This is a genomic window from Microcella sp., from assembly GCF_051860105.1.
In the GTDB taxonomy this organism is placed as follows: domain Bacteria; phylum Actinomycetota; class Actinomycetes; order Actinomycetales; family Microbacteriaceae; genus Microcella.
The window spans coordinates 57308-111136 of record NZ_JBHYEO010000007.1 but is presented as its reverse complement, the minus strand read 5'-3'; the positions used below and the strand labels follow the sequence as shown (position 1 = coordinate 111136).

The 53829-nt window shown below is 70.7% G+C and carries 61 protein-coding genes and 3 tRNA genes (2 of these 64 only partly in view); 35 read left to right on the top strand and 29 right to left on the bottom strand.

All coding sequences use genetic code 11. The annotated features are described in order from the left end of the window. The 9 genes from ACTIE9_RS06050 to ACTIE9_RS06010 form a co-directional block, all read left to right on the top strand. Positions 1-4372, top strand: the 3' portion of a protein-coding gene (locus ACTIE9_RS06050) for an ATP-dependent helicase (RefSeq protein ID WP_439564678.1). 215 nt of this gene lie to the left of the window's left edge; 4372 of the gene's 4587 nt are visible here — the last part of the coding sequence; its start codon lies off the left edge, out of view; it ends in the stop codon at positions 4370-4372. Between the two features lie 11 nt (positions 4373-4383). Beyond that, a complete protein-coding gene (locus ACTIE9_RS06045; RefSeq protein ID WP_439564677.1) occupies positions 4384-5175 on the top strand; it encodes a DNA-formamidopyrimidine glycosylase family protein in 792 nt (263 codons plus the stop codon). A 95-nt stretch (positions 5176-5270) separates the two neighbouring features. Continuing rightward, a complete protein-coding gene (locus tag ACTIE9_RS06040) occupies positions 5271-5615 on the top strand; it encodes an ArsR/SmtB family transcription factor (RefSeq protein WP_439564676.1) in 345 nt (114 codons plus the stop codon). Beyond that, positions 5612-6304, top strand: coding sequence for a cation transporter (locus ACTIE9_RS06035; protein WP_439564675.1), 693 nt, complete (start codon positions 5612-5614; stop codon positions 6302-6304). Before ACTIE9_RS06040 ends, ACTIE9_RS06035 begins: the two co-directional genes overlap by 4 nt. After that, positions 6301-7212 (top strand): cation diffusion facilitator family transporter, encoded by a 912-nt coding sequence (locus ACTIE9_RS06030; protein ID WP_439564674.1) that lies wholly within the window; start codon positions 6301-6303, stop codon positions 7210-7212. Before ACTIE9_RS06035 ends, ACTIE9_RS06030 begins: the two co-directional genes overlap by 4 nt. Before the next feature lie 25 nt (positions 7213-7237). Next, positions 7238-8185 (top strand): alpha/beta fold hydrolase, encoded by a 948-nt coding sequence (locus ACTIE9_RS06025; protein WP_439564673.1) that lies wholly within the window; start codon positions 7238-7240, stop codon positions 8183-8185. A 33-nt stretch (positions 8186-8218) separates the two neighbouring features. After that, positions 8219-8632, top strand: coding sequence for a hypothetical protein (locus tag ACTIE9_RS06020; RefSeq protein WP_439564672.1), 414 nt, complete (start codon positions 8219-8221; stop codon positions 8630-8632). A 74-nt stretch (positions 8633-8706) separates the two neighbouring features. Continuing rightward, complete coding sequence (locus ACTIE9_RS06015) at positions 8707-9300, top strand: DUF305 domain-containing protein (protein WP_439564671.1); 594 nt, start codon at positions 8707-8709, stop codon at positions 9298-9300. Continuing rightward, positions 9300-10190, top strand: a complete 891-nt coding sequence (locus ACTIE9_RS06010) for a WD40/YVTN/BNR-like repeat-containing protein (protein ID WP_439564670.1) — start codon at positions 9300-9302, stop codon at positions 10188-10190. The genes ACTIE9_RS06015 and ACTIE9_RS06010 overlap by 1 nt, the downstream gene beginning before the upstream one ends. Before the next feature lie 41 nt (positions 10191-10231). Here the strand turns inward: ACTIE9_RS06010 and ACTIE9_RS06005 are convergent, their stop codons facing one another. Next, the gene (locus ACTIE9_RS06005; RefSeq protein ID WP_439564669.1) at positions 10232-10765 is read right to left on the bottom strand and encodes a hypothetical protein; all 534 of its coding nucleotides are present in this window, start codon (positions 10763-10765) and stop codon (positions 10232-10234) included. 82 nt (positions 10766-10847) lie between these two features. On the opposite strand from ACTIE9_RS06005, the gene ACTIE9_RS06000 reads away from it, so the two are divergent. Continuing rightward, positions 10848-11372, top strand: coding sequence for a thermonuclease family protein (locus ACTIE9_RS06000; protein WP_439564668.1), 525 nt, complete (start codon positions 10848-10850; stop codon positions 11370-11372). Position 11373: 1 nt separating this feature from the next. Here ACTIE9_RS06000 and ACTIE9_RS05995 read toward each other — a convergent pair whose 3' ends face one another. After that, a complete protein-coding gene (locus ACTIE9_RS05995; protein WP_439564667.1) occupies positions 11374-12087 on the bottom strand; it encodes an SOS response-associated peptidase in 714 nt (237 codons plus the stop codon). Then, positions 12087-12341, bottom strand: coding sequence for a glutaredoxin family protein (locus tag ACTIE9_RS05990; protein ID WP_439564666.1), 255 nt, complete (start codon positions 12339-12341; stop codon positions 12087-12089). Before ACTIE9_RS05990 ends, ACTIE9_RS05995 begins: the two co-directional genes overlap by 1 nt. Before the next feature lie 35 nt (positions 12342-12376). Between ACTIE9_RS05990 and ACTIE9_RS05985 the strand changes: the two genes are divergently transcribed. After that, entirely contained in the window at positions 12377-13120 is a 744-nt protein-coding gene (locus tag ACTIE9_RS05985; protein WP_439564665.1) for an HAD family hydrolase, read from the top strand. A 46-nt stretch (positions 13121-13166) separates the two neighbouring features. Here the strand turns inward: ACTIE9_RS05985 and ACTIE9_RS05980 are convergent, their stop codons facing one another. The 3 genes from ACTIE9_RS05980 to ACTIE9_RS05970 all read right to left on the bottom strand — a co-directional run bounded on the left by ACTIE9_RS05980 (position 13167) and on the right by ACTIE9_RS05970 (position 14126). Next, entirely contained in the window at positions 13167-13265 is a 99-nt protein-coding gene (locus ACTIE9_RS05980) for a 30S ribosomal protein bS22 (protein WP_003792170.1), read from the bottom strand. Between the two features lie 70 nt (positions 13266-13335). Then, positions 13336-13530: a helix-turn-helix domain-containing protein gene (locus ACTIE9_RS05975; protein ID WP_439564664.1), complete on the bottom strand. Its 195-nt coding sequence runs from the start codon at positions 13528-13530 to the stop codon at positions 13336-13338. A gap of 107 nt (positions 13531-13637) precedes the next feature. Continuing rightward, the gene (locus ACTIE9_RS05970; protein WP_439564663.1) at positions 13638-14126 is read right to left on the bottom strand and encodes an ArsR/SmtB family transcription factor; all 489 of its coding nucleotides are present in this window, start codon (positions 14124-14126) and stop codon (positions 13638-13640) included. Between the two features lie 69 nt (positions 14127-14195). Between ACTIE9_RS05970 and ACTIE9_RS05965 the strand changes: the two genes are divergently transcribed. Beyond that, on the top strand, positions 14196-15650 hold the full coding sequence (locus tag ACTIE9_RS05965; RefSeq protein WP_439564662.1) for a TrkH family potassium uptake protein: 1455 nt from the start codon (positions 14196-14198) through the stop codon (positions 15648-15650). Next, positions 15643-16314, top strand: coding sequence for a potassium channel family protein (locus tag ACTIE9_RS05960; protein WP_439564661.1), 672 nt, complete (start codon positions 15643-15645; stop codon positions 16312-16314). The genes ACTIE9_RS05965 and ACTIE9_RS05960 overlap by 8 nt, the downstream gene beginning before the upstream one ends. 21 nt (positions 16315-16335) lie before the next feature. On the opposite strand, the gene ACTIE9_RS05955 is transcribed toward ACTIE9_RS05960, so the two are convergent. Beyond that, positions 16336-16767, bottom strand: a complete 432-nt coding sequence (locus ACTIE9_RS05955) for a hypothetical protein (RefSeq protein WP_439564660.1) — start codon at positions 16765-16767, stop codon at positions 16336-16338. A gap of 90 nt (positions 16768-16857) precedes the next feature. After that, complete coding sequence (gene proC / locus ACTIE9_RS05950; RefSeq protein WP_439564659.1) at positions 16858-17685, bottom strand: pyrroline-5-carboxylate reductase; 828 nt, start codon at positions 17683-17685, stop codon at positions 16858-16860. Positions 17686-17751: 66 nt separating this feature from the next. Here proC and ACTIE9_RS05945 point away from each other — a divergent pair, with 66 nt between their 5' ends. The 3 genes from ACTIE9_RS05945 to ACTIE9_RS05935 all read left to right on the top strand — a co-directional run bounded on the left by ACTIE9_RS05945 (position 17752) and on the right by ACTIE9_RS05935 (position 19454). Then, entirely contained in the window at positions 17752-18042 is a 291-nt protein-coding gene (locus ACTIE9_RS05945; protein WP_439564658.1) for a hypothetical protein, read from the top strand. Between the two features lie 82 nt (positions 18043-18124). Further along, positions 18125-18499 carry a hypothetical protein gene (locus ACTIE9_RS05940; RefSeq protein ID WP_439564657.1) on the top strand — a complete coding sequence of 125 codons (375 nt, stop codon included), beginning with the start codon at positions 18125-18127 and terminating at the stop codon, positions 18497-18499. A gap of 31 nt (positions 18500-18530) precedes the next feature. Further along, positions 18531-19454, top strand: coding sequence for a cation diffusion facilitator family transporter (locus ACTIE9_RS05935; RefSeq protein WP_439564656.1), 924 nt, complete (start codon positions 18531-18533; stop codon positions 19452-19454). Here ACTIE9_RS05935 and tadA read toward each other — a convergent pair. Beyond that, complete coding sequence (gene tadA / locus ACTIE9_RS05930) at positions 19438-19905, bottom strand: tRNA adenosine(34) deaminase TadA (protein WP_439564655.1); 468 nt, start codon at positions 19903-19905, stop codon at positions 19438-19440. The two genes, ACTIE9_RS05935 and tadA, sit on opposite strands and share 17 nt — an antisense overlap. A 27-nt stretch (positions 19906-19932) precedes the next feature. On the opposite strand from tadA, the gene upp reads away from it, so the two are divergent. The 6 genes from upp to ACTIE9_RS05900 all read left to right on the top strand — a co-directional run bounded on the left by upp (position 19933) and on the right by ACTIE9_RS05900 (position 25304). Beyond that, a complete protein-coding gene (upp, locus tag ACTIE9_RS05925; RefSeq protein WP_439564654.1) occupies positions 19933-20568 on the top strand; it encodes a uracil phosphoribosyltransferase in 636 nt (211 codons plus the stop codon). A gap of 388 nt (positions 20569-20956) precedes the next feature. Beyond that, entirely contained in the window at positions 20957-21661 is a 705-nt protein-coding gene (locus ACTIE9_RS05920; protein WP_439564700.1) for a winged helix-turn-helix domain-containing protein, read from the top strand. Between the two features lie 287 nt (positions 21662-21948). Further along, a complete protein-coding gene (locus tag ACTIE9_RS05915; protein ID WP_439564653.1) occupies positions 21949-22377 on the top strand; it encodes a MarR family winged helix-turn-helix transcriptional regulator in 429 nt (142 codons plus the stop codon). A gap of 36 nt (positions 22378-22413) precedes the next feature. Next, the gene (locus ACTIE9_RS05910; protein WP_439564652.1) at positions 22414-23784 is read left to right on the top strand and encodes a cryptochrome/photolyase family protein; all 1371 of its coding nucleotides are present in this window, start codon (positions 22414-22416) and stop codon (positions 23782-23784) included. A 115-nt stretch (positions 23785-23899) separates the two neighbouring features. Beyond that, the gene (locus ACTIE9_RS05905) at positions 23900-24271 is read left to right on the top strand and encodes a hypothetical protein (protein ID WP_439564651.1); all 372 of its coding nucleotides are present in this window, start codon (positions 23900-23902) and stop codon (positions 24269-24271) included. A 163-nt stretch (positions 24272-24434) separates the two neighbouring features. Beyond that, positions 24435-25304 (top strand): EamA family transporter, encoded by an 870-nt coding sequence (locus ACTIE9_RS05900; RefSeq protein ID WP_439564650.1) that lies wholly within the window; start codon positions 24435-24437, stop codon positions 25302-25304. Here the strand turns inward: ACTIE9_RS05900 and ACTIE9_RS05895 are convergent. The 8 genes from ACTIE9_RS05895 to serS all read right to left on the bottom strand — a co-directional run bounded on the left by ACTIE9_RS05895 (position 25267) and on the right by serS (position 31002). Then, positions 25267-26160 (bottom strand): carbohydrate kinase family protein, encoded by an 894-nt coding sequence (locus tag ACTIE9_RS05895; protein WP_439564649.1) that lies wholly within the window; start codon positions 26158-26160, stop codon positions 25267-25269. The genes ACTIE9_RS05900 and ACTIE9_RS05895 overlap by 38 nt on opposite strands. Before the next feature lie 11 nt (positions 26161-26171). Beyond that, on the bottom strand, positions 26172-27080 hold the full coding sequence (locus ACTIE9_RS05890) for a pseudouridine-5'-phosphate glycosidase (RefSeq protein WP_439564648.1): 909 nt from the start codon (positions 27078-27080) through the stop codon (positions 26172-26174). Positions 27081-27136: 56 nt separating this feature from the next. Beyond that, positions 27137-27209: transfer RNA gene (locus ACTIE9_RS05885), tRNA-Arg, on the bottom strand. Between the two features lie 73 nt (positions 27210-27282). Next, positions 27283-27371 (bottom strand) — tRNA-Ser (locus tag ACTIE9_RS05880). A 46-nt stretch (positions 27372-27417) separates the two neighbouring features. After that, positions 27418-28722: an LCP family protein gene (locus ACTIE9_RS05875; RefSeq protein WP_439564647.1), complete on the bottom strand. Its 1305-nt coding sequence runs from the start codon at positions 28720-28722 to the stop codon at positions 27418-27420. A gap of 36 nt (positions 28723-28758) precedes the next feature. After that, positions 28759-28843: transfer RNA gene (locus ACTIE9_RS05870), tRNA-Ser, on the bottom strand. Positions 28844-28933: 90 nt separating this feature from the next. Continuing rightward, positions 28934-29740 (bottom strand): HAD family hydrolase, encoded by an 807-nt coding sequence (locus tag ACTIE9_RS05865; RefSeq protein ID WP_439564646.1) that lies wholly within the window; start codon positions 29738-29740, stop codon positions 28934-28936. Then, complete coding sequence (gene serS, locus ACTIE9_RS05860) at positions 29737-31002, bottom strand: serine--tRNA ligase (protein WP_439564645.1); 1266 nt, start codon at positions 31000-31002, stop codon at positions 29737-29739. The genes ACTIE9_RS05865 and serS overlap by 4 nt, the downstream gene beginning before the upstream one ends. A 72-nt stretch (positions 31003-31074) precedes the next feature. On the opposite strand from serS, the gene ACTIE9_RS05855 reads away from it, so the two are divergent. Further along, complete coding sequence (locus ACTIE9_RS05855) at positions 31075-32064, top strand: diacylglycerol/lipid kinase family protein (protein ID WP_439564644.1); 990 nt, start codon at positions 31075-31077, stop codon at positions 32062-32064. Positions 32065-32070: 6 nt separating this feature from the next. On the opposite strand, the gene pheA is transcribed toward ACTIE9_RS05855, so the two are convergent. Further along, positions 32071-33027, bottom strand: coding sequence for a prephenate dehydratase (gene pheA, locus ACTIE9_RS05850; RefSeq protein ID WP_439564643.1), 957 nt, complete (start codon positions 33025-33027; stop codon positions 32071-32073). Between the two features lie 23 nt (positions 33028-33050). Further along, positions 33051-33710, bottom strand: a complete 660-nt coding sequence (locus ACTIE9_RS05845) for a pentapeptide repeat-containing protein (protein ID WP_439564642.1) — start codon at positions 33708-33710, stop codon at positions 33051-33053. A 57-nt stretch (positions 33711-33767) separates the two neighbouring features. Here ACTIE9_RS05845 and pgm point away from each other — a divergent pair, with 57 nt between their 5' ends. Both pgm and ACTIE9_RS05835 read left to right on the top strand, forming a co-directional pair. Continuing rightward, a complete protein-coding gene (pgm, locus tag ACTIE9_RS05840) occupies positions 33768-35378 on the top strand; it encodes a phosphoglucomutase (alpha-D-glucose-1,6-bisphosphate-dependent) (protein ID WP_439564641.1) in 1611 nt (536 codons plus the stop codon). Beyond that, positions 35371-36570 carry a MalY/PatB family protein gene (locus tag ACTIE9_RS05835; protein WP_439564640.1) on the top strand — a complete coding sequence of 400 codons (1200 nt, stop codon included), beginning with the start codon at positions 35371-35373 and terminating at the stop codon, positions 36568-36570. Before pgm ends, ACTIE9_RS05835 begins: the two co-directional genes overlap by 8 nt. Positions 36571-36580: 10 nt before the next feature. Here the strand turns inward: ACTIE9_RS05835 and ACTIE9_RS05830 are convergent, their stop codons facing one another. Together ACTIE9_RS05830 and ACTIE9_RS05825 are read right to left on the bottom strand one after the other, a co-directional pair. Continuing rightward, positions 36581-37033, bottom strand: a complete 453-nt coding sequence (locus ACTIE9_RS05830) for an SRPBCC family protein (RefSeq protein ID WP_439564639.1) — start codon at positions 37031-37033, stop codon at positions 36581-36583. Between the two features lie 45 nt (positions 37034-37078). Then, on the bottom strand, positions 37079-37867 hold the full coding sequence (locus ACTIE9_RS05825) for a M15 family metallopeptidase (RefSeq protein ID WP_439564638.1): 789 nt from the start codon (positions 37865-37867) through the stop codon (positions 37079-37081). Between the two features lie 245 nt (positions 37868-38112). Between ACTIE9_RS05825 and ACTIE9_RS05820 the strand changes: the two genes are divergently transcribed. The 7 genes from ACTIE9_RS05820 (at position 38113) to ACTIE9_RS05790 (ending at position 44394) form a co-directional block, all read left to right on the top strand. Then, a complete protein-coding gene (locus tag ACTIE9_RS05820; protein WP_439564637.1) occupies positions 38113-39387 on the top strand; it encodes an ABC transporter substrate-binding protein in 1275 nt (424 codons plus the stop codon). Positions 39388-39480: 93 nt separating this feature from the next. Further along, on the top strand, positions 39481-40446 hold the full coding sequence (locus tag ACTIE9_RS05815) for a carbohydrate ABC transporter permease (protein WP_439564636.1): 966 nt from the start codon (positions 39481-39483) through the stop codon (positions 40444-40446). Continuing rightward, a complete protein-coding gene (locus ACTIE9_RS05810; RefSeq protein ID WP_439564635.1) occupies positions 40443-41324 on the top strand; it encodes a carbohydrate ABC transporter permease in 882 nt (293 codons plus the stop codon). The genes ACTIE9_RS05815 and ACTIE9_RS05810 overlap by 4 nt, the downstream gene beginning before the upstream one ends. After that, entirely contained in the window at positions 41321-42778 is a 1458-nt protein-coding gene (locus ACTIE9_RS05805) for a glycoside hydrolase family 1 protein (protein ID WP_439564634.1), read from the top strand. The genes ACTIE9_RS05810 and ACTIE9_RS05805 overlap by 4 nt, the downstream gene beginning before the upstream one ends. A 9-nt stretch (positions 42779-42787) precedes the next feature. Next, a complete protein-coding gene (locus tag ACTIE9_RS05800; RefSeq protein WP_439564633.1) occupies positions 42788-43813 on the top strand; it encodes a LacI family DNA-binding transcriptional regulator in 1026 nt (341 codons plus the stop codon). Between the two features lie 34 nt (positions 43814-43847). Beyond that, on the top strand, positions 43848-44099 hold the full coding sequence (locus ACTIE9_RS05795) for a YkvA family protein (protein ID WP_439564632.1): 252 nt from the start codon (positions 43848-43850) through the stop codon (positions 44097-44099). Positions 44100-44109: 10 nt separating this feature from the next. Further along, positions 44110-44394 carry a GNAT family N-acetyltransferase gene (locus tag ACTIE9_RS05790; protein WP_439564631.1) on the top strand — a complete coding sequence of 95 codons (285 nt, stop codon included), beginning with the start codon at positions 44110-44112 and terminating at the stop codon, positions 44392-44394. A gap of 3 nt (positions 44395-44397) precedes the next feature. Here the strand turns inward: ACTIE9_RS05790 and ACTIE9_RS05785 are convergent, their stop codons facing one another. The 6 genes from ACTIE9_RS05785 to ACTIE9_RS05760 form a co-directional block, all read right to left on the bottom strand. Continuing rightward, positions 44398-44697, bottom strand: coding sequence for a hypothetical protein (locus tag ACTIE9_RS05785; protein ID WP_439564630.1), 300 nt, complete (start codon positions 44695-44697; stop codon positions 44398-44400). 34 nt (positions 44698-44731) lie between these two features. Next, a complete protein-coding gene (locus tag ACTIE9_RS05780; RefSeq protein WP_439564629.1) occupies positions 44732-45532 on the bottom strand; it encodes a heme ABC transporter ATP-binding protein in 801 nt (266 codons plus the stop codon). Beyond that, positions 45529-46569 (bottom strand): FecCD family ABC transporter permease, encoded by a 1041-nt coding sequence (locus ACTIE9_RS05775; protein WP_439564628.1) that lies wholly within the window; start codon positions 46567-46569, stop codon positions 45529-45531. The genes ACTIE9_RS05780 and ACTIE9_RS05775 overlap by 4 nt, the downstream gene beginning before the upstream one ends. Continuing rightward, positions 46566-47615, bottom strand: a complete 1050-nt coding sequence (locus ACTIE9_RS05770) for a lipoyl protein ligase domain-containing protein (protein WP_439564627.1) — start codon at positions 47613-47615, stop codon at positions 46566-46568. The genes ACTIE9_RS05775 and ACTIE9_RS05770 overlap by 4 nt, the downstream gene beginning before the upstream one ends. A 23-nt stretch (positions 47616-47638) precedes the next feature. Next, a complete protein-coding gene (gene gdhA, locus ACTIE9_RS05765) occupies positions 47639-49003 on the bottom strand; it encodes an NADP-specific glutamate dehydrogenase (RefSeq protein ID WP_439564626.1) in 1365 nt (454 codons plus the stop codon). Positions 49004-49088: 85 nt separating this feature from the next. Then, positions 49089-49943 (bottom strand): sulfurtransferase, encoded by an 855-nt coding sequence (locus tag ACTIE9_RS05760; protein ID WP_439564625.1) that lies wholly within the window; start codon positions 49941-49943, stop codon positions 49089-49091. 23 nt (positions 49944-49966) lie between these two features. Here ACTIE9_RS05760 and ACTIE9_RS05755 point away from each other — a divergent pair, with 23 nt between their 5' ends. Continuing rightward, on the top strand, positions 49967-50341 hold the full coding sequence (locus ACTIE9_RS05755) for a LuxR family transcriptional regulator (RefSeq protein WP_439564624.1): 375 nt from the start codon (positions 49967-49969) through the stop codon (positions 50339-50341). Between the two features lie 339 nt (positions 50342-50680). Here ACTIE9_RS05755 and ACTIE9_RS05750 read toward each other — a convergent pair whose 3' ends face one another. After that, positions 50681-51568, bottom strand: coding sequence for an alpha/beta fold hydrolase (locus ACTIE9_RS05750; protein ID WP_439564623.1), 888 nt, complete (start codon positions 51566-51568; stop codon positions 50681-50683). Positions 51569-51669: 101 nt separating this feature from the next. Between ACTIE9_RS05750 and ACTIE9_RS05745 the strand changes: the two genes are divergently transcribed. Together ACTIE9_RS05745 and ACTIE9_RS05740 are read left to right on the top strand one after the other, a co-directional pair. Beyond that, positions 51670-52095 carry a MarR family winged helix-turn-helix transcriptional regulator gene (locus tag ACTIE9_RS05745; protein WP_439564622.1) on the top strand — a complete coding sequence of 142 codons (426 nt, stop codon included), beginning with the start codon at positions 51670-51672 and terminating at the stop codon, positions 52093-52095. Positions 52096-52105: 10 nt separating this feature from the next. After that, positions 52106-53452: an MFS transporter gene (locus ACTIE9_RS05740; protein ID WP_439564621.1), complete on the top strand. Its 1347-nt coding sequence runs from the start codon at positions 52106-52108 to the stop codon at positions 53450-53452. Here ACTIE9_RS05740 and ACTIE9_RS05735 read toward each other — a convergent pair. After that, on the bottom strand, positions 53449-53829 hold the 3' portion of the coding sequence (locus ACTIE9_RS05735; protein ID WP_439564620.1) for a MarR family winged helix-turn-helix transcriptional regulator. Its footprint extends 87 nt past the window's final position; only the last 381 of its 468 coding nucleotides appear in the window; its start codon lies off the right edge, out of view; its stop codon occupies positions 53449-53451. The two genes, ACTIE9_RS05740 and ACTIE9_RS05735, sit on opposite strands and share 4 nt — an antisense overlap.

Here is a 53829-nt window from a genome sequence, read left to right as displayed (position 1 = left end):
GCCCGACGATCCGCGCCGACGCACGCGCGTGCTCTACATCAGCCCGCTCAAGGCGCTCGGCGTCGACGTCGAGCGCAACCTGCGCTCGCCGCTCATCGGCGTGACGCAGACGGCGCTGCGGCTGGGGGGCGCCGCACCGAGCATCACGGTCGGCGTGCGCAGCGGCGACACCCCGAGCGCCGACCGGCGGGCGCTGCAGAAGACGCCCCCGGACATCCTGATCACGACCCCCGAGAGCCTCTACCTCATGCTCACGGCGAGCGCCCGAGAGACGCTCGACGGCGTCACGACCGTCATCATCGACGAGGTGCACGCCGTCGCGGGCACCAAGCGCGGCGCGCACCTGGCGCTCACCCTCGAACGGCTGGATGCCCGGCTCGCGACCCCCGCCCAGCGCATCGGGCTGTCGGCCACCGTGCGCCCCCCGGAGGAGGTCGCCCGTTTTCTGGGCGGAGCCCAGCCCGTCACGATCGTGCAGCCCCCGGCCGCGAAGACCTTCGACCTGAGCGTCGTCGTGCCCGTCGACGACATGACGCAGCCGCCGCCGATCGGCGGCGACGGGCCGCTCGACGCCTCGGGCGCCCCGCAGACGCCCTCGATCTGGCCGCACGTCGAGGAGGACATCGTCGATCGCGTGCTGCAGCACCGCTCGACGATCGTGTTCGCCAACTCGCGGCGGCTCGCCGAGCGGCTGACCGCCCGGCTCAATGAGATCTATGCGCTGCGCGCGCTGGAGCATGAGGCGAACGCATCGCGTTCGCGCGACGCCAGCGCCGACGAATCTGCGATTCGTCGGTCAGAAGAGACACCGCTCTTGGCCCGCGCCCACCACGGCTCGGTGAGCAAAGAGCAGCGCGGCGAGATCGAGGAGGCGCTGAAGACGGGCCGCCTGCGCTGCGTCGTCGCGACGAGCAGCCTCGAGCTCGGCATCGACATGGGGGCGGTCGACCTCGTCATCCAGGTCGAAGCACCCCCGAGCGTCGCGAGCGGGCTGCAGCGCGTCGGTCGCGCGGGCCATCAGGTCGGTGAGATCAGCCGCGGCGTGCTCGTGCCCAAGCACCGGCTCGACGTGCTGCACGCGACGGTCACGAGCGAGCGCATGACCGCCGGGCTCATCGAAGAGCTGCGCGTGCTCGCGAATCCGCTCGACGTACTCGCCCAGCAGACCGTGGCGCACGTCGCCCTCGAACCGTGCGACATCGAGCTGTGGTTCGAGCAGGTGCGGCGCAGCGCCCCCTTCGCCACTCTGCCGCGAAGTGCCTTCGACGCCGTGCTCGACCTGCTGAGCGGCCGGTACCCGAGCGACCGGTTCAGCGAGCTGCGCCCGCGCATCGTCTGGGATCGCGTGGGCGGCACGCTCACGGGTCGCCCGGGCGCGCAACGGCTCGCGGTGACGAGCGGCGGCACGATTCCCGACCGCGGGCTGTTCGGGGTCTTCATCGCGGGCGAGGGCAACGGCCGCCGCGTGGGCGAGCTCGATGAGGAGATGGTCTACGAGTCACGGGTGGGCGACGTGTTCGCGCTCGGCACCACGAGCTGGCGCATCCAGGAGATCACGCACGACCAGGTGATCGTGACCCCCGCCTTCGGCCAGCCCGGCAAGGTGCCGTTCTGGAAGGGCGATGGGCTGGGGCGCCCGGCCGAGCTGGGCCGCGCGCTCGGACGCACGACGCGCGAACTCGCGGCCGCGTCGCCGGATGCCCGCCACGAGCGCCTCGCCGCCGCAGGCCTCGACGCTCGCGCCGAAGCGAACCTCGACGCGCTGCTGCGCGAGCAGGCCGAGGCGACCGGGCAGCTGCCGAGCGAGCAGACGCTCATCGTGGAGCGGTTCCGCGACGAGCTCGGCGACTGGCGCGTGGTGCTGCACTCGCCCTACGGCATGGCCGTGCACGCCCCCTGGGCTCTCGCCGTGACGGCACGCATCCGCGAGCGGCACGGCTACGACGGTGCGGCGATCGCGGCCGATGACGGCATCGTGGTGCGCCTGCCCGACACGGAGTCGCAGCCGCCGGGGGCCGAACTGTTCCTCTTCGAGGCCGACGAGCTCGATGCGATCGTGACGGCCGAGGTCGGCGGCTCGGCGGTGTTCGCCGCGCGGTTCCGCGAGTGCGCCGCCCGGGCTCTGCTACTGCCGCGCCGCGACCCCGGGCGACGCAGCCCCCTCTGGCAGCAGCGTCAGCGGGCCAGCCAGCTGCTCGAGGTGGCCCGCGAGTTCCCCGACTTCCCCATCGTGCTCGAGACCGTGCGCGAGGTGCTGCAAGACGTCTACGACCTGCCCTCGCTCATCGAGGTGACGGGCGGCATCGCCCAGCGCAGCATCCGCATTCTCGAGGTCGAGACCCCGAGCCCCTCGCCGTTCGCGCGCAGCCTGCTGTTCGGCTACGTCGCCGCCTTCCTCTACGAAGGCGACAGCCCGCTCGCCGAGCGGCGGGCGGCCGCGCTCAGCATCGACCCGGCGCTGCTCGCCGAGCTGCTCGGTCGCGCCGAGCTGCGCGAGGTGCTCGACCCCGCCGTCATCGCCCAGCTCGAGGCCGAGCTGCAGCGCCTCGCGCCCGATCGCCGCGCGCGCGATGCGGAGGGCATCGTGGACCTGCTGCGCATCCTGGGCCCGCTGTCGATCGCGGAGATCGACGACCGCACTCTCGACGAGGTCGACGTGACCGCGGCGCTCGAGCAGCTGGCGCGCGAGAACCGGGTCTTTCGCGCGACGATCGCCGGCGAGCAGCGCTGGGCCGGTGTGGAGGATGCCGCTCGGTTGCGCGACGCCCTCGGCACGCCGATCCCGCACGGCGTGCCGAGCGCCTTCCTCGACCCGGTGCCCGACCCCGTCGGCGACCTCGTCGCGCGCTTCGCGCGCACCCGCACCCCGTTCGCCGCGACCGACGCCGCGAGCCGCTACGGCCTCGGCATCGCCGTGGCGATGGATGCCCTGCGCCGGCTCGCCGCCGACCGCCGTCTCATCGAAGGCGAGTTCCGCCCGGGCGCCTCGGGCACCGAGTGGGTCGACGCCGAGGTGCTGCGCCGACTGCGCTCGCGCAGCCTCGCGGCGCTGCGGAAGGAGATCGAGCCCGTCAGCCACGGCACGCTCGGGCGCTTCCTGCCCGCGTGGCAGCACGTCGGGAGCGCCGGCGTCGGCACGGGTGCGGCCCGACCGGGGCTGCAGGGCATCGACGGCGTGCTGCAGGCGATCGAGCAGCTGCAGGGTGCCGCGCTGCCGGCGAGCGCGTGGGAGACCCTCGTGCTGCCGAGCCGCGTGCGCGACTACTCGCCCGCCTGGCTCGACGAGCTGTGCGCCAGTGGCGAGGTCGTCTGGGCCGGGGCCGGCAGCCTGCCCGGGAGCGACGGCTGGGTGAGCCTGCACCTCGCGGGTGCATCGCCGCTGAGCCTCGCCGACCCCGACGACCTCGAGCTCTCCGAGCGCCAGCAGCGCGTGCTCGACGCGCTCGCGGGCGGCGGCGGTTTCTTCTTCCGGCAGCTCGCGGCCGCCGTCGCCGAGCCGGGCGAGGGCGGAGGCGACGACGCGGCCCTCGTCGACGAGCTCTGGCAGCTCGTGTGGGCGGGGCACCTCACCAACGACACCCTCGCGCCGCTGCGCGCCACACTCGGGGGCACGGCCACCCGCAAGGCCGCGCCGCGCACCCGCAGCTATCGGGGCTACGCGCGCCCCGCATCCGTGACGCAATCGGGGCCGCCGACGGTCGCCGGCCGGTGGTCGCTGTTGCCCGCCCGCGAGGCCGACCCCACGCGCCGCACCGCATTCGCGGTCGACCGCATGCTCGAGCGGCACGGCATCGTGACGCGCGGCGCCGTGCAGGCGGAGGGGCTGCGCGGCGGCTTCGCACTCGCCTACTCGGTGCTCGCGCGCATGGAGGAGGCCGGCTCGGTGCGCCGCGGCTACATCGTCGAGGGCCTCGGCGCGGCGCAGTTCGCGACACCCGCCACGATCGATCGCGTGCGCACCTTCAGCCGAGACGCGGATGCGGCCCCCGCCCTGGCGCCGCTGGTTCTCGCCGCGACCGACCCGGCGAACCCCTACGGCGCGGCCCTGCCGTGGCCGGCGAGCCTGCCCGACGCGGCGGCGGAAGCCACCGCGCACCGGCCCGGGCGCAAAGCCGGCGCCCTCGTGGTGCTCGTCGACGGGCACCTCGCGCTCTACCTCGAGCGCGGCGGCAAGAGCGTGCTGACCTTCACCGACGAGCCCGCCGTGCTCGAGGCCGCCGCCGTCGAGCTCGCCGCCGTCGTGCGCGCGCGTCTGCGATCGCTGCGCGTCGAACGCGTCAACGGCGCGAGCGCGTTCGGCACGCCGCTCGCCGAGGCGCTGCAGGCCGCCGGCTTCGTCGCGACGCCCCAGGGCCTGCGCATCCGGGTGTAGGGGGCCAAGCCATGCCCGAGGGCGACACCATCCACCGCGCGGCGGCGCGCCTGCACGCCGCGCTCGCCGGCCAGACGGTGCTGCGCAGCGATGTGCGCGTGCCGCGCTTCGCGACCGCCGACCTCAGCGGCGAGCGGGTCGACGAGGTCGTGGCGCTCGGCAAGCACCTGCTCATGCGCATCGGCGACGTGACGGTGCACTCGCACCTCAAGATGGAAGGCGTCTGGCACGTGATGCGGCTCGGCGAGCGCTGGCGGCGCCCCGCCTTCGAGGCGCGCATGGTGCTCGAGACGACGTCGACCGGGGGCGCCCCCTGGCAGGCCGTGGGCTTCGCACTCGGGGAGCTCGAGCTCGTCGCCCGCGACGCGGAAGACGACGTGGTGGGCTACCTCGGCCCCGATCCGCTCGGCCCCGACTTCGACCGCGACGAAGCGCTGCGGCGCCTCACGGCCGACCCCGATCGGCCCATCGGGCTCGCGCTGCTCGACCAGCGCAATGTCGCCGGCTTCGGCAACGACTACCGCAACGAGCTGCTCTTCCTGCGCGGGGTGCTGCCCGAGACTCCCGTCGGGGCCGTGGATGCCGCGGCGGCCCTCGACCTCGGCGTGCGTCTGATCCGCGCCAACCGCGATCGCGACGAGCGCACCACGACGGGCAACACCCGACGCGGCGAGCGCCTCTGGGTCGCGCACCGCGACGGCCAGCCGTGCCGCCGCTGCGGCACGCGCATCCGCCGCGGTCTGCTCGGCGACGACGCGCTCACCGAGCGCATCACCTGGTTCTGCCCGAGCTGCCAGCGCTAAACACTCCTTTTCTGATTTCGACCAGAAGCACGTTCCGGAGCACAACGAGACGAGACAGTCGCTTTTGGTACATCGTTCGGTGTACTGTTTCGGGCATGAACTCGATAGCCTCTGTGCGACTCGATGCGATTCGTCGTATCGGCAAAGCGCTCGCTGACCCGACGCGCGCATCCATCCTTCTTGCTCTTCTCGATGGGTCGCGCTACCCGGCCGACCTGGTCGATGAGCTCGGCATCACGAAGCAGAGCGTCTCGAACCACCTCGCGTGCCTGCGGGATTGCGGCATCGTGGTGGCCGAACCGACCGGTCGACGAGTGCTCTATGAAATTGCGGATGCACGCCTGCGCCACGCACTCCAGGATCTTGTCGGGGTCGTGCTTGCCGTCGACCCGGTTGATGCGTGCGACGTGAGCTCGACTGAGCGTGAGGAACGCGCGTGACCACGACGGCGAGATCCCTCCCTGACCAGAACCGCACCGCACTCCTGCGCCGACGCGTGAAGGTCATTGTTGCCTTCACGATCAGCTACAACGTCATCGAAGGAATCATCGCCCTCGTCGCCGGAACTGCTGCCGACTCGGCGGCGCTCATCGGCTTCGGGCTCGACTCGGGAGTCGAAGTGCTCTCCGCGACCGCCGTGGCGTGGCAGTTCACACGCCGTGAACCGGAGCGATATGAGAAGCCGGTGCTTCGCGTAATCGCATTCGCGTTCTTCGCCCTTGCCGCCTACACGATTGTGGGGTCCACTCTGTCGTTGACCGGGGTTACCACTCCGGAGTCCAGCGGGGTGGGTATTGCGCTGGCGGCCGTGAGCGTCGTCGTCATGCCGCTCCTGTCTGTGGTCGAACGACGAACTGGTAGGGAACTGGGCTCTGCCACTGTGGTGGCGGACTCGAAGCAGACCCTGATCTGCTCACTTCTGTCGGCGGCTGTGCTTCTCGGGCTGGTCGCGAACGCCGTGTTCGGGTGGGTGTGGGCGGATGCACTCGCCGCGCTTGTGATCGGAGCCTTTGCGATTCGCGAGGGGATCGAAGCGTGGAACGGAGACACCTGCTCCACGGCAATCGGTGAACTCATGGAGGGCTCCAGCAGTCAGGAGCACCACCACAGCGAGGGGAACCACGCGTGAGTGCCGACGGCCATACTCACAAAGCAGGCACCGTCAATCGACGGCGCCTGGCGATCGCCTTCGGGCTCACAGCGAGCGTGCTCGTCGCGGAGGTGATCGGCGCCATCATCACCGGTTCACTGGCACTGCTGGTGGATGCCGCGCACATGCTGACCGATGCGGGCGGCCTGCTGGTTGCCCTTTTCGCCGCCCAGCTCATGCAACGGCCAGCGACGTCTCGCCGCACCTGGGGTTTGCGTCGTGCTGAAGTGCTCGCGGCGACCGCGCAGGCGGCGGTACTTCTCGGCGTTGGCCTCTTCGTCGTCATCGAAGCGGTACAGCGGTTCAATCAACCGGCAGAATTCGCCAGTGTCGAGCTGCTCGTCTTCGGCATCATCGGCCTTGTCGCGAACGTCGTCGCCATTGTGGTGCTGTCGGGCGGACGCGGCGACAACCTCAACATGCGGGCCGCGTTTCTGGAAGTGCTCAACGACGCGCTCGGATCGGTGGCCGTGATCGTCGCCGCAATCGTGATCATGACAACCGGGTTTCAGCAGGCCGACTCGATCGCCGCACTGCTGGTAGGGATGCTGATCGTTCCCCGCACGCTGCGTCTGCTGCGCGACGCCCTCGACATGCTTCTCGAGTCGGTACCGCGCGGCATCGATCTCGACGACGTGCGGCAGCATCTTCTCGATGAGGAGCACGTTATCGACGTGCACGACCTGCACATCACTCAGATCGCCACCGGGCTGCCTGTCTTGACCGCGCACGTCGTGGTCGAGGCTGGGTGCTTCCACGACGGTCACGCACCCGAGATCACTCAAGCACTTCAGCGGTGTGTCGCCGAGCATTTCCTAGTCGCCATCGACCACGCAACGTTTCAGCTTGAGCCTGCGACTGCGCAGCCCGGTCACCTCGTGCACTGATGCAGAGTGACTACGCTCACTGGCCATGAGGTCATCACGGGTCGCCGCCGCCGTCGTCTTCGCCGCGCCCGTGGTCGCCTGGGCGACCGCGCACCTCTCGTCACCGGAGGTTCGACGGTGGCGGCCGGGAGCGGGCGACCGCACGATCGTGGCGGGTCTCGGTGTGCGGCAGTTCGGGGCGGGCGACACCCTCGTCGTGCTGCTCTCGGGGCTCGCCTCGAGTGAACGGCTCTGGGGAGCCGCCTACGACGTTCTCGGGAAGCGGGCGCGCGTGGTCGCCATCGACCCCATCGGGTTCGGGACATCCATGCACAGTCCGGCGCTGGACCACCCGATCGATGCCGATGCGCACGTCGACGGCGTGCTCGCCGTGCTGCGCGAGCTCGGCCTGGATGCCCTGCCGGCCGTCGTGGTCGGCCACTCGATGGGGGCATCCCTCGCGCTGCGCGTCGCCGCCCGGCACGCCCCCGCACGCGCGGTGGTCGCCTTCGATGCCCCCCTCTACGACACGCATGAGGAGGCCGACCACCGCGTGCGGCACATGGGGTGGTTCGAGGCGCTGCTCGCGCAGGGGCCGCTCGCGGAGCGCGTGTGCCACTGGATGTGCGAGAACCGCGCCGTCGCCCAGGGTGTCGCCGTCGTCGTCAGCCCGCGCCTACCCGTGGCCGTCGCACGCGATGCCGTGCAGCACACGTGGCACGGCTACGTCACCGGGTTCGACGCGCTCGTGCGCGACCCGGCGTGGGCGGAGGCGCTTCGCGAGCTGGAGGCTCGGAGCGTCGTCGTGCGACTGGTCGACGGGATCGATGATCCGGTTCCGGTGCCGGGGAGGGCCCGCGAGCTCGCCCGCACCCACGCGAACATCGCGGCGATCAGCCTGCCAGGCGGCCACCGCCTCCCGCTGAGCGACCCGGTCGGGTGCGCCGCGGTCGTGCTCGCCGCACTCAGCGAATACGCGGCCACGCCATCGTGAGGCGTGAGAAGATACCCCCTGGAGGTACTGGTCATGGTGAGGCGCGTCGCGTATGTGCTGCTGATCGCAGCGCTCGCCGTCGTCGGCATCGCCATGAGCGCGCACGGTTCGACGCTGGCACCCCACACCACTGCATCGACGCCGCCCATGATCTCGAGCGTCGCGCACGCTCCGCACGCTGACGTCTCTTCGGCAGCGCCCCACGTCGATTCCGAAGGAAGCACCCTGGCGGAAGCGCTGTGCGCCGATTGCCATGAGGACCACGCAGGCCTCGCCGTGGCCTGCGCCTTTCTCGCCCTGATCGTCGTTGTCGGCGTTCTGGTTCCCCTTCTCGCGATGCGATTCGGCGTCGCGGCGCCCGGGGTGTCGCTGCACGGTCACGCACCGCGCGGGATGGCCGAACCGCGTCCGCCGGATCTCGCAGAGCTCTGCATCAGTCGCCAGTGAATGAGCGCGGGGTGGCGGCATCGCCCGTCACCGTTGCGATCGAACATTCACTCACGACGAAAGTAGAAGAAGACATGAAGAAGACATTCCGCGTGCGCGCGATCACGACCAGCGCGCTCGCTCTCGTCACGGCGCTCGGCCTCGCCGCCTGTGCGCCGACGGCTGAACCCGCTGAGGGCTCCGGCGCCAACATGGCCGACGTCATGTTCGTGCAGATGATGATCCCGCACCACGAGGGTGCGATCGAGATGAGCGACATCCTGCTCGCCAAGTCCGGAATCGATCCTGACGTCGCGGAGCTGGCCGAGGAGATCAAGGCGGCGCAAGGTCCTGAGATCGAGCAGATGAAGGCATGGCTCGACGACTGGGGCATGCCGGAAATGAACGCCGATGGCGGCATGGACGGCATGGACCACGGCGGCATGGACGGCATGGGGGGGATGGACGGCATGACCGAGGACGACCTCGAGTCGCTCGAGGCCGCGAGCGGGCCGGAAGCGGAAGAGCTCTTTCTCGAGCTGATGATCGTGCACCACGAAGGCGCCATCGAGATGGCCGAGGATGTGCTCGACGATGGCGAACACCCCGAGGTGCGACAGCTGGCCGAGAACATCGTCTCGAGTCAGGCCGCGGAGATCGAGCGCATGCGCTCGATGCTCGACTCCTGATGCGGCGGACAGGTGCGGCGGCCGCTGGCGCGGTCGCCGCCCTCTCCGTCGTGCTCGCCGGGTGCTCAGCAACGACCTCAGAACCGCCGATCGTCGTTTCCCACCTGCACGCAGTCGATATCGACGATGAGAGCGGTGACATCTACCTCGCGACGCACGAAGGAATCCTTCGCGCGACGGTCGAATCGGGTGCCGACGATGTTCGTGTCGGCGGAGTCGGATCGGTCGAGCGCCTCGGAGCATGGCGGGGCGACGTGATGGGCATGGTGAGGCTCGACGACACCATTTACCTCTCCGGTCATCCCGCACCGGACACCGACGCGCCGATGAACATCGGCGTCTACACCACTGACAGGAGCGGGGCCGAGTTCGCTTCGCTCGCGCTCGAGGGCGACGCGGACTTCCACAGTATGGCCGTGATGGCCGCGGCTGACGGGAGTACCGCTCTCGCGGGGATCGACTCGGTCACCGGGCGCGTGGTGGTGAGTCGCGACGGCGGTGCGACGTGGAGTGCTGGCGCTGCGCTCGGAGCACGATCCGTGAGCTGGGATGCGGATGCCGAGCATCTGTTCGCCACGACAGAGCAAGGCCTCCAGGTCAGCATCGATGATGGAGCGACGTTCACTCTTGTCGACAGCGCCCCTGTGCTGCTCCTGATTTCGGCTCCACCGCCCAGTACCCCGACGGGTGGGTTGCTCATGGGGCTCGATCTCGATGGTCGGGTGCATCTGAGCGCCGACGGTGAGACCTGGACCCCCGCAGGGCTCGCTCCCCCCGGTACGGAAGCCATCGCGGTGGGTCGTCGGGGAACCCTCGTGGCCGCCGGACTCGACGGAGTTCACCGATCGGATGACCGGGGAGCCACCTGGTCGATCGTCGCCGAGTTCTGACGAGAGTGGGGGTGCGGAGTGACACCGCACCCCCACTGCGCCTACTTGTCGGTGATGACCTCGCGGATGCGGCTCGGCCGCCAGGCCACGATGCGCAGGGCCGTCGCCGCGACGAGGGCGATGACGCCCGCGATGACGAGCGGCTGGGCCACCGCCTCGGCGATGCGCGGCACGACGTAGACGCTCGGGTCGTAGATGCCCGAGGCCGGCGGCACGCTGAACGCGAACTCGGCGTAGACCGTCAGGGCGAAGCCGACGAGGGTCGCGATCGCGCCCACCGCCCACAGTGAGCGCAACCACGGGTTGCCGGCCACGATGAGCTCGAAGTGGCGCTCATCGGCGGGCTCGACGGTCGAGCCGGTGAACTCGCCGCCCCCGGCGGCTGCCGAGGCGCTGGCGGCCGCGCTGCCGCGCTCGGGTCGCGTCGCGCCGGGCATCCGCCCGCTCGGGGCGGCACCGCGCACGGCCGCGCCCTCGTCGATCACGGGGCCGGAGGCGGCCCCGCCGCGCTGGAACGCGGGAGGGTACCGGGGGTCGATGCCACCAGAGGGTGTGCTCGACGTTGCCGCTGCCATGGTGCTCCTTCGCTGGCCGTGATCGGCTCAACCCTAACCCCGGCCGCTCAGCGTGTCAGGGGGTGCCCGGTAGCCTCACAGCATGATCGCCGCCGCCCTGCGCCCGCTCGCTCTCGTCGCGCTCGTGGGGCTCATCGGCTCGATCGACGGGTGCCTCGAATCGGGCAGCCCGAGCGTGCCGTTGCAGCCCGGCTCGCCCGCCGCATCGGCCGAGGGCAGCGGAACCGTCGCGAGCATCACCGACGGCGACACGCTGAGGCTCGACGTCGACGGTGTCGAGCTGCGGGTGCGACTCGTCGGCATCGACACGCCCGAGGTCTACCCCGACGTCGAGTGCTTCGGGCCCGAAGCCGAGGCGGCCCTCACCGCGCTCGCACCTCCCGGCAGCACGGTCTCATACGCCTACGACCGCGACCCGCGCGACCGGTACGACCGCGAGCTGATGTACGTCTTCACCGCCGACGGCACGTTCATCAACTACGAGCTCGTCGCGCAGGGTTACGCCGAGGCCCTGCTGGTCGAGCCCAACGACCAGTACTACGACGACCTCGTCGCGGCCGAGCGAGCGGCTCGCGATGCGGGGCTCGGCCTCTGGGGCCAGTGCTGACCTAGTCGGCGACCGGCGCGATGAGCTGGGGGCCGTCGCCCGTCAGGGGCGCCACGGGGTGCAGCTCGAGCCGCTCGAGCACGGCCTCGCTCTCGGCGACGACCATCGCGACGAGCTCCTCATCACCCTCGACCGTCGGGTCGAGCCATTCGTCCCACACCTCGCGCGGCAGCATGACGGGAGCGCGGTCGTGGATGCTCGCGGTGGGCCCGTGCGCCGCGCGCGTGAGCATCGTCGCGGTCAGCACCCACGGCGTCGGCGCGCCGCCCTCCGGGAAGGGCGCCCGCCACCACGAGTAGAGGCCGGCGAAGGCGAGCTCGCCCGCCTCGGGGTCGGTGATGTAGTGCGGGGTCTTGGTCGTGCCGACGGTGTGCCACTCGTAGTAGCCGTCGGCGGGCAGGATCGCCCGCGAGCGCACGAGGGCGCCCTTGAAGGTGCTCTTCTCATGCACGGTCTCGCTGCGGGCGTTGAAGGTGGGGTATTTCGAGGTGAGCTCGGTCGCCCACCGGGGCACGAGCGACCACCGCGCCGCCGTGACGAGGCGGGAGGGCATCCCCTCGGGGTCGTCTTTGGGCACGCGGTCGACGACGATCGGCACCTGCTGCGTCGGCGCGATGTTCCAGCTCGGCGGCATCGCGACATCGTCGACCTCGTCGGCCTCGAAATACTGCCCGAGCTCCTCACCGCTTTTGGTGTTGGCGTAGCGACCGCACATCAGTGCCCCCTCTCGGCGAGCGCCGCCCGCAGGCGCTCGGCATCGACGCGATAGATGGTGTGCACCGCGTCGTCGATCAGCACGACGGGGATCTCATCCCAGTAGCGGTCATGCAGCTCGGCATCGTCGAGAATCGAGCGCTCGACGAGCTCGACGCCCTCGCGGCCCCGCAGCACCTCGTCGATGACCGCGCGCGCATCGTCGCACAGGTGGCAGCCGGGCTTGCCGATGAGGGTCAGGGTGACGGAGGGCACGACCCCAGCCTAGGCACCTGCTTATGCTGGTCGGGATGTCCACCCCCGTCAGCGACGCCGGCCCGGCTGATCAGGCCCGCGACTCCGCTCCCGTGATCGCGTTCTTCGACGTGGACAACACGCTGCTGCGCGGCGCGAGCGTCTACCACCTGGGGCGCATCGCATGGAAGCGCGGCCACCTGGGCTGGCGCGACCTCAGTCGATTCGCCTGGCAGCAGGCGCGCTTCACCTCGGTCGGCGAGAACCACCGGCACCAGCTGGCCGTGCGCGACCGCGCGCTCGAGCTGATCGCCGGGCACACCGTGGCCGAGCTCGAAGAGATCGCGGTCGAGACCTACGACGCCCACCTGCACGCGCTGCTGCTGCCCGCCGTCGTCGACCGGGCACGCGAGCATCTCGCGCACGGCCACGAGGTCTGGCTGCTCACGGCGACCCCGGAGGCCTGCGCGCGCGTCATCGCCGAGCGCCTCGGGCTGAGCGGCGCCATCGGCACGCGCATCGAGAGCGTCGACGGGGTCTTCACGGGGGCTCTCGACGGGCACGTCATGCACGGCGCCCACAAGGCCGACGCGGCCGGGCGTCTCGCGGGCGAGAAGGGCGTGCGGCTGGCCGACTGCTGGGGCTACAGCGACTCGCGCAACGACATCCCCCTGCTCGAGCTCGTCGGGCACCAGCAGGTCGTCAACCCCGATGCCGCCCTGGCCCGCTACGCGGCGGCGCGCGGCTGGCCCGTCATGCACGACCGCCCCCGAGCATCCCGGCGCGCGACGCGGAAATGACGAAAGCGCCCGACCTCGCGGTCGAGCGCTTCGCCGGGCGGATGCCCTACTTCTTGTTGCGACGCTGGTGACGCGTCTTGCGCAGAAGCTTGCGGTGCTTCTTCTTGGCCATCCGCTTGCGGCGCTTCTTGATGACAGAACCCATAGAAAACCTCTGATCGTCGACTGAACGGGAGCAACGGCCCGTTCAGGACCGCGTCGTGTACCGGGCGAGTCTAGCCGACGTCGGCGATGGGCGTCTCGATGGCCGTCGCGACCGCCGATTCGGGGATGCGGAAGCTGCGCCCGAAACGGATCGCGGGCAGATCGCCGGCGTGCACCATACGGTAGACGGTCATCGTCGAGACCCGCATCATGTCGGCCACTTCGGCGACGGTGAGGAACCGCACCTCCGAGAGATCACGGGCCATCGGCTGTCGTCCTGTCGCTCACGCACGCTGCGCCCTCGTGGCGCGTGTGCACGGAGTTCAGAGTAGGGGCTGGTGTGACTCGTGTAAAGACGCCGGAAGGAGGGGGATCAGCGCGACTCGTCGTGGTTCTTCCAGGGCAGCCGCTTGGTCACGGCCTCCTGCACGTCGTGCAGCTTCTCCTGCGCGCCCTCGATGATCGACCGAGCCTGGTGCGAGGCATCCGCGGCGACGCGACCCACGGTGCTGCCCGCACCCGCCACATCGGCACCCGACCAGGCGGCGAAGACGGGCGAGCCACCCTCGGCGTCGAAGTCGGCGCTGAGAAAGGGGATGACCCAGTCCTCGACATCCTCGAGCGGCGCGGGGTCGACGGCGTAGTAGCGGTGCTGGCCTTCGTCGCGCACCGTGACGAGGCCGTGATCGCGCAGCACCTTCAGGTGCTTCGAGACGGTCGGCTGCGTCGCGTCCATGCGCTCGACGAGCTCGCCGACGCTGAGCTCGCCCGTGCCGCCCTCCCCTCGCAATGAGGCGTCGAGCAGGTGCTGCAGCAGTTCACGACGCGTGGCGTCGGCGATCACGTCGAAGATGTCGGCCATGCCACCAGGCTAGTCAGCCCGGCCCGGGAGTACCATTGCACGCGGTCTGCAGGCCGGTGAGGAGCATCGATGGCCACGAGCAACCGTATCCGCGGCAACCGTCGTGACGAGCGCACCAACCCTCTCTCGCGGGCGTGGGCGGCGCTCGGCGAGTCGGCGACGGCATCGCCCGCCCGGTTCGCCATCCTCATCTTCACGGCGCTCATCCTCATCACCACCCTGCTGCTGACACTGCCGATCGCGCGCGCTGGCAGCGGCACGGGCGGCACTCCTCTCGCCGACGCCGTGTTCACCGCGGTCTCGGCCATCTGCGTCACCGGGCTCACGACCGTCGACATGGCGACGCACTGGTCGCCGTTCGGCAACGTCGTCATCATCCTGGCGATGCAGATCGGCGGCATCGGGGTGCTGACCATGGCGAGCATCCTGGGCCTTGTCGTGGCGCGCCGCATCGGTCTGCGCGCGAAGCTCATCGCGGCGAGCGACACGAACGCAGCGCGCGTGCACGGCGGCCCGGTCTCCGAGTCGCAGGCCGTACGGCTCGGCGAGATCGGCGGGCTGCTGTTCACGGTGGCGGCGAGCGCCATCGTCATCGAGCTCGCGATCACGGCTCTCGTCGTGCCCCGCCTGCTCCTCGAGGGCTTCGACCCGTGGACGGCGATCTGGCAGGGCTTCTACCTCTCGCTCTCGGCCTTCACCAACACGGGCTTCGTGCCCTTCGCCCCGGGCATGGAGCGCTTCGCGACCGACCCGTGGATGCTCTCGGTGCTCTCGATCGCGGTGTTCCTCGGGGCCATCGGTTTCCCCGTGATCTTCGCCCTCGGCCGCTGGCTGCGCACCCGCGCACGTCTCAGCATCCACGCGCGCATCACGCTCATGACGACGCTCATCCTCATCGCCGTGGGCGCACTCCTGATCGCCCTGCTCGAGTGGTCGAACAGCGCCACCCTCGGAGCGCAAGACGGTCTCACACGACCCATGACCGCGGTCTTCACCTCGATCATGTCGCGGTCGGGGGGCCTGAGCACGGTCGACATCGGTGAGATGAACGGCTCGACTCTGCTCGTGCTCGACATGCTCATGTTCGTCGGCGGCGGTTCCGCATCCACAGCCGGTGGAATCAAGGTGACGACGCTCGCCGTGCTGTTCTTCGCCGCCGTGGCCGAGGCGCGGGGTGTCGACGACATGGAGGCCTTCGACCGCCGCATCCCCAACGACGTGCTGCGCCTCGCCGTCAGCATCGTGCTGTGGGGCGCCTCGATCGTGGCCACGGCCTCCGTCATCATCCTGCACATCACGAAGGCACCGCTCGACTTCGTGCTGTTCGATGTCATCTCGGCTTTCGCGACGTGCGGGCTGTCGACGGGCCTCACGAGCAACGAGCTTCCGGATGCCGCGAAGTACGTGCTCGCGGCCACCATGTGGGCGGGTCGCGTTGGTACAGTGACCCTCGCCGCGGCCCTCGCCGCCAGTCAGCGCCGGCAGCTGTTCCGCCGGGCAGAAGAGAGGCCCATCGTTGGTTGAGAGAATCCGGCACGACGCTCCCGTGCTCGTCATCGGCCTCGGGCGCTTCGGCGCCGCCACGGCCGGCCAGCTGCAGCGGCTCGGCCGCGAGGTTCTCGCCGTCGACGAAGACCCGGCCCTCGTGCAGAAGTGGGCCGAGCGGGTCACGCACGCGGTGCAGGCCGACGCGCGGTCGCTGGATGCCCTGCGCCAGATCGGCGCCGACGAGTTCAGCATCGCCGTGGTCGCAACCGGCTCGTCGATCGAGTCGAGCGTGCTCATCACCGCGAACCTCGTCGACCTCAAGATCCCCCAGATCTGGTCGAAGGCGATTAGCCAGTCGCACGGCAAGATCCTCGCCCGCATCGGCGCGAACCACGTGATCTACCCGGAGGCGGAGGCCGGCGAGCGCGTCGCCCACCTGGTCTCGGGCCGCATGATCGACTTCATCGAGTTCGACGACGACTTCGTGCTCGTCAAGATGTACCCGCCGAAGCCCATCCGCGGGCTCTCGCTCACCGAATCGAAGGTGCGCAGCAAGTACAACATCACCGTCGTCGGCGTGAAGAGCCCCGGCAAGCCCTTCACCTACGCCACCGAGCAGACGGTGGTGTCGAACCACGACCTCATCATCGTGTCGGGCACCGAGGCCGACATTGACCGGTTCGCCTCGCTCGACAACTGAACGGGTCGACGTCGCGCGCCGCTACTCGGTGGGCTCACCCGGCATCGGCGGAGCCGGGATCGTGCTCGGGTCGATGCCCTGCTCCTCGAGCCACTGCTCGAACTGCGCGCGGCGCTCGTCGCGGTTCTCGGCGCGCTGGTCCATGCGCTCGTCCATGCGCTGCTCGACGCGCTCGCCGATGCGCTCGAGCTGCTCGCCGCCGCGGTCGCCGGGCAGGCCGATCGCGATGACGCCGCCCGGGCCGCGGCCGTCGGGCAGCGCCTGACCGAGGGCGACGCCGCCGGCGAAGGTGAGGCCGAGCAGCAGCGCCGATCCGACCGCGACGCCCGTGATGGCGAGCGCCGTCGGAACGGAGGGGCGGGGAGCGGCGGGGGCCGCGGCGGGGGCTGCCGCCGGGTTCGCGGGTGCGGCTTCCGGTGCGGTGTCGGGCGCGGTGTCGTCGTTCGTGGCCATGGGGTTCTCCCTCGAGTCGGGGATCCGCGACGGTTCGCGGATCGACGAGCCCACGGTGAGATCTATGCCTATGCGGCGCCTCTGCGCGGCCTATGCTCCGGCGGCCAGTTGCCGTGCGCGTTCCTGTGCGGCGCGTGCGGCCCGTTCGAAGAGCTCGGCGAGCCGGGCATCCTGCAGCACGGCGATGGCGCGCTCGGTCGTGCCCTTCGGGCTCGTCACCCGACGGCGCAGCTCTGCCGGGTCGTCGCCCGTCGCCTCGATCAGCAGCGATGCGCCGCTGAACGTCTGCTGCACGAGCAGCGCCGCGACATCGGGCTCGAAACCCATCGCCTCGGCCGCGCGCGTGAGCTCCTCGATGAGGAGGAACACATAGGCCGGGCCCGAGCCGCTGATGGTCGAGAGCGCGTCGATCTGCGACTCGGGCAGCTCGACCACGGTGCCCACGGTGCGGAAGAGGTCGTCGGCGAGGGCGAGGTGGGCTGCCGTCGCCCGGGAGCCCCCGCTGACCCCCGTGACCCCGCGGCCGATGAGGGCGGGCGTGTTCGGCATCGCGCGCACCACCGGGTTCGGCACGACCGCCTGCATCGCCTCGGTCGTGATGCCCGCCGCCACGCTCACGACGAGGGCCTCAGGGTGCAGGCTCGGGCCCACCTCGGCGAGCAGGGCGGTGATCTGTGCGGGCTTCACGCCCAGCAGCACGAGGCGGGCATCCGCCACGGCCCAACGGTTCGCGTCGGAGTCGTGCTCGGTCGCGCGCGCCTCGACCCCCTCGGCACGCAGCGCCGCTGCCGAGGACTCTGACCGCGTCGTCGCGCGGAGGCCGTCGACCGAGACCGCCGGCTGACGCAGTCCGCGGAGGATCGCGCCGCCCATCGAGCCGGTGCCGAGGATCGCGATGGGGGGAAGAGAGGCGCTCATGCCACGAGTGTAGGTTGGAGACGGGCCACCACCCCGGGGGACGGCGCGCGAGAGTCGGAGGCAGACATGCAGACATCGGCGATCCGAGAGGCGCTGCTGGCGACGGCCGGCGTGCAGAGCGTGGGCGCGATCGATGCCGTCGCGCTCGCCCAGGGAGGGCACCTCGTGACGGCTCGACTGGGCTTCGGCCCGAACACCCCGGCGGCCGACCTGGTCGCCATCCTCGGCGCGGTGCGCGCGGCGATCAAGGCCGTCGCGCCCGAGGCTGTCGACATCGTGCTCGAACCCGAGATCGCCGCCCCGCGCGACGACGCGAACCCTCCGACCGACGTCTTCGTCATCCGCGGCGCCGACTGACCCCGCCGGGCGCGCGGATCACTACGCTGTGTCGTGGCACGGCACCGTGCCGATCGGTATCCCCCTCGCGTAGGAGCTCCCCATGGACGTGCTGCACTCCGTCATCCTCGTCGGCCACTTCATCGGCCTCGCCGCCATCGTCGGCCCCTTCCTCATGCAGGCGCGCTGGAAGGGCCAGTACGCCTTCCCCGTCGTTCTCGGCGGCGCCATCACGCAACTCGTCACGGGCCTCGTGCTCGTCGGCCTCGCGGAGATGGGCGGCGACGACGACGGCCCGCTCAACTACGCCAAGATCGGCGTCAAGCTGACGATCGCCGTCATCATCTTCGTCGCGGCCCTGCTGGGCTACCTCAAGCAGCGCAAGACCGAGGGCGGGGGCGGCCGCGAGCTGCTGCCGTTCTTCCACGCCGCGGGCGGCCTCGCCCTCGTGAACATCGCCCTCGCCGTCTTCTGGTGATCCGTCGCCGTCTCGCCGCCGTGAGGTCGCGATGAGCGCGTCCGGCGGCGGGAAGGCGATCATCGCGGCACTGCTCGCCAACACGGGCATCGCCGTGACCAAGTTCGTCGCGTTCCTCGTCTCGGGCTCGAGCGCGATGCTCGCGGAGAGCGTGCACTCGGTGGCCGACGCCGGCAACCAGCTCCTGCTGCTGGTCGGCGGGCGGCGGGCACGCAAGGAGGCCGACACCGAGCACCCCTTCGGCTACGGGCGCGCGCGCTACATCTACGCCTTCGTCGTGGCGATCATCCTGTTCTCGATCGGTGGCGTCTTCTCGCTGTACGAGGGCGTCAGCAAGCTGCAAGAGCCGCACCCGCTCGAGAACGCGTGGCTACCCATCGTCGTGCTGCTCATCGCGATCGGGCTCGAGTCGTTCTCGCTGCGCACGGCCGTACGCGAGTCGAACCACGTGCGCGGCACGCAGGGCTGGATCCAGTTCATCCGGCGCGCCAAAGCGCCCGAGCTGCCCGTCGTGCTGCTGGAGGACGTGGCGGCCCTGCTCGGGCTGACCTTCGCGCTGGTCGGCGTCGGCCTCACGGTCGTGACGGGCGACTCGATGTGGGACGCCGTGGGCACGATCATGATCGGCGTGCTGCTCGTGCTCGTCGCGGTCGTACTGGGTCTCGAGACGAGCAGTCTCCTGGTCGGGGAGGGCGCCTCGACCGACGACATGCGCGCCATCTGCCGGGCGCTCGACGCGCACGACGGCGTCACCGCGGTCGTGCACATGAAGACGCTCTACCTCGGGCCCGACGAACTGCTCGTCGGCGCGAAAGTCACCTTCACCCCGGGAATCGACATCGAGCGGGTCGCCGCGATCATCAACGAGCTCGAGATCGCCGTGCGCGACGCCGTGCCGATCGCGCGCGTCATCTACATCGAACCGGGGCTCGCGACCGTCAGCGCCGCTCGCTGAAGAATTCGGCGAGCACGGATGCGCACTCCTGCTCGTCGACCCCGCCGACGACCTCGGCCACCCGGTGGGGCAGGCGGCGCTCGCGCAGCAGGTCGACGACGCTGCCGGCGGCTCCGGCCTTCGCGTCCCACGCCCCGAACACCACACGATCGATGCGCGCGGCCAGGATCGCACCCGCGCAGAGCACGCAGGGTTCGAGGGTGACGACGAGCGAGCATCCGCTCAGGTGCCAGTCGCCCGTGGTGGCGGCCGCCTGACGCAGCGCGACCACTTCGGCGTGCGCGGTCGGGTCGTGGTGCTTCTCGCGCTCGTTGCGGCCGCGGCCGATGATCGTTCCGGCGGCGTCGAGCACGATCGCGCCGACCGGCACGTCGCCGGAGGCCAGCGCGGCCCGGGCCTCATCGAGGGCGGCGCGCATCGCCGCGCGATCGCCGTCGGACACCGTGGTCATGCCCCGCCCTTCCGTTAGATTGAGCCTATGCGAGTCCATGTTGCCGACCATCCGCTGATCACGCACAAGCTGACGGTGCTGCGCGATCAGACCACCCCGTCGGCGACGTTCCGCGCGCTGACCGAAGAGCTCGTGACCCTGCTCGCCTACGAGGCGACCCGCCACGTGCGCACGCACGAGGTGACCATCCAGACCCCCGTGGCGCAGACCACCGGTCTCGCCATCAGCGAGCCGCGGCCGCTCATCGTGCCGATCCTGCGCGCGGGCCTCGGCATGCTCGAGGGCATGGTGAAGCTCGTGCCCAGCGCCGAAGTGGGCTTCCTCGGCATGGTGCGCGACCACGACACGCTCGAACCGAGCGTCTACGCCGAGCGGCTGCCCGACCACCTCGAGGGGCGGCAGTGCTTCGTGCTCGACCCGATGCTCGCGACGGGCGGCTCGCTGCTGGCCGCCATCGAGTTCCTCTTCGAGCGCGGGGCCGACGACGTCACTGCCGTCTGCATCCTCGGCGCGCCGGAGGGTCTCGCGATGGTCGAGAAGGCGACCGCGGGGCGCGACGTGACGATCGTGCTCGGCGCGCTCGACGAGAAGCTCAACGAGAAGGGCTACATCGTGCCCGGCCTCGGCGACGCGGGCGACCGGCTATACGGCACGGTCGGCTAGGCGCCGCCCGTCCGAGGCACCGGGCCCCCGCCGCTCGACTTGACGCTCTGCCGCGCGCTCGGGGATACTGACGCCATGACCGTCACCGCGAACCTCCTGACCGCCCCCGAGGCTGTGGAGACCGCTGGCATGATGATGCTGGCGAGCGCTGACGTGTGCTGTCGAATGTGCGCCTGAATGGCCACGCTCCCGCCCGAGTCGCGCTGACCGGCCGATCCATCGTCTGACGATGTCTGATCGCACCGAGCAGGCGACCTCCGCGTCGAGACCGGATGCTCCGACTCGCGACACGCGCACCCTCGACACACCGCTTCAGAACGGCACCACCCCGACGCCACCGGCGCCGAGGGGCGATGAGCCGTTCGACTCCGCAGAAAGCGTCTCGACGATGTCTCTCGCCTCCCTCGCTCCCCGCACCACCCCGACCCCGCCCGCCGCTGCGGCGCCCGCCGCTCCCGCTCCCCGTCTGCGTGCCGTGCCCGAGGGAACCGAGGCGCGCGGCTTCGTGCTCTACGTCGGCCTCGATGAGGCGAAAGCCGCCGCCGCCGGCATCGACCTCGGTCGCCTCGTGGTCGAGCTCAAGAAGCTGACCGTCGAGCTCGCTCCGGGCGCGGAGACCCACGCCGCTGTCGCGCTGGCGCCTGCCGGCGCGGGAGGCCGCGACGTCGAGGTGGTGCGGCTCGCGCTGCAAGACCCTTCGGCGCTCGCCCGCTACCGCCGCGCGGATGAACCGGCGGTCGAGGCGAAAGCCGAGGGCGTCGTCATCGACATCTCGCGCAAGCGCGTGCTGCTCGACGGCGAGACCGCCGCGCTCACCTACAAGGAGTTCGAGCTGCTGCAGTACCTCGTGCTGCGCGAGGGGCGCACGATCGAGCGCGCCGAGCTCATCGCCTCGCTCTGGGCCGAGGCGGTCGAGGGCGACGACGACGTGCCGAACGAGCGCACCATCGACGTGCACGTGCGGCGGCTGCGCTCGAAGCTCGGCGGCTATGAAGACATCGTGCGCACCGTGCGGGGTGCCGGCTACCGGTTCGACCGGCACGCCGACGTCTCGATCCGCTACGCCTCGACGCCGAGCCCCGACTTCTTCTAGCTCCGGCGTGCACTCGCGCGCGGCCCGCCGCGAGCATCCGGAGACGGATCTCCAAAAAATAACGGTTCGATAACTAGACAGCGTTACCGTTCCGTTATACATTCGTCATGCGTCGATCGTTTGCTGTGGCGGGAGACGCGGAATGTGATTGCAGGACACTCTTGGTGCAAGGGAAGAGGGCCGGTCGCCCGCCTCGGCGACCGGCCCTTCGCATGCCTGGCGCGAGTGACCCACGTTTCCGGCGCCACCGGCCGACAGAAGCCCATTCCCGCGCATAGAGTTGAGGCATGACGGAGAAGGCGATCGCCGTGGGCGCCTGGGAGGCCCTGTTCCGCGCCCAGGTCTCGGTGCTGCGGCAGCTCAACGCCGAGTTCCCGACGAGCGAGATCTCGTTCACCGAGTACGACGTGCTGTTCAACCTCTCGCGGGCGCCCGGGCGCCGGATGCGCATCCGCGACCTCATCCCCCACCTCCTGCTGAGCCAGCCGAGCGTCAGCCGGTTGATCGATCGACTCGCCGCCCGCGGCCTCGTCGACAAGCTGCCCGACGCGACCGACGCCCGTGGCACGATCGTGGCCCTGCGCCCCGAGGGCTACGAGCTGTTCAAACGCGTCGCCGTCGTGCACGCCGATGCGATCGCACGGCGCGTCGGCTCACGGCTCGACGTCGACGAACTGCAGCAGCTCACCGAGCTCTGCCAGCGCCTCCGCGACTGAGCGTGTTCGCGGGGAGGCCCCGCTAGCCTGACGGTCATGGCCCCCTCTCCCAGCATCGTGTGGCTGCGCGATGACCTGCGCATCGCCGACAACCCGGCCCTGACCGCCGCCGTCGACCGCGGCGGGCCCGTGGTCGTGGTCTGCGTGCTCGACGAGCAGTCGCCGGGCGCACGGCCGCTCGGCGGCGCCAGCCGCTGGTGGCTGCACGGCAGCCTGCGATCGCTCGCCGACGACCTCGGCAGGGCCGGCGGGCACCTGACCCTGCGCCGCGGTGCCGCGGCCGAGGTGATCGCCGCCCTCGTGGCGGAGACCGGGGCCGGGGCCGTCTACTGGAACCGACGCTACGGAGCGCTGCGCGACGTGGATGCCGCTCTCAAGTCGCGACTGCGCGCCGACGGCCTCATCGTCGAGAGCTTCGGTGCCTCGCTGCTGCATGAGCCGTGGACGATCACCTCGGGCTCAGGAGACCCCTATCGAGTGTTCACACCGTTCTGGCGTGCGTGCCTCGCGGCCGGCGAGCCGCGCTCGCCCCTGCCCGCCCCCGCATCCGTCGATGGCCTGACCGTGCCGGGCGACGCGCTCGACGCCTGGGCGCTGCTGCCGACCCGGCCCGACTGGGCCGCCGGTCTGCGCGAGGCGTGGACGCCCGGGGAGGACGGCGCGCACGCACGCCTGGAGCAGTTCGTCGAGCACGGCCTCCCGCTCTACCACCGGCGCGACGAGCCGGCGATCGACGCCACGAGCCGCCTGAGCCCGCACCTCCGGTTCGGCGAGCTGAGCCCGCACCAGGTGTGGGCGCGCGTGCACGCCGGTCTCTCTCCCGAGGCGGCGGCGAACCGCGCGAAGTTCCTCAGCGAGATCGGCTGGCGCGAGTTCTCGTACAGCATCCTGTTCCACCTGCCCCAGCTCGCGAGCATCAACGTGCGGCGCGACTTCGACGCCTTCCCCTGGCAGGAGCCCGACCCCGAGACGCTGGAGGCCTGGCGGCGAGGGACCACGGGCATCCCGATCGTCGACGCCGGCATGCGGCAGCTCTGGCACTCCGGCTGGATGCACAACCGCGTGCGCATGATCGTCGCCTCGCTGCTGACGAAGAACCTGCTGATCGACTGGCGCATCGGCGAGGAGTGGTTCTGGGACACCCTCGTGGATGCCGATGAGGCGAGCAATGCGGCGAGCTGGCAGTGGGTGGCCGGATCGGGGGCGGATGCCGCACCGTACTTCCGCGTCTTCAACCCCGTGCTGCAAGCCGATCGCTTCGACCCCGAGCGCGACTACGTGCGGCGCTGGGTGCCCGAGGTCGACGGGCCGGAGTACCCGCGGCCGATCGTCGATCTCGCGGCCTCGCGCCTGCGCGCACTCGACGCGTACGAGGCGGTGAAGGCCGCCAAGAGCGCGGCCGGATGAGAACCCTCTCATCCGACCCTCCTGGTGGTCTCATGAGCGGGCCGCAGTCTTGAGGCATCACGGAGCACGGATGCGCACCCGCACCGACTCCCCCGCAGCTCGAAAGGACCCTCTCATGGACGCGAAGAACTGGATCGCCATCGGCGCCGCCTCCGCTCTCGGCCTCGGCGTCATGGCCGCCGGCGCCGTCTCCAGCGCCAGCGCGCTGCCGCTCATCGCCGGTGCCACCAACCTCGCGGTTCCCGGCATCACCGTGACCGACGACGTCAAGGGCTCGGGGTCGACCCTCGACTTCTCGGTGTCGAGCGACAGCATCGTCAGCCCCGACCCGAGCTCGAGCCCCAGCCCGGAGCCCACCGCGAGCGACAGCCCGATCACGCCCGTGTCGGCCCCCTCGCCCGTCACGCCGCCGTCGCCCGTGAGCCCCGCCTCGCCCGCGTCGGTCGCCTCGCCCGCCTCGGTGGCGAGCGTCGGCTCGTCCGACTAGGCCCCGGCCCGGCCCGGCCCCTCGCGCTGACACGAGGGCGGGCCGCCCCGCGATGGCCGTTCGGGTCGGCCGTCGCCGCGCAGAACGCGCTCCGCCCCTCCTCACGAGCGGGCGGGGCGCGTTCTGTCGTACGGGGCCCGCGCCGTGTGCGATGCTCGCTCCCGTGCTCCGTCGCCCCGCGCTCGATCCTGTCGTGCTCGCTGTGCTCGCGATCATCTCGGTGCAGTTCGGCAACGCGCTCGCCGGCTCGCTCTTCGCGCAGGTGGGGCCCCTCGGTGCGGCCGCCCTCCGTCTCGCGCTCGCGGCCGTCATCCTCGTCGCCGTGATCCGGCCCCGCGTGCGCGGCTGGGATCGTCGCACCTGGCTCGGCGTCGGGATGCTCGGTGTCGGCCTCGCCGGCATGAACGCCCTGATCTACGTCGCGATCGACAGCATCCCGATCGGTGTCGCCGTGACGATCGAGCTGCTCGGCCCGCTCGGCGTGGCCGTGGCCGGCACGCGCCGCTGGCGCGATCTGGTCTGGGTGGGGCTCGCCGCGGTCGGCGTGATCCTGCTCGGGGTCGACCTCGACGGCTCGGGCGGACTCGCGCTCATCGGGGTGCTCGCCGCCGCGGGAGCGGCCGTCTTCTGGGCGCTGTACATCGTCGCCTCGGCCCATCTCGGCCCCCGGGCGCGCGGGGTGGATGCCCTCGCCGCGGCGATGGTCGTGGCGGCCGTGCTCGTGGTTCCGGTCGGCGCGCTGCCGGCCGCGCAGGCCGTCGCGAGCGCGCCCGTGCTGCTGCTCGCGTTCGCGGGCATCGCCGTCATGACCTCGGCCGTGCCCTACGCGCTCGAGTTCATCGCCCTCACGTCGATGCCCACGCGGGTGTTCGGCGTGCTCTCGAGCCTCGGCCCGGCGGTCGCCGCGCTCGCGGGGCTGCTCGTGCTCGGGCAGACGCTCGCGCCGCTGCAGCTCGTGGCCATCGCCGCGGTGGTGGGCGCGTGCGTCGGCGCCGTCAGCTCACGACCGGGGGTCGACCGCCCGCGTGAGTGACCGCGACGCCCGCCGCCCGCACGCCCGCACGCGCCGCTTCGACGAGGTCGGCACCTCCGAGCATCGCGGCGATGAGCCCCGCCGTGAAGGCGTCGCCCGCACCCGTGGGGTCGACCGCGCGTCGGGCCTCGACGGCCACCTCGACGGCCGACTCCCCGCGGCGAGCGACGAGCACCGATGACGACCCGCCGGTGATGACGACGGCGGGGCAGTGCACGAGCAGCGCCTCGGCGACGGCGGCGCGGTCGTGCTCGCCCGAGAGCAGGCGCCCCTCGTCGAGATTCGGCAGCAGGACGTCGACGTGCGCGAGCGCCCGCCGGAACCGCTCGAGGCCGTAGTCGGCGATGAACCCCGTGGATCCGGGGTCGAATGTCACGAGCACCCCGCGCGCGCGGGCACGGCCGACGAGCGCGGCGAGGTCGTCGAGCGAGAAGGCGTCGAAGAGGCTGTACCCGGTGAGGTGCAGCACGGCGGCGCCGTCGAGCAGGGCATCCGTCACCGCCGTCACCGCCAGCGTCGCGTTCGCGCCCCGATCGGTCAGCATCGTGCGGGTCTCGCCGTCGACGACGATGACGATCGTGCCGGTCGGCAGAGCCGGGTCTTCGCCGAGGTGCGGTGTGACGCCGGATGCCCGCAGTGCGCTCGCGTGCCGGCCGGCGTCGCCCGAGCCCACGCGCCCCACGAGGTCGACCGGTGCGCCCAGCCAGCCGAGCCAGGCGGCGGTGTTGCACGCCGAGCCCCCCGGGTGGCGCGTGATGCTCGCCGCGGTGTCGGTGTCGGGGCGCACAGGCCCACTCGGCACGACGATGATGTCGTCGATGACGTCGCCGACGACGAGAGCGCGCGAGCCGGGCACGGTCGAGCCGCTCAGGCCCGAGCGGCCCAGGCCGCGGCGATACGGCCCGCGACGCGCACATTGTTGCGCGCCAGATCGAGGTTGACCTCGAGACTGCGGCCCTCGCTGAGCTCGACGATGCGGCCGAGCAGGAAGGGCGTGACGGCCTTTCCGCGGATGCCCTGCGCGTCGGCCTCGGCGAACGCCGTCGCCAGTACGCGGTCGTGCTCGTCTCGATCCCAGGCCTGCTCGGAGGGGATCGGGTTGGCCACGACGATGCCCTGGGTGTGGCCGAGGGCGTCGTGGGCCGCCATGATGTCGGCCACCTGCTCGGCGGTGTCGACCGCCCAGTCGAGCGTGTAGGCGCTCTCGCGCAGCCAGAAGCTGGGGAACACCGTCGTGCCGAGGCCGACGACGGGCACCGAGTAGGTCTCGAGCCGTTCGAGCGTCGCCGCGATGTCGAGCACGCTCTTCACGCCGGCCGAGACGACCGTGATGGGCGTGACCGCGAGGGTCGAGAGGTCGGCCGACTCGTCGAAGGTCTCGTTCGCGCCGCGGTGCACGCCGCCGAGACCGCCCGTGGCGAAGACGCGGATGCCAGCCTTCGCCGCGAGGTGCGCCGTCGCGGCGACCGTCGTCGCCCCGCTCGCACCGCGCGCGGCGAGGATGGGCAGATCGCGCACGCTCGCCTTGGCGAGATCCTCATCGGCGATGCGGCGCACGCCGTCGGCGTCGAGGCCGATGCGGGGAACGCCGTCGAGCACGGCGATCGTCGCGGGCGTGACCCCGGTATCCCTCAGGATGCTCTCGAACTCGAGGGCGGCGGCGTGATTGCGCGGCCGCGGAAGGCCGTGGCTGATGATGGTCGACTCGAGGGCGACGACAGGGTGGCCGACCGCGAGTGCGGCGGCGACCTCGTCGGAGAGATGAAGGCTGGTCACCGAGCAAGGCTACCGGCAGACGACGAAGCCCCCCGCCAGTGGCGGGGGGCTGCACGCGCGCCCGAAGGGACTCGAACCCCTAACCTTCTGATCCGTAGTCAGATGCTCTATCCATTGAGCTACGGGCGCATGCTGACTCTCGCCAGCGGGTGGTTGCCGGAGCAACCGTACAAGCCTACCAGCGCGAGACCGGCGGCCTGAGCGGAGACGGCGGGATTTGAACCCGCGGTCCCCTTGCGGGGACTCCACCTTAGCAGGGTGGTGCACTAGGCCGAACTATGCGACGTCTCCTAGCGAGTGACCACTATACCGGCCCGGGCCGGTGGCCGATCACGGGCTAGTTCGAGACCGAGCACGTGTAGTCGGCGGCGGTCTGCCCCTGCACGCCCTCCAGCACCTCGGCAGGCACTTCGGGCGCGACGGGCTCGAGCGTCGGCTCGACCTCGGGCACGATCTTGCCGTTCTTGGGCACCGCGGGCTCGGTGGGCTCTGTGACGGGCACCTCATCGGCGACGGGTGCGTCCGGGTTCACGGTCGACCCGACGCCAGTGTTACCGGCCTCCAGCAGGAACCGCTCGTCGGCGAGGATACGCGCGAACAGTGCGTCCGCCTGCGCGCGCAACGGCTGCACCTTGCCGAGGTACGGCTCGGCCGTGCCGTAGCGCGTGGGGTACTGCACGAAGACGATGTTCTCGGTGGGGACGTTCCGCAGTGCCTGAGCCATAGAGACCATCGTGTCGACGGTGGCGAGGCTGCTCGAGAGCTGCATCGATGAGGTAGCAACCTGCGCGAGCCCGTAGAGCTTGGTGAAGTCAGTGAGCACACCTTCGTTCTGCACCTTGCGTATGAGCGACGAGAGGTACACCTGCTGCGAGCTGATGCGACCCAGGTCGCTGCCGTCTCCGACGCCATACCGCGTGCGCAGGAACGCCAGTGCCTCGCTGCCCTCGAGCGTGTGGGTGCCCGCAGAAGGCAGGTCGAGGCCCGTGTAGCGATCGTAGATAGGCCCGTCGATGCAGACGTCGACGCCCCCAACAGCCGTGGCCATGCGCGCAACGCCGCTAAAGGAGATGGTGCCGGCGTACGGGATGCTCAGGCCGGTGAGCGCCTCGATCGTGAGCACTACGCAGCCGAGCTCGCCGTAGGAGTAGGCCACGTTGAGCGGCTGCGCCGTCATAGCGAACGATGCCCCGTCGCCGTCGGGGTCGGGGCACGAGGGGATGGGCACGACGAGGTCGCGCGGGAAGCTCACGGCGACCGCCGACTGCTGGTCCTCCGCGACGTGGACGAGGATGTTGACGTCGTTGAGCACGGCACCGCCGCGCGCCCGAGCGTCGTCCTGCTCGCCATCGTTGTCGATGCCGACGATGAGCACGTTGAAGCCGCCCTCCCAGTCGCCGACGGTGGGGATGACGCGCTCCTCCTGGCCCTCGAGCACCTCGAGCTCGACGACGTCGATGTTGGCGTTGATCTGGGCGATCGTGATGGCGCCCACCGAGACGGTGCTGACGAGCACGACGGTCAGAGATGCGGCCAGGGTCGCCAGGATCGTCTTCCAGGCGCTCGAGCGGCGAAGCCGCCCGTGACGCACCTGAGCGGTCGGCAACGACCGGATGCCGCGATCGCGCACCGGTTCACTCATGATGTCCCCCTCGGGCACACTGCGGACCTGAACGAGCGGAGGGCGTGGGATTCGAACCCACGAGACATTGCTGCCCACCAGTTTTCAAGACTGGCTCCATCGGCCGCTCGGACAGCCCTCCTTGGATATCAGTCTGCCATCGTAACCGACGCGCCCTCGAAACCCCGGTTCGGGGCGACTATGCATCTGCCCCGAAGGGTGCCGCGCCGACTCAGATGGTCGCGAGGGCCTGGGCGAGCCCGTCGTCGGTGTCGCGCGCCGTGACCTCGGATGCCGCCGCGACGACCTCGGCCGGGGCCTGCCCCATCGCGATGCCGCGCCCGCCGTGCGCGACCGCCCAGCCCAGCATCTCGATGTCGTTGCGGCCGTCGCCCACGGTCACGACGTGCGCGCCCGCGATGCCCAGGGCATCCCGAACCCGCTCGAGCGCCGTCGACTTGTTGACGCCGTCGGGCGCGATGTCGAGCCAGGCCGTCCAGCCGACGTTGTAACTGACCTGGTGCAGGCCCATGAGCTCGACCGCGGCGAGGAACTCCTCCATGGCGTGCCCGGGCGAGATGACGACGACGCGCGTCGCGGGCTCGCTGCAGAGCTGCTCGAACGGCACCTCCTCACTGATCGCCCCGAGCGCTCCGTCGGGGAACCAGCCGGTGTAGCGGTAGACGCCGTTCTCGTCTTCGACGGCGTAGTTCGCGTGCGTCAGATGGGGGCGGATGCTCGTGAGCACGGCCGTCGGATCGAACGTCTCGACGTGGTGGCGCCGGTAGCCCGTCGGGGCGTCCGGGTCGCGCTTGAGCAGGATCGCCCCGTTGGAGGCGACGACGTAGGCCGGAGCGATGTCGAGGCGGTCGAGCACCGGCAGCGTCATCGCCACCGAGCGGCCCGTCGCGAGCATCACTTCGTGGCCCGCGTCGCGCAGCCGGTGCACCTGCGCGACGGCCGACTCGGGCAGCGTGCCGTCTTCGTGCAGCACCGTGCCGTCGATGTCGAGGGCGATGAGCTTCTTCTCGATCGTCATGAGACCGGCTCCAGCAGGTCGAGTCCGCGAAGGTACGGTCGCAGGGGCTCCGGCACGACGACGGAGCCATCAGAGCGCTGGTGCGTCTCGAGCAGGGCGACGAGCCACCGGGTCGTCGCGAGCGTGCCGTTGAGCGTCGCGACCGGGCTCGTCTTGCCGCCCTCACCGCGGAAGCGGGTCTCGAGGCGGCGAGCCTGGAAGGTCGTGCAGTTGCTCGTGCTCGTCAGCTCGCGGTACGCGCCCTGCGTGGGCACCCAGGCCTCGACGTCGAACTTGCGCGCGGCGCTCGAGCCGAGGTCGCCGGCCGCGGTGTCGATGACGCGGTAGGCGAGACCGAGCGAGCGCAGCATGCCCTCCTGCAGCGCGAGCAGACCCTCGTGCTCGGCCTCGGCGTCGGCCGGGTCGATGTAGCTGAACATCTCGAGCTTCTGGAACTGGTGCACGCGGATGATGCCGCGCGTGTCCTTGCCGTAGCTGCCGGCCTCGCGGCGGTAGCAGGTCGACCAGCCGGCGTAGCGCAGCGGCCCGCCCGAGACGTCGATGATCTCGTCGGCGTGGTAGCCGGCGAGCGCGACCTCGCTCGTGCCCGTCAGGTAGAGCTCGTCGTCGGGCAGGTAGTAGATCTCGTCGGCGTGGGCACCCAGGAAGCCCGTGCCGCTCATGACCTCGGGCTTGACGAGCGTCGGGGTGATGAGCGGGGTGAAGCCGGCGTCGAGCGCGGTGTCGAGGGCGTAGTTCATGAGCGCGAGCTCGAGCCGCGCCCCGACGCCCTTCAAGAAGTAGAAGCGCGAGCCCGAGACCTTCACCCCGCGCGGCATGTCGATGGCGTCGAGCAGCTCGCCGAGCGCGAGGTGATCGCGCGGCTCGAAGTCGAACGAGGGCGTCGAGCCGACCTCGCGCAGCGTGACGAAGTCGTCTTCGCCGCCTTCGGGAACTCCCCCGATGATCACGTTCGGGATGCTCCCCGCAACCTGCACGAACCGTGCCTCGGCCTCCGCTGCCACGGCCTGGGCGGCCTTGACGTCGGTGGCGAGCTGTTGCGCCTGCGCGACGAGCGCGGCCTTCTCGTCTTTCGGGGCCGCGGCGACGCGCTTGCCGAAGGCGTTCTGCTCCGCGCGCAAGGCCTCGAAGGCCGTGATCGCATCGCGCCGCTCGCGGTCGGCGGCGATCGCATCGTCGACGAGCTCGACGCTCGCCCGCCGAGCGTGCTGCGAGCGTCGGACGAGGTCGGGGTTCTCACGCAGCAGCTGGGGGTCGATCACGCTTCTAGTCTGGCACGCGCGGGTTAACGGCAACCCCCGCGTGAGCATGGAGCGATGCTCTACTCTGACCGCATGAGCACCCCCGGCTCCCCGGCTGACCCCGCGCGCGTCGCGGTCATCGTCAACCCGACGAAGGTCGACATGGAGGCGCTGCGCGCCGCCGTCGACGAGGCCGAGGTCGAGGCCGGGTGGGCCCCGTCGCTGTGGCTCGAGACGAGCGTCGGCGACCCCGGTCAGGGGCGGGCGCGCGACGCCATCGCCGCCCGCGTCACGGCGGTGCTCACGGCCGGCGGCGACGGCACCGTGCGGGCTGTCGCCGAGGGGATGCTCGATTCGGGCATCCCGATGGTGCTGATCCCCTCCGGCACCGGCAACCTGCTCGCCCGCAACCTGTCGCTGCCCCTCAGCCGACTCTCGGAGTCGGTCGCGACGGCCGTGACGGGTGTCGACCACGCGATCGACGTGGGGGTCGCCGAGCTCACGCGCGACGACGGCAGCGTCGAGCGCCACGCCTTCGTCGTCATGGTCGGCATCGGGCTCGACGCCAAGATGATCGCCGCCACCAACCCCGAGCTCAAGAAACGCGTGGGCTGGCTCGCCTACGTCGAAGCGACCGCGCGCATCGTGCGCGACGTCGACGCCGTGCGGCTGCGCTACACGCTCGACGGCTCCGCCGAGCGGTCGACCACCATCCACACCCTCCTGATCGGCAACTGCGGGGCACTGCCGGGCGGCGTGCTGATCCTTCCCGACGCGCAGATCGACGACGGCCTGCTCGACGTCGTCGCCATGCGGCCCAAGAACCTCTGGGGCTGGATGCGCGTCAGCTACGCCGTGGTCTGGGAGAACGGCGTGCTGCAGAAGAGCAAGGTGGGCAAGCGCATCCTCGCCGCCGACAAGCGCGTGCGCGCCCTCCGATACTTCCAGGGCCGCCGGATGACCCTGGCGTTCGAGCGCCCGGAGGAGTTCGAGATCGATGGCGAGGAGATGGGCCTCGTGACGCGGCTCGAGGTGCGCGTCGCCCCGGCGTCGCTCGTGGTGCGGGTGCCCCGCGAGGGCTGATCGGGTCTACGCCTGCTCGGGCTCGCCGCTGAGGATGGCGCGCAACCAGTCGCGCGCATCCGTGAAGACGTCGTCGCCGTACTGCGAGACGACCTCGATCTGGCGCGCATCCGCCCGGGGGTAGGAGCCGAGGAAGATGACGTTGGGGCTGAAACGGCGAAGGCCGAGCAGGGCGTCGGCGACGCGCTCGTCGTGCACGTGGCCGTCGAGGTCAATGATGAAGCGGTAGCGGCCGAGGGCGTCGCCGATGGGCCGCGACTCGATGAGGCTCATGTTGACGCCGCGCGTGGCGAACTGCTCGAGCATCTCGAGCAGGCGGCCGGGGGCGTCGTCGGGCAGTTCGGCGATGATGCTCGTCTTGTCGGCGCCCGTTCGTGGTGGGATCGCCCGGCTGCGGCTCACGAGCACGAAGCGCGTGACGGCGTTCGCGTTGTCGCCGATGAGGTCGCCGAGCACGGTCAGGTCGTGGTGCTCGGTGATGCCCGGCGGGGCGACGGCGGCCTGCGCCGGCGAGCCGGTCTCGAGCAACGAGGTCGCCGCGGCGACGTTCGAGGCGGCGGGGATGTGCCCGTGGGTGGGCAGCGTGCGCTCGAGCCAGCCGCGGCACTGGGCGTAGGCCACGGGATGCGCGGCCACGACCCGCACATCGTCCAGGGTCACCCCCGGCCGGGCGACGAGCACGAAGTTCACGGCGACCAGGTACTCGCCCACGATGCGCAGCCCCGGGATCGTCGCGAGCGCATCCTGCGTCGCACTGACCCCGCCCTCGACCGAGTTCTCGACCGCGATCATGGCGCCGATGCTGCGGCCTGAGACGACGTCGTCGAGGGCCTCGCCGACGTTGCTGACGCTGCGCCATTCGGCACCGGCCGCCTCGGGAACCTGCCCGAGAGCCTGCCACGTGAACGTGCCGGCCGGGCCCAGGTAGCTGTACGTCGGCACCGGGGCGGGCTGGGTCGTCATGCTTCGCAGTCTAGGGGCGGGGCTCAGTCGACCAGCCGGATACCGAGGGCAGCGGCGAACGCGATGCGCAGAGACTGGAACTGATCGGTCGAGAGTGCTGCTCCGCTCAGGGAGGCGAGGTGATCGACGCTCTCGATGACGGCCTGGGAAAGGTCGACATGCGAGAGGGTCGCACTGTGCACCGTGAGGCTGCGGATCGTGCTGCCCGGTACGGCGACGCGATCGAGATTCGCCGCCGACAGGTCGAGCTCGTCGATCGTGCAATCGACGAAGGTGACATCGATGAGCGTTGCAGCGCGAAGGTTGAGATACCCGATACGGCAGCGTTCGAAACGCACGACATCGATGTGCGAATCGAACGCGGCCCACGAACCGAACCGTGAATCGCGAACCACGACCGTGCGCCAGCGGCTACGAGCGGCATCGAGCACGGGCGCGTCCATCCGGTCGATCGTGACCTCCGAGATCGTCGCCGATCGCAGTGATGCACCGTTCGCCTGCACGTCGTCGAGGGCGACCTCCGAGAGTTGCACAGCGCGCAGATCGCGGTCGCCGAGGTCGAGCCCGGAGAATCGCACGCCCGACAGGGCTGCGGCGGCGACGAGCGCGTCTGCGTCTGCATCCTCAAGATCGGAGAGGACGAGGTCGGGATCGAGGGGGGTTCGTAGATCGGGGCGCGGCATGCCGCGACACTAGCCCCCGACCAGCGCTCGCGGGTGGTGCGGTGGTTGGATGGGCGCATGAGCCGCGCAGGAACACCCGCCCAGCCCGCCGACCTCGTCGACCTGACCGCGCTGCTGAGCGCCTACGCCGACCGCGTGCCCAACCTCGATGACCCGGCCCAGCGCGTCGTGTTCGGCACGAGCGGGCATCGCGGCTCGAGCCTCGACGGCGCCTTCACCGACACGCACATCGCGGCGATCACGCAGGCGATCGTCGAGTACCGCGCGACGCAAGGCACGGCCGGGCCGGTCTTCGTCGGCGCCGACACGCACGCGCTCAGTGCGCCGGCGATGCAGACGGCGCTCGAGGTGCTCGCGGCCAACGGCGTGACGGCGCTCGTCGACGCGAACGACGATTGCGTGCCGACGCCCGCGCTGAGCCACGCGATCATCCGGTACAACCGCGACGCCGGCGCGAAAGCCGACGGCATCGTCATCACGCCGAGCCACAACCCGCCGCGCGATGGCGGCTTCAAGTACAACCCGCCGCACGGCGGGCCGGCCGACAGCGACGCGACCACGTGGATCGCCGACCGGGCCAACGCGCTCATCGCCGAGGGCAGCCGCGGGGTGAAGAGGCAGGCCGCGCTCACCACCGAGCCCTACGACTTCCGGTTGCACTACGTCGCCGATCTCGCGAGCATCCTCGACCTCGACGCCATCCGGGGCAGCGGCCTGCGCATCGGCGCCGACCCGCTCGGCGGTGCGAGCGTGCACTACTGGGCGCTCATCGCCGAGCACTACGGTCTCGACCTGACGGTGGTGAACCCTGCGGTCGACCCGCAGTGGGGCTTCATGACGCTCGACTGGGACGAGAGGATTCGCATGGACCCCTCGAGCCCGAGCGCCATGGCGAGCGTCGTCGCGCGCCGCCACGACTTCGATCTGCTGACGGGCAACGACGCCGACGCCGATCGGCACGGCATCGTCACGCCCGACGCCGGGCTCATGAACCCCAACCACTACCTCGCCGTCGCGATCGAGTACCTCTACACGCACCGCCCCGGCTGGCGCCCCGACGCCGCGATCGGCAAGACCCTGGTCTCATCGACGATGATCGACCACGTCGCAGCGAGCCTCGGGCGGCGGCTGTGGGAGGTGCCGGTGGGCTTCAAGTGGTTCGTGCCGGGCCTCATCGACGGCTCGGTCGCGTTCGGCGGTGAGGAGAGCGCGGGGGCGAGCTTCGTGCGCCGCGATGGCAGCGCCTGGACGACCGACAAAGACGGCATCCTGCTCGCCCTTCTCGCGGCCGAGATCACCGCCGTCACCGGGTCGACCCCCTCGCAGCTGTACACCGGGCTGACCGAGCGTTTCGGCGCTCCGGTGTACGAACGGGTGGATGCCCCCGCCAGCCCCGCGCAGAAGGCGGCGCTCAGCAAGCTCGACGGCGCGGCCATCACGGCCACCGAGCTCGCGGGCGACCCCATCACCGCGCGGCTCAGCACGGCACCCGGCAACGGGGCGGGCATCGGCGGCGTCAAGGTCGTCACCGACCGCGCCTGGTTCGCCGCGCGGCCGAGCGGCACGGAGAACGTCTACAAGATCTACGCCGAGTCGTTCGCGGGCGAGGAGCACCTGCGGCTCGTGCAGCGCGAGGCCAAGGCGATCGTGGACGGTGCTCTTGCCTGAGACGACGAACGCCGCCGCGATCGACCGCACCGCGCTGTTCGCGCAGTGGGACGCCATCACGCCGGAGCAGCTGCATGCCGCGGGAAGCATGAAGTGGAGCCTCTTCCCCGGCACCATCGGCGCCTGGGTCGCCGAGAGCGACCTCGGCACCGCCCCCGCCGTCACGAGCGCCCTGCATGCGGCCGTCGATGCGGGCCAGTTCGGCTATCTGCCGCGGCCGATCGCCGCCGAGATGGGGCGCGCGACCGCCGAGTGGATGCGCGACCGCTTCGGGTGGGACGTCGACGCGGCGCGCATCCAGGCCCTGCCCGACGTCATCACGGGGCTTGTCGTCGCGATGGAGCACTTCTCGCGCGCGGGCTCGGCAGTCATCGTGCCGACACCGGCATATATGCCGTTTCTCACGGTGCCGGCCATGCACGGGCGCACCGCGATCGAGGTGCCGATGGCATCGAGCGGCGGGCGAGCGGTGCTCGACCTCGACGCGATCGAGCGCAAGCTCACCGCGGGTGCCGGGCTCGTCGTGCTGTGCAACCCGCTCAACCCGGGTGGGCGCGTGTTCGAGCGCGCCGAGCTCGTGGCACTCTCCGAGCTCGTCGAGCGGCACGGCGCGCGGGTGTTCGCCGACGAGGTGCACGCGCCGATCATCTTCGGGGATGCGCGGCATGTTCCGTACGCGAGCGTCAGCCCCGCGGCATCCGCCCACAGCATCACGGTGACGAGTGCCTCGAAGGCGTGGAACCTGCCGGGGCTGAAAGCCGCCCAGCTGATCCTCACGAACGATGCCGACGCCGAGCTGTGGGCCGGGCTCGGCCCGTTCGCGAGCCATGGCGCGAGCACGCTCGGCGTCATCGCGAACACCGTCGCTTACCGCGAGGGTCGCGACTGGCTCGATGCGACGGTCGCCTACTACGACGCCAACCGCCGCCTGCTCGCCGAGCTGCTGGCTGAGCGACTGCCCGAGGTCGGCTACACACCGCCGGAGGGCACCTACATCGCGTGGCTCGACGTGTCGCGGCTGGGGCTGGGCGACGAGCCGGCCGTGACACTGCAGAAGCGCGCGAAGCTGTCGGTCACCGACGGTCGGGCGTGCGGAGCCGTCGGGGTCGGGCACGTGCGCATGATCCTCGCGACGCCCCGGCCCATCCTCGAGCAGATCGTCGACCGGCTGGTGACGGCGACACAGGCCTGACGCCGCGCGCTCAGCGCGCCGCGCCGAGCCGCTCGGTCGCGAACGCGCGGAACGCCTCGAGCGACTTCTCGGTCTCGCGGGGGAAGCTGCGACTGAAGAGCAGGCCGACGACGCGCATGAAACCGGTGAAGCGGAAGACGTTGCGCTGCTCGATGAGCGTCGTGCTGGCATCCGCCTGGGTGAAGCGGTTCTCGCACAGGTTGTGCACTCCGTCGACCTCGTAGACGACGTTCCACTGCTCGGGCAGTGCGCTGTGCTCGACGGTCTCGGTCATGACCATGGTCGAGCGGCGCCCGCGGCGGAAGGTGAGGCGCGACCTCGCCCCGGTCGCGGGAGGGGTGCCTTCGAGCACCTCCACGCTGAGCAGCGGCGGCTGCCATTCGTGCCACGTCGACGCGTCGGCGAAGAGCGCGGCGACCTCGTCTCGACGGCCGGAGACCCGGGTGCTGCGCGTGTAGTCCATGCGCGAACGCTAGACCCCGGCGGTCGGGGCGGGCAAGCGCGGGGCTCAGCCGGCGTAGCCGGGTGCGGGAGGCAGACCGAAGAACTCTTCGAGGGTCTGGATGCCCGTGGCGCGCAGCTCGGCGGCGAGCTCGAGCCCGACGTAGCGGTAGTGCCAGGGCTCGAACTCGAACCCGGTCGTCGGAGTCAAGCCGTTGGGGTAGCGCAGCATGAAGCCGAAGCGGTGCGCGTTCTCGGCGAGCCACTGCCCATGCGGGGTATCGGCGAAGCACTGGTCGAGCGAGCACGAGGCCGGCGATGCGCCGATGTCGATGGCGAAACCCGTCTGGTGCTCGCTGTGGCCGGGTCGGGCACTCGTGAGGTCGGCGCCCGCCTGACCGCGACTGCTCACGAAGCCGTTGTAGATGCGGGTCTGGCTCTCGATGCTGCGGTAGGCGCTCTCCAGCCGCAGGGTGAGGCCGGCCTCGGCCTGCGCCGCGGCGAACATGGCCTCAGCGGCGGCGGCGGTCTCGGCGCGCATGAGCATGTCTTGCGTCGCCGGAATGTTCGCGCGCACGAGGTCGCCGGGCGCGTAGGTCGTCGGGTTGAGCGGGCGCAGCTTGTTGACGACGACCCAGATGCTCGCGGGGTCGTCGATCGAGTAGCGCGCGGTGTCGAAGGTCGGCGTGGGGGTGGGCGTCGGGGTCGGCGTCGGGGTCGGCGTGCGGGTCGCGGTCGGAGTGGGCTCGAGCGCGAGCGGCTCGCGCTCGACCGCGCACCCCGAGAGCAGCACGGCGACGAGGGCCGCGAGCGCCACGGCGGTGCGGGCGGCGGCGGGGCGGGAAGCGCGGGTCACCCGTCGAGCCTAGTCGGGGGTGGCGATGAGCCTCCAGCGGGCATCCGGACTAGGCCAGGTCGACTGATCGGAGTCGTGAAGCAGAAGCACAACACACATGTGACCAGGCTTTTCATATTCGTCTGGAACGTACGTTGACATTGCAGACGAATCCTGCGTAGTGTTCCACGCAATGTGAGAGCGCTCTCATGCCCACCCATGAGAGCGCTCTCATATCCACCACCCACGCACACAAAGGAGTGATCGTGACACTTTCACGACGCAGCACCACGGCCGCGGCGCTCGCCGGCGCCGCCGCTTTCGCCCTCATCGCCTCGGGATGCAGCAGCGCGACCGAGCCCGCCGAGGGCGGTGACATCACCCTCACGGTCGCGACCTTCAACGACTTCGGCTACACCGACGAGCTGTTCGCGCAGTACGAGGCCGAGAACCCCGGCGTCACGATCGTGCACAACCGCGCCGCGACCTCCAACGACGCGCGCGACAACTTCTTCACCAAGCTCGGTGCCGGCAGCGGTCTCGCCGACATCGAGGCCGTCGAGGTCGACTGGTTCGCCGAGATGATGCAGTACAGCGACAAGCTCGCCGACCTCAGCGACCCCGAGATCGCCGACCGCTGGGTCGACTGGAAGACCGCCGCGGCGACGGATGCCGACGGTCGTCTCGTGGCGTACGGCACCGACATCGGCCCGGAGGCCGTCTGCTACCGCTCCGACCTGTTCGCCGCGGCCGGCCTGCCGACCGACCGCGACGAGGTCGCCGCGCTGCTCGAGGGCGACTGGGACCGCTACTACGAGGTCGGCCAGCAGTACGTCGACGCGACCGGCCAGGCCTGGTTCGACTCGGCCGGCGCCACCTACCAGGGTGTCGTCAACCAGATCGAGTTCGCCTACGAAGAGGCCGACGGCACCGTGATCGCCACCACGAACCCTGAGGTCGAAGAGGCCTTCACCTCGGTGCTCGAGGCCAGCTCGACCCTCTCGGCCAACCTCAGCCAGTGGAGCGACGACTGGTTCGCGGGCCTGTCGAACGGCGCCTTCGCCACGATGCTCTGCCCGGGCTGGATGCTCGGTGTCATCTCGGGCAACGCGCCTGACGTCACCGGCTGGGACGTCGCCAACGTCTTCCCCGGCGGCGGCGGCAACTGGGGCGGCTCGTACCTGACCGTTCCCGCGCAGGGCGCCAACATCGAGGCCGCGACGAAGCTCGCCGCCTGGCTGACCGCTCCCGAGCAGCAGCTCTCGGCCTTCGCGGCCGCGGGCACCTTCCCGAGCCAGGTCGAGGCCTACGAGTCGGAGGAGCTGCGCAGCGCCACGAACGAGTACTTCAACAACGCGCCCGTCGGCGAGATCCTCATCGAGCGTTCGCAGGCGATCGGCGTCGCGCCCTTCAAGAGCGTGAAGTACTTCCCCGTAAACGACGCGCTGCAGAAGGCGCTGACCCGTGTCGACGTGGATGGCTCGCAGAGCATCCAGGAGTCGTGGGACCAGTTCGTCGCTGACGTGACGGCACTCGGGTAACCGCCAGAAGAACCACCCCGGGGCCGCCCGCCTCCTCCATGGCGGGCGGCCCCGGGCCCCTCGATGACCGACGCCGCTCACAGGAGACCAGTCATGCTCACCACCGCCACCGGGCTCTCCGCGCCCATCCAGAAGAAGCAGCGCTCCGTGCGCCGCATCGCCTTCTCGCAGACGCTCTCGCGGTGGGACGTCAAGGTCTCGCCCTACCTCTACATCTCGCCGTTCTTCATCCTCTTCGCGATCACCGGCCTCTTCCCGCTCGTCTACACGGCGTGGGTCTCGGTGCACGAGTGGAACCTCATCGGCGGGCAGGGCGACTTCGTCGGCTTCGACAACTTCGCCTTCGTGCTCTCGCAACCGCCGTTCTGGATCGCGCTGCGGAACACCTTCTCGATCTTCCTCATCTCGGCCGTGCCGCAGATCGCCTTCGCCCTGCTCATCGCCGCGGTGCTCGACCGCAACCTGCGGGCCAAGACCTTCTGGCGGATGGGCGTGCTGCTGCCCTACGTGGTGGCCCCCGTCGCGGTCACCCTCATCTTCAGCAACATGTTCGGCGACCAGTACGGCCTCATCAACAACCTGCTGGGCGACATCGGCATCGATCCGATCGGCTGGCACTCCGAGGTGCTGCCGAGCCACATCGCCATCGCGACGATGGTCAACTTCCGGTGGACGGGCTACACCGCGCTCATCCTGCTCGCCGCGATGCAGGCGATCCCGCGCGACTACTACGAAGCCGCGATGATCGACGGCGCCGGCATCGTGCGTCAGTTCTTCTCGATCACGATCCCGCAGCTGCGCCCCACCCTCATCTTCGTCATCGTGACCTCGACCATCGGGGGGCTGCAGATCTTCGACGAGCCGCGCCTCTACGACTCGGTCGGGCAGGGCGGCGCGAGCAGCCAGTGGATGACGATCACCATCTACCTCTACAACCTCGGGTGGGGTCAGCTGAACTTCGGGCGCGCGGCCGCAGTCGCCTGGCTGCTGTTCCTCATCATCGTCATCGTGGGGCTGCTCAACGTGGCCATCACTCGTTCGATTGCGAAAGCATCATGACCGGCACCGGACTGTTGGAGCGCCGCCCCGTGAGGCGGCGGCGCGGGCTCGAGAACGGCCAGCGACCCGGCTGGAAGGCCTACGGGTTCCTCACCGCCGTCATGCTCGGCTCGATGTTCCCCATCTACTGGTCGTTCCTCATCGGCTCGGGCGACGCCTCCACCATCAACCAGCAAGACATCGTCTGGTGGCCCGGCGGCAACTTCCTCACCAACGCGGCCGCGGTGCTCGAGAGCGACAGCGTCAACTTCTGGAAGGCGATCGGCAACTCGATCATCGTCTCGACCGTCGTCGCCGCATCCGTCGTGCTGTTCTCGACACTCGCGGGGTTCGCGTTCGCGAAGCTGCGCTTCCGCGGGCGCAACGGCCTCCTGATCTTCGTGATCGCCACCATGGCCGTGCCGACCCAGCTCGGCGTCGTGCCCCTCTTCATCGCCATGAGCCAGCTGCAACTCGCGGGCACGCTGTGGGCGGTCATCCTGCCCGCCGTCGTCAGCGCGTTCGGAGTGTTCTGGATGACGCAGTACCTCGCGCAGGCACTGCCCTACGAGCTCATCGAGGCCGCGCGCGTCGACGGCGCGAGCATGATCCGCACCTTCTGGTCGGTGGCACTGCCCGCCGCCCGGCCCGCGGCGGCGATGCTCGCGCTCTTCATCTTCATCGCCACGTGGACCAACTTCTTCTGGCCCTTCATCGTGCTCGACCGCCAGAACCCCACGCTGCCGGTGGCCCTCTCGCTGCTGCAGAGCAACTACTTCGTCGACTACTCGGTGGTCATGGCCGGGGTTATCCTGAGCACGATCCCACTGTTGATCTTGTTCGTCGTCGCCGGCCGCCACCTCGTGAGCGGCATCATGCAGGGAGCCATTAAGGGATGACCGCCCACACCTCCGCGTCGGGGTCGACGCACGCTTCGCCGCGCCCGATTCCCGCCGACTTCCGGCTCGGGGTCGCCACGGCGGCCTACCAGATCGAGGGCGCGACGCACCGCGACGGACGGGCCGACTCGATCTGGGACGCCTTCTGCCGCATCCCCGGCGCCGTCGTCGGCGGCGACAGCGGCGAGCGGGCCTGTGAGCACTACGACCGATATCGCGACGATGTCGCTCTCATGGGCGAGCTGGGCGTGCAGGTCTACCGCTTCAGCACCTCGTGGGCGCGCGTGCAGCCCGACGGCCGCACCCTGAACGCCGCGGGCCTCGACTTCTACCGCCGCCTCGTCGACGAGCTGCTCGAGAAGGGCATCACGCCCTGGCTCACGCTCTACCACTGGGATCTGCCGCAGGCGCTGCAGGATGCCGGCGGCTGGCCCGCCCGCGACACCGCTCTGCGCTTCGCCGACTACGCCGCTGACGTGCACAGCGCCCTCGGCGATCGCATTGTCAACTGGACCACCCTGAACGAGCCCTGGTGCTCGGCCTTCCTCGGCTATCTCAGCGGCGAGCACGCGCCGGGCATCCAGAACCCGCAGGCCTCTCTCGACGCCGCCCACCACCTGCTGCTCGGGCACGGCCTCGCGACGCAGCGCCTCCGCGAGCTCGGCCCCGAGCTGAGCCTCGGCATCACGCTCAACATGACGGTTCCCGACCCCGTCGACCCGACCGACGCCGACGATGTCGAGGCCGCCCGGCGCATCGACGCGCAGCACAACCGGCTCTTCCTCGACCCGATCTTCCGCGGCGCCTACCCGGCCGACCTGATCGCCGACCTGGATGCGCGCGGGCTGCGCCTGCCCGTGCACGACGGCGACCTCGCCGCGATCGCGACCCCCATCGACGCGCTGGGCATCAACTACTACCACGGCGACGCGGTGAGCGCCCGGCCGCCCGCCGACGCCCCACTGTCGAGCGCCGCGCCCTCCGCGCGCCCGAAGCTCTCGCCGTTCCCCGCGGGCGACGGCATCCACACCCATCCGCGCGGGCTGCCCGTGACGGCGATGGGTTGGGAGGTTCAGCCCGAAGGCCTCACGCGCCTGCTCGTGCGCATCGACGACGAGTACGCGCGGCCCGCCGGCGTCACGCTCTACGTCACCGAGAACGGCGCCGCCTACACCGACGTGGTCGGCTCTGACGGCTCGGTCGACGACGCCGAGCGCGCCGAGTTCGTGCGACTGCACCTCGACGCGATCCTTGACGCCATCGATCAGGGCGTGAACGTCAAGGGCTACTTCTACTGGTCGCTCATGGACAACTTCGAGTGGGCCTGGGGCTATGACAAGCGCTTCGGCCTCGTGCGCGTCGACTACGAGACGCAGACGCGCACCGTCAAGGCGAGCGGGCGGCTGTACCAGTCGATCATCGCCGCGCGCAGCGTGCCACCCACCGCTGGTTAGGATTCAGCCATGACGGCGGAGGGTGCGAGCACACGAGTCGCCCCGACGCTCGAGATGGTGGCCGAGCGCGCCGGGGTGTCGCGTGCGACGGTGTCGCGCGTGGTCAACGGCTCGCCGCGTGTCAGCGACGAGACGATCGCGGCCGTCACCGCGGCGATCGCCGAACTGCGCTACACGCCCAACCGCGCGGCCCGCTCGCTCGCCAACCGCCGGTCGATGGCCATCGCCCTCGTGATCCCCGAAGACACCACGCGGTTCTTCGGCGACCCCTACTTCGCCGCCATCGTCAAGGGCATCTCGAACGTGCTCGACGACACCGGGTTCGTGCTCAACCTGCACCTGGCGAGCACGACCGGAGCGTTCGACAAGACCATCGCCTACCTGCTCGGGGGCAACGTCGACGGCGCCCTCGTCGTCTCGCACCACTCCGACGATCACGTGCTCGCCGAGCTGGGCTCGAGCATCCCCGTCGTCTTCGGCGGCCGGCCGCTGAACCCGCAGGCGACCGACAGCTACTACGTCGACGTCGACAACGCCCTCGCCGCCGCTGACGGCACCCGCTACCTCATCGACCAGGGTCGACGCCGCATCGGCACCGTCGCGGGGCCCGCCGATATGCCCGCCGGCATCGACCGGTTGACCGGGTGGCGAACGGCGATGGCGGATGCGGGGCTCGCCGACGACGCGGTCGCGCACGGTGACTTCACGCTCGCGGGGGGCGTTCGAGCTGCGCGCGACCTGCTCGACGCCCACCCCGACCTCGACGCCGTCTTCGTCGCGAGCGACCTCATGGCGATGGGCGTCGTGACGGTGCTGCGCGAGCGCGGCATCGCGGTGCCCGAGCAGGTGGCCGTCATGGGGTTCGACGACTCTCCCGCCGCTCTGGCGAGCGAGATCCCCCTCACGACCGTGCGCCAGCCCTCCGTCGAGCAGGGCGAACGGATGGCCCGCATCCTGCTCGACCTGCTTGAGGGTGTTCCGACCGCGCGCCGGCACATCATGCCGACCGAGGTCGTGGTGCGCGCGAGCGCCTGATCCGCTCGGCGGTCGGGCGCGATACCGTGGAGGCATGAGCCGAGGTCGCGCGATCTTCTCCGCCGTGCTGGTCGCACTGGGCGCTCTCGCCTACGGCGCCTCGCCGATCGACCTCATCCCCGAACTGCTGACCGGCCCGCTCGGGCTCACCGACGACCTCGCGGTCTGGATCGGAGCGGGCTACGCGATCTGGAAGCTGCTCTCGGGCAGTCAGCCCTCGCCGGGCACTCCCCCTCCTCCGCCCGCGGCCGAGCCACCGCGGTGGGAGCAGAGGCCACCGGAGTAAGGTGCCGAGCATGAGCCTCACCGTGACCCACGAACCCGACGCCGAACGCTACGCCGTCTACGAGGGCGATGAGCTGCAGGGCTGGATCGTCTACGACCGGGTCGGCACGACGACGCGACTGCTGCACGCCGAGGTGCCGCCCCTCATGCGCAACAAGGGCGTGGGCGGCGAGGTCGTGCGTGCGATCCTCGACGACTTGCGCACGTCGACGACCGACCGCGTGCAGCCGGTGTGCGGCTTCGTCGTGATGTGGATGCGCCGGCACCCCGAGTACGCCGACCTGACGGCGCGCTAGCCCTCACAGGCGGATGCTGCCTCGATAGCCGTCGCCAGCATCCGGATCGCCCTCGGTCTGGATGACGCCGAGGTCGCCGTCTCCGGGGATCGGTGCGGGAGCGGGCAGGGTCGTCTGCCGGTCGAGCTCGAGCTGCGCCTCGTGGCGCGTGGGGTTGAAGACCTCGTCGCCGATGCCGACGAGCCCGCCGCCGCTCCCGCCGCGGCGGCCGTCACCGCGCAGGTCGATCCAGCCAGCCCGCTGCGCGAGCGCGCCGAGCGCGACCACGCCCACCCCGATGAGCACCCACCCCCACCACTCCATGGGGCAAGCCTAGCCGCCGCTCGCGGAGGAATCCTCAGTCGCGCAGCGGCAGCACGATCGGGCGGTCGGATGCTCCGAGCCGGTGGATCTGCACGTCGAGCCCGTAGACCCGCCCCACGCGATCGGCCGTCATGACCTCGGCGGGAGTGCCGACGGCGTCGAGCCGCCCGTGGTCGAGCAGCGCGATGCGATCGGCGTAGGCGCCCGCGAGCGAGAGATCGTGCACGACGACGACGACCGCGCGACCCTCGGCGGCGAGAGCGCGGGCGAGGCGCATGACCTCCTCCTGGTGCCGCAGGTCGAGCGCCGCCGTGGGTTCGTCGAGGAAGACGATCGGGGTCGCCTGCGCGAGCACGCGGGCGAGCGAGACGCGGGCCTGCTCACCCCCGCTCAGGCTCGTGAAGCGGCGGCCCAGCAGGTGGGCGATGTCGGTGGCCTCGATCGCCGCCATGACGGCCTGCTGATCGTCGGCGAGCTCGGCGGTGCGCAGCCACGGGCTCCGCCCCATCTGCACGATCTCGAGCACGCGGAAGGGGAAGCTCACCGTGTTGGCCTGCGAGAGCACCGATCGGCGACGCGCGAGCTCGAGCGGGCGGTATCCGCTCACCGCGCGGCCGAGCAGCTCGACCGTGCCCTCGGTCGGGCGCAGGTCGCCGCTCAGCACCGAGAGCAGCGTCGACTTGCCGGCGCCGTTCGGGCCGACGAGCGCGAGCACCTCGCCCGCGCGCACGTCGAGGTCGATCGCGACGAGGATCTCGCGCTCATCGCGCCGCACCTGCACGCCGCGTGCTGCGATGACGACCTCGGTCGCGGCAGCCTCGCGCGCGCCGGTCATGCCCAGCCTCCGCTGCGTCGGCGCTGCCGGTAGAGCAGCCAGAAGAAGAAGGGGCCTCCGACGAGAGAGGTGAGCATGCCGATGGGCAGCTCGGCCCCGGCGACGAGCGTGCGGGTCAGCAGATCGGCCACCACCAGCAGGGCTCCACCGCCGACCGCGCTCGCCAAGATCAGCCCGCGGTGGGCGGGCCCGATGATCATGCGGATGAGGTGCGGCACGACGAGGCCGACGAACGCGATGATGCCCGTGAACGCGACCGCCGCGCCGGTCAGCAGCGCGACGAGCACGATCGACACGATGCGCAGCCGCTCGACGTCGACGCCGAGGTGGCGGGCGTTGCGCTCGCCGAGCGCGAGCAGGTCGAAGCGGCGGGCGAGCAGCAGGGCCACGGTGATGCCGACGGCGGCGACGACGGCGACCAGGGCGACCTGATCCCACCGCGAGCCGCCGAGCGAGCCGAGCTGCCAGAACACGATCTGCTCGCGGCTGGCCGTGTCGGCGACGAAGAGCACGAAGGCGATGCCCGCCTGGGCGATGGCGTTGACCGCGATGCCCGTGAGCAGCAGCGTCACCACTTCGGTGCGGCCGCCGGCGCGTGCGACGGCGTAGACGAGCAGGGTGGCGAGCAGGCCGCCGACGAAGGCGAAGAGCGCGACACCGGGGCCGCCGAGCACCGAGGCGCCGATGGTGATGGCCGTCGCGGCGCCGAGGGCCGCCCCCGACGAGACGCCGACGACGCCGGGCTCGGCGAGCGGGTTGCCGAACACGGCCTGCATGACGGCCCCCGCCACGGCGAGCGCCGCACCCACCGCGAGGCCCATGACGATGCGGGGGAACCGCACCACCCAGAGCGTCGACTCGACGATCGGGTCGGTCGGCGCCCACGCCGTGTCGATGCCGATGGCCCGCAGCAGCGAGCCGGCGACCTCGGTCGGGGTGATGGGCAGCTGCCCGGTGATCGACGACAGCACGACCCCGCCGACGAGGATGCCGGCGAGGAGGAGGACGAGCGAGAGGCCCCGGATGCGCGGGCTCACGGAACCCGGTACAGCCAGTCGTGCGTCGAGAACTTGTCGGCCACGAGCGACTCGACCCGCGCGAGCTCCGCCTCGGTCACCGCGCCCTCGGTGAGGCCGTTCTGCGCGCGGAACGTCGCGATGAGCCGGTCGATGATCTCGTCGCGGGCCATGCCGGTCTGCGACTTGAGCGGGTCGACGCGCTTGTTGGCGCTCTTGATGCCTTTGTCGCTGAGCTTCTCGCGGCCGATGCGCAGCACCTCGACCATGCGATCGCCGTCCATGTCGTACGCCATCGTGACGTGGTGCAGCACCGCGCCGGTGCCGAGACGCTTCTGCGCGGCGCCGCCGATCTTGCCGCTCGTGCTCGCGATGTCGTTGAGGGGCTGGTAGTGGGCATCGATGCCCAGGCCCCGCAGTGCCGCGATGACCCACTCGTCGAGGAAGGCGTAGGAGTCGGCGAAGCTCATGCCCTGCACGAGCGCCGTCGGGGCGTAGAGAGAGTAGGTGATGGCCGAGGCGGGCTCGATGAACATGGCGCCGCCGCCGGAGATGCGCCGCACCACCTCGAAGCCGTAGCGCTCGGCGTTCTCGAGATCGACCTCGTTGCGCACGCTCTGGAACGAGCCGATCACCACGGCGGGGCTCGCCCACTCCCAGATGCGCAGGGTGGGGCAACGGCGCCCGTCGCCGACCTCCTCGGCGAGCACCTGGTCCATGGCCATCTGCTGCAGGGGCGACAGGGCGGGGCCGCGCAGCAGTTGCCAGTCGTAGTCGGCGAAGGTCGTGGCACTCGAGAGCGCGCGGCGCACGGTCGTCGCGATGGCGTCGGGGCTGAAGCCGAGCAGCACGGCACCGTCGGGCAGGGCATCCCGCACCCGGGCCGTCAGGGTCGCGGCGTCGGTGTCGGCGGGCAGGCCGATGAGGGCGGCTTCGATCGCCGGCACGACGTCGTCGGGCTCGACGAAGAAGTCGCCCGCGAGCCGGAAGGAGCTGATGCGGCCGTCGGTCACCTCGAGGTCGACGACGACGAGCTTGCCGCCGGGAACCTTGTATTCACCGTGCATGGCTCTGAGCCTATTGGGCCCGGCTAGATCACACCTTGCGCGAGCATCGCATCAGCGACCTTCACGAACGACGCCGTATTGGCCCCGACAACGTAATTGCCCGGCGAGCCATAACGTTCTGACGCCTCGTACGCCTGATCGTGCACGGCCACCATGATGGCGCGCAGGCGATCTTCGCTGTCGGAGAAGCTCCAGCGCTGCCGCGATGCGTTCTGGCTCATCTCGAGCGCGCTCGTCGCCACGCCCCCGGCGTTCGCCGCCTTGCCGGGGGCGAAGAGCACTGCAGCCTCGCTGAAGACGTCGATCGCCTCGGGGGTGCAGGGCATATTGGCCCCTTCCGCGACAGCGACGACGCCGTTGCGCACGAGCGTGCGGGCGGCGGCTTCATCGAGCTCGTTCTGCGTGGCCGAGGGGATGGCGAACCGGGCGGGAACATCCCACACACTGCCGCCCGCCACGAATCGCGCCGCGGGTCGTCGGTCGACGTAGGCGCTCACCCGCGCGCGCTCAACCTCTTTCACCTGCTTCAGCAGCTCCAGGTCAATGCCGTTCTCGTCGACGATGTACCCGCTCGAGTCAGAAGCCGTGATCGGCCGAGCTCCGAGTTGCTGCAGCTTCTCGATCGCGTAGAGGGCCACATTGCCCGAGCCCGAGACGACGGCGGTCTGGCCGTCGAGAGCGACGCCGCGCCGGGCGAGCATCTGCTCGAGGAAGAAGATCGTTCCGTAGCCCGTGGCCTCGGTACGCACCTCGGCACCACCCCAGGCCACGCCCTTGCCCGTGAACATTCCTGACTCGTGCCGGTTGGTGATCTTGCGATATCGGCCGAACAGGTACCCGATCTCGCGTGCGCCGACCCCGATGTCACCCGCCGGAATATCGGTGTGCTCGCCCAGGTGCCGGTAGAGCTCGTCCATGAAGCTCTGGCAGAAGCGCATGATCTCGGCATCGCTGCGGCCGTGCGGGTCGAAGTCGCTGCCGCCCTTGGCGCCGCCGATGCCCTGGGCCGTCAACGCGTTCTTGAAGATCTGTTCAAAGCCCAAGAACTTGATGATGCCGAGGTTCACGCTCGAGTGGAACCGCAGCCCACCCTTGTAGGGGCCGAGCGCAGAGTTGAACTGCACGCGAAACCCACGATTGACCTGCACTCGATTGCGGTCATCCGTCCACGGCACCCGGAAGATCACTTGCCGCTCGGGCTCGACCAGTCGTTCGATGATTCCCGCCTCGACGTAGTCGGGGCGCTCGACGAGCACGGGGGCGATCGATTCGAGCACCTCGTGCACGGCCTGCAAGAACTCGGGTTCACCCGGGTTGCGGTCGGCGACGTCACGCACGATGGTGTCGATGATCGAGCGCGATGATGCGTTCGTGAGATGAGCGTTCATGGGGCATTCCTTCGAGACCAGACAGGAAGCGCCGTAGTGGTGGCGGCGTCAAGAGGGGGCGTGGATCGACGCCGTGACCTTCACTCTAACCCGTCGCCGCGGGCCGAGCGGGGTCGGCCGCGTACTGCGACCACGAGCCCGGGTAGAGCCGGCCGGGTGCGAACCCCGCCTGCTCGAGCGCCAGCAGCGTGTGGCACGCGGTCACCCCTGATCCGCAGTAGCTGATGACCGGCCGCCGGTCGGCGCCGAGCGCCGCCAGGCGGTCACGCAGGGTCGCGGCGTCGAGCAGCGTGCCGTCGGCGGCGACATTGTCGCGGCACGAGAAGCTCTCGGCGCCGGGGATATGACCCGCGCGCGCATCCACCGGCTCGGTCTCGCCGCGGTAGCGGTCGAGCGTGCGGGCATCGAGCACGAGCGCGCTGCCGTCGGCGGCGGCCTGCTGGGTCTCGTCGATCGACGCGAGAGCGGCATCCGGCCACGGGCGTTCGGTGAAGGATGCTGCGCTCGCCTCGACCGCGCCGCTCTCGAGCGGCTCCCCCGCGTGGGCGCGCTGCCAGGCGTCGAGCCCGCCGTCGAGCACAGCAGCCTCATGCCCGAGGGTGCGGAGCATCCAGACCAGGCGCGCCGCGATGACTCCCCCGGCATCGTCGTAGACGACCACGGTGGAGCCGTCGCCGATGCCCGACTCGGCCATGCCGCGGGCGAAGACGTGCGGCTCGGGCAGGGGGTGCCGACCGGCCGCGGGCGAGGGCGCGCCGGCGAGCCACACGTCGAGGTCGACGAACACGGCACCCGGTATATGCCCGTGCGCGTGGGCCTCCGCGCCGGAGCGGCCGTCGAGGTACCAGCGGCTGTCGACGATGACGACGTCGCCGTCTCCGCGGCGGTCGGCGGCGAGCAGCTCGTCGAGCTCGGCGGGGGTCAGGAAGGGCGCGATCATGGCGACCAGCGTAGGGTGCGGGCATGGACCCCGTTGCTGTGCACCTTGCGATGCTCGCCGACTACCTTCTCCCCCTCGCGGCCGAGAACCCCCAGGGGCGGGCGTCGCAGCGCGTCGACCTCGATCACGAGCACCTGCGGATGACCGCGATCGGCTTCACGGCAGGGGCCGTGCTGCCCGATCATCGCAACCCGGGCGAGGCCGTGCTCCAGGTGCTGCGCGGCCGCGTTCGTCTGAGCGATGCACGGCTCACGATCGAGGTCGAGCAGGGCATGATCGCGCGCATCCCCGACGGCCTGCACCGGGTCGAGGCGCTCGAGCCCAGCGTGATCCTGCTGACCACGCTGCCCCTTCCCGGTCGCGACGAGAACGTGCTGGCCGAATCCCGTCGCTCCTGAGCCGGGGCGCGCCGCACACCGCGTGCGCCCGGCACAGGTTTGCGCACCCCGCACCCCGCACGTTCGGCACGCCGTTGCGCACCCCGCACCGCGCGCGTCCGGCACACCGTTGCGCACCCCGCACCCCACCCCGTGCACCCCGGAGACACTCCCGAATCGAAGGAATGCGACGAGCGAAGTCGACGTGAGTTCCTTGGATTCGGGAGTCTCGCGGGCGGGCTAGGACGAGGGCACGAGAACGCGGGCACGGGCACGGGCACGAATGTGGGCGCGGGCGCGGGTACGGCACGCGGGCTGAACGGCTCGAACGAGCCGAACCGGGCGAACAGGCGGTCGGAGCTACCCGACCGGAAACAGCCGATCGTCGAGCCAGGCGATGAGGTCGGCGCGCACCTCGGCCTGGTTGATCTCGTTGAACACCTCGTGGCGAGCGTCGGGGTAGACGATGAGCTCGACATCGCTGAGACCCCCGCGACCCAGGTAGGCGTCGGCGAGCTTCTTGGCGCTCTTCTCGCCGCCGAGCGGGTCGTCACCGCCGACCATGATGAGCAGCGGCACGGGCGGCTGCACGCGCTTCGGCCGCCCGAAGAGGCGCAGGCCGTCGGCGAGGCCGAACAGCTTCAGAATCTTCGCGTCGGTCGTCAGCGGGTCGTCGACGAAGGCGCGGGCGACGGCCGGGTCGCGGCTCAACCACTCGGCCCCCGTATCGCCGAGGTGCTTGTGGCGGGCGTTGAGGTCGCCGCCGTTCATATCCATCGGCGTGCGCAGGGCGGTGCCGGTGAGCACGACGGCGTTCCACGGGTGCGAACCCTGGTTGAGCAGGTTCTGCACCATGAGCGAGCCCCACGAGTGGCCGAGCATGACGAACGGCAGGCCGGGATGCGCGGCCTTCGCGATCGCGGTGAGGTCGAGCAGGTTCTGCTGGGTCGCGCGCAGGCCGCCCGTTCCCAGCTTGCCGATCTGCGAGAGGTCGCCCTTCCAGTACTCGACACCGGTCTGGCCGTGGCCGCGGTGGTCGTCGGCGTAGACGGCGTAGCCGGCGCGCACGAGGTCTTGTGCGAGCAGCTCGTAGCGCAGCGCGTGCTCGCCGACGCCGTGGGCGAGTTGCACGACGCCCTTCGGCTTGCCCGGCGCCCACACGTAGTAGTGCACGACGACGCCGTGGGTGTCGGTGAAGGTGCGGTGCTGGCGCTCCGCGGTGAACTGCGGTGACATGTCGCGTGGCATGAGGGGCCTCCTGCGCACGATCCTAAGGCGGGCCGGCGCGCGAGTCGTCGCCGCAGCATCCGGAATTATCGTTAGCAACGGTAATGAGTTAGGCTAACGAGGTGACGCACCACGAGACCGATCCCGAAGAAGAGCTTCGCGTGCTCATCCAGAAGGTGGCCCGGCGCATCCGGGCCGAGCGCGCGGGCGAGGGCATCAGCGACAGCCAGCTCGGTGTGCTCTGGCGGCTCGCGAGCGAGGGCCGGTGCACTCCCGGCGGGCTCGCGACCAGCGAGAAGGTCAGCGCCCCCTCGATGAACCGCACGCTCAACGCGCTCGAGGCCAGCGGTCTCGTGCAGCGCGTGCCGAGCGACGACGATGCGCGCAAGGTGTGGGTGACGATCACCCCCGCGGGCGATCACGTCATCGCCGAGACGCGCCGGTTGCGGCAGCAGTGGTTCCACGCCCAGCTCGAGGCGCTCAGCCCCGAGCAGCGCAGCGCGCTCGAGGAGGTGCGGCCGATACTGCGACGACTGGCCGACGCGTGAGCGCTACGTCATGAAGACCATGTTCCGCTCGCTGGCCGGCGTCAACTACCGCATCTGGTTCGCTGGCGCCCTGATCTCGAACGTCGGCACGTGGATGCAGCGCACGGCCCAAGACTGGTTCGTGCTCACCGAGCTCACCGACAACGACGCCGCCGCCGTCGGCGTGACGATGGCCCTGCAGTTCGGCCCCGCGCTCATCATCGGCCCGCTCGCCGGCATCATCGCCGACCGGATGCCCGGTCGCCGCCTGCTGGCCATCACGCAGATCGCCCAGGCCCTGCTGGCCCTCGCACTCGGCCTCATCATCGTGCTGGGCATCGCCGAGCTCTGGATGGTCTACCTGCTCGCCCTCGGGCTCGGCGTCGCCACGGCCGTCGACGCCCCCGCGCGCCAGACCTTCGTCGGCGAGCTCGTCGGCACCGCCGACCTGCCCAACGCCGTGGCCCTCAACTCGGCCTCGTTCAACACCGCGCGCCTCATCGGCCCCGCCGCGGCCGGCCTGCTGACCGTGCTCGTCGGCGCCGGCTGGGTCATCTTGATCAACGTGCTGACCTTCGCCGCGATGCTCGTGGCCCTCGGGCTGCTGCGCGCCGCCGAGCTGCAGCCGATGCAGAAGGCGGGTCGCGGGCGCGGGCAGCTGCGCGCGGGCATCCAATACGTCGCCCGTCGGGCCGATCTCGTCGTCGTGTTCACGATGGTCTTCCTCGTCGGAACCTTCGGCTTCAACTTCGCCATCTTCACCGCGACCATGGCGCGCGTCGAGTTCGGCCGCGATGCCGCCGAATTCGGTCTGCTCTCGTCGATCCTCGCGATCGGCTCGGTCGCCGGTGCCCTGCTCTCGGCGCGGCGCGACCGCCCGCGTCTGCGCGTCATCGTGCTCGCCGCTCTCGGCTTCGCGGGGTCGATGGTCGTCGCGGCGCTCATGCCCACGATCGAACTGTTCGCCCTCGCGCTGATTCCGATCGGCTTCTTCGCGCTCACCATGATCACGAGCGCCAATGCCTACGTGCAGACGACGACGCGCGCGAGCATCCGCGGGCGGGTGATGGCGCTCTACCTGACCATCTTCATGGGCGGCACGCCCATCGGGGCGCCCCTGCTCGGCCTCGTCGCGAACGAGCTCGGCGCGCGCTGGGCGATGGGCGTCGGCGCCGTCGCCGGCCTGCTCGCGGCCGTCGTCGCCGTGCTGTGGATGCGCGCCCGCCACAATCTGCGCATCCGCCGCCACCCGGCCGACGACCCGTGGTGGCGGCTGCGCGTGCGCTACGACGGCGACGACTTCGAGCTCCGCATGCAGGATCTCGAGACGGCGACGCAGGAGATCGCGATCGTCGAGGCCGAGGCCCGCAAGACCTAGTCGGCCGCGATGTCGGCCGTCGCAGAGCGGGCGGTCGCGGTGCGACTGGCCGCGAGCAGGGCCGTCGCCGAATCGCGGATGCTCTCGAGCTCGCCGATCGTCAGCCCGAGCCGCTCGATCACGCGGCCGGGCACCTGCTCGGCCTGCTGCCGCAGGGCGACGCCGGCCGGCGTCAGCGCGAGGGCGAGCGCCCGCTCATCCGCGGTGTCGCGCGCCCGCGTCAGCAGCCCCTGCTGCTCGAGCCGCTTGAGCAGCGGGCTCAGCGTGGCCGGGTCGAGCAGCAGGCGCTCGCCCAGGTCTTTCACGCGCAGCGGGCTCGTCTCCCACAGCGCGAGCATCACCAGGTATTGCGGGTGGGTGAGCCCGAACGGCTCGAG

Excerpts from the sequence above, each read along its gene's own strand:
- upp (WP_439564654.1), top strand. The coding sequence starts at position 19,933 with ATGCGAGTCCATGTTGCCGACCATCCGCTGATCACGCACAAGCTGACG.
- ACTIE9_RS05795 (WP_439564632.1), top strand. The coding sequence starts at position 43,848 with ATGAGCCGAGGTCGCGCGATCTTCTCCGCCGTGCTGGTCGCACTGGGC.
- tadA (WP_439564655.1), bottom strand. The coding sequence starts at position 19,905 with ATGACCACGGTGTCCGACGGCGATCGCGCGGCGATGCGCGCCGCCCTC.
- ACTIE9_RS05855 (WP_439564644.1), top strand. The coding sequence starts at position 31,075 with ATGAGCACCCCCGGCTCCCCGGCTGACCCCGCGCGCGTCGCGGTCATC.
- ACTIE9_RS05975 (WP_439564664.1), bottom strand. The coding sequence starts at position 13,530 with ATGGCCCGTGATCTCTCGGAGGTGCGGTTCCTCACCGTCGCCGAAGTG.
- proC (WP_439564659.1), bottom strand. The coding sequence starts at position 17,685 with ATGAGCGCCTCTCTTCCCCCCATCGCGATCCTCGGCACCGGCTCGATG.
- ACTIE9_RS06040 (WP_439564676.1), top strand. The coding sequence starts at position 5,271 with ATGAACTCGATAGCCTCTGTGCGACTCGATGCGATTCGTCGTATCGGC.
- ACTIE9_RS05940 (WP_439564657.1), top strand. The coding sequence starts at position 18,125 with ATGGACGTGCTGCACTCCGTCATCCTCGTCGGCCACTTCATCGGCCTC.
- ACTIE9_RS05965 (WP_439564662.1), top strand. The coding sequence starts at position 14,196 with ATGGCCACGAGCAACCGTATCCGCGGCAACCGTCGTGACGAGCGCACC.
- ACTIE9_RS05865 (WP_439564646.1), bottom strand. The coding sequence starts at position 29,740 with ATGACGATCGAGAAGAAGCTCATCGCCCTCGACATCGACGGCACGGTG.
- ACTIE9_RS05810 (WP_439564635.1), top strand. The coding sequence starts at position 40,443 with ATGACCGGCACCGGACTGTTGGAGCGCCGCCCCGTGAGGCGGCGGCGC.
- ACTIE9_RS05755 (WP_439564624.1), top strand. The coding sequence starts at position 49,967 with ATGGACCCCGTTGCTGTGCACCTTGCGATGCTCGCCGACTACCTTCTC.
- ACTIE9_RS05770 (WP_439564627.1), bottom strand. The coding sequence starts at position 47,615 with ATGCACGGTGAATACAAGGTTCCCGGCGGCAAGCTCGTCGTCGTCGAC.
- gdhA (WP_439564626.1), bottom strand. The coding sequence starts at position 49,003 with ATGAACGCTCATCTCACGAACGCATCATCGCGCTCGATCATCGACACC.
- ACTIE9_RS05750 (WP_439564623.1), bottom strand. The coding sequence starts at position 51,568 with ATGCCACGCGACATGTCACCGCAGTTCACCGCGGAGCGCCAGCACCGC.
- ACTIE9_RS05920 (WP_439564700.1), top strand. The coding sequence starts at position 20,957 with ATGTCTCTCGCCTCCCTCGCTCCCCGCACCACCCCGACCCCGCCCGCC.
- ACTIE9_RS06010 (WP_439564670.1), top strand. The coding sequence starts at position 9,300 with ATGCGGCGGACAGGTGCGGCGGCCGCTGGCGCGGTCGCCGCCCTCTCC.
- ACTIE9_RS05805 (WP_439564634.1), top strand. The coding sequence starts at position 41,321 with ATGACCGCCCACACCTCCGCGTCGGGGTCGACGCACGCTTCGCCGCGC.
- ACTIE9_RS05945 (WP_439564658.1), top strand. The coding sequence starts at position 17,752 with ATGCAGACATCGGCGATCCGAGAGGCGCTGCTGGCGACGGCCGGCGTG.
- ACTIE9_RS05905 (WP_439564651.1), top strand. The coding sequence starts at position 23,900 with ATGGACGCGAAGAACTGGATCGCCATCGGCGCCGCCTCCGCTCTCGGC.
- ACTIE9_RS05830 (WP_439564639.1), bottom strand. The coding sequence starts at position 37,033 with ATGGACTACACGCGCAGCACCCGGGTCTCCGGCCGTCGAGACGAGGTC.
- ACTIE9_RS05875 (WP_439564647.1), bottom strand. The coding sequence starts at position 28,722 with ATGAGTGAACCGGTGCGCGATCGCGGCATCCGGTCGTTGCCGACCGCT.
- ACTIE9_RS06020 (WP_439564672.1), top strand. The coding sequence starts at position 8,219 with ATGGTGAGGCGCGTCGCGTATGTGCTGCTGATCGCAGCGCTCGCCGTC.
- ACTIE9_RS06015 (WP_439564671.1), top strand. The coding sequence starts at position 8,707 with ATGAAGAAGACATTCCGCGTGCGCGCGATCACGACCAGCGCGCTCGCT.
- ACTIE9_RS06000 (WP_439564668.1), top strand. The coding sequence starts at position 10,848 with ATGATCGCCGCCGCCCTGCGCCCGCTCGCTCTCGTCGCGCTCGTGGGG.
- ACTIE9_RS05800 (WP_439564633.1), top strand. The coding sequence starts at position 42,788 with ATGACGGCGGAGGGTGCGAGCACACGAGTCGCCCCGACGCTCGAGATG.
- ACTIE9_RS06045 (WP_439564677.1), top strand. The coding sequence starts at position 4,384 with ATGCCCGAGGGCGACACCATCCACCGCGCGGCGGCGCGCCTGCACGCC.
- pgm (WP_439564641.1), top strand. The coding sequence starts at position 33,768 with ATGAGCCGCGCAGGAACACCCGCCCAGCCCGCCGACCTCGTCGACCTG.
- ACTIE9_RS06025 (WP_439564673.1), top strand. The coding sequence starts at position 7,238 with ATGAGGTCATCACGGGTCGCCGCCGCCGTCGTCTTCGCCGCGCCCGTG.
- ACTIE9_RS05980 (WP_003792170.1), bottom strand. The coding sequence starts at position 13,265 with ATGGGTTCTGTCATCAAGAAGCGCCGCAAGCGGATGGCCAAGAAGAAG.
- ACTIE9_RS05970 (WP_439564663.1), bottom strand. The coding sequence starts at position 14,126 with ATGGCCGACATCTTCGACGTGATCGCCGACGCCACGCGTCGTGAACTG.
- ACTIE9_RS05845 (WP_439564642.1), bottom strand. The coding sequence starts at position 33,710 with ATGCCGCGCCCCGATCTACGAACCCCCCTCGATCCCGACCTCGTCCTC.
- ACTIE9_RS05785 (WP_439564630.1), bottom strand. The coding sequence starts at position 44,697 with ATGGAGTGGTGGGGGTGGGTGCTCATCGGGGTGGGCGTGGTCGCGCTC.
- ACTIE9_RS05815 (WP_439564636.1), top strand. The coding sequence starts at position 39,481 with ATGCTCACCACCGCCACCGGGCTCTCCGCGCCCATCCAGAAGAAGCAG.
- ACTIE9_RS05760 (WP_439564625.1), bottom strand. The coding sequence starts at position 49,943 with ATGATCGCGCCCTTCCTGACCCCCGCCGAGCTCGACGAGCTGCTCGCC.
- ACTIE9_RS05955 (WP_439564660.1), bottom strand. The coding sequence starts at position 16,767 with ATGGCCACGAACGACGACACCGCGCCCGACACCGCACCGGAAGCCGCA.
- ACTIE9_RS05740 (WP_439564621.1), top strand. The coding sequence starts at position 52,106 with ATGAAGACCATGTTCCGCTCGCTGGCCGGCGTCAACTACCGCATCTGG.
- ACTIE9_RS06005 (WP_439564669.1), bottom strand. The coding sequence starts at position 10,765 with ATGGCAGCGGCAACGTCGAGCACACCCTCTGGTGGCATCGACCCCCGG.
- ACTIE9_RS05910 (WP_439564652.1), top strand. The coding sequence starts at position 22,414 with ATGGCCCCCTCTCCCAGCATCGTGTGGCTGCGCGATGACCTGCGCATC.
- ACTIE9_RS05780 (WP_439564629.1), bottom strand. The coding sequence starts at position 45,532 with ATGACCGGCGCGCGCGAGGCTGCCGCGACCGAGGTCGTCATCGCAGCA.
- ACTIE9_RS05995 (WP_439564667.1), bottom strand. The coding sequence starts at position 12,087 with ATGTGCGGTCGCTACGCCAACACCAAAAGCGGTGAGGAGCTCGGGCAG.
- ACTIE9_RS05985 (WP_439564665.1), top strand. The coding sequence starts at position 12,377 with ATGTCCACCCCCGTCAGCGACGCCGGCCCGGCTGATCAGGCCCGCGAC.
- ACTIE9_RS05790 (WP_439564631.1), top strand. The coding sequence starts at position 44,110 with ATGAGCCTCACCGTGACCCACGAACCCGACGCCGAACGCTACGCCGTC.
- ACTIE9_RS05915 (WP_439564653.1), top strand. The coding sequence starts at position 21,949 with ATGACGGAGAAGGCGATCGCCGTGGGCGCCTGGGAGGCCCTGTTCCGC.
- ACTIE9_RS05935 (WP_439564656.1), top strand. The coding sequence starts at position 18,531 with ATGAGCGCGTCCGGCGGCGGGAAGGCGATCATCGCGGCACTGCTCGCC.
- pheA (WP_439564643.1), bottom strand. The coding sequence starts at position 33,027 with ATGACGACCCAGCCCGCCCCGGTGCCGACGTACAGCTACCTGGGCCCG.